The organism is Streptomyces sp. NPDC087310 (assembly GCF_044744405.1).
GTDB lineage: Bacteria > Actinomycetota > Actinomycetes > Streptomycetales > Streptomycetaceae > Streptomyces.
Window position 1 is genome coordinate 168,382 of the sequence record NZ_JBIUYF010000006.1, and the last position, 55,159, is coordinate 223,540.

General features: G+C 72.2%; 52 protein-coding genes, 3 pseudogenes and 1 riboswitch (1 of these 56 cut by a window edge). Of the genes and pseudogenes, 19 read left to right on the top strand and 36 right to left on the bottom strand.

Features of this window, described 5'->3' with window-relative positions:
* Window positions 1-5: 5 nt before the first annotated feature.
* The 9 genes from manD to ACIO3P_RS23680 form a co-directional block, all read right to left on the bottom strand.
* Window positions 6-1,229: a D-mannonate dehydratase ManD gene (gene manD / locus ACIO3P_RS23640; protein WP_329823134.1), complete on the bottom strand. Its 1,224-nt coding sequence runs from the start codon at window positions 1,227-1,229 to the stop codon at window positions 6-8.
* Complete coding sequence (locus ACIO3P_RS23645) at window positions 1,226-2,215, bottom strand: 2-hydroxyacid dehydrogenase (RefSeq protein ID WP_401852033.1); 990 nt, start codon at window positions 2,213-2,215, stop codon at window positions 1,226-1,228. Before ACIO3P_RS23645 ends, manD begins: the two co-directional genes overlap by 4 nt.
* The gene (locus tag ACIO3P_RS23650; protein WP_329823132.1) at window positions 2,212-3,252 is read right to left on the bottom strand and encodes a LacI family DNA-binding transcriptional regulator; all 1,041 of its coding nucleotides are present in this window, start codon (window positions 3,250-3,252) and stop codon (window positions 2,212-2,214) included. The genes ACIO3P_RS23645 and ACIO3P_RS23650 overlap by 4 nt, the downstream gene beginning before the upstream one ends.
* 248 nt (window positions 3,253-3,500) lie before the next feature.
* Entirely contained in the window at window positions 3,501-4,046 is a 546-nt protein-coding gene (gene mug / locus ACIO3P_RS23655) for a G/U mismatch-specific DNA glycosylase (protein WP_329823131.1), read from the bottom strand.
* A gap of 18 nt (window positions 4,047-4,064) precedes the next feature.
* Window positions 4,065-5,498 carry an adenylosuccinate lyase gene (gene purB / locus ACIO3P_RS23660; RefSeq protein ID WP_329823130.1) on the bottom strand — a complete coding sequence of 478 codons (1,434 nt, stop codon included), beginning with the start codon at window positions 5,496-5,498 and terminating at the stop codon, window positions 4,065-4,067.
* Window positions 5,499-5,586: 88 nt separating this feature from the next.
* A complete protein-coding gene (locus ACIO3P_RS23665; protein WP_401852035.1) occupies window positions 5,587-6,417 on the bottom strand; it encodes an SGNH/GDSL hydrolase family protein in 831 nt (276 codons plus the stop codon).
* Window positions 6,418-6,516: 99 nt separating this feature from the next.
* The gene (locus tag ACIO3P_RS23670) at window positions 6,517-7,530 is read right to left on the bottom strand and encodes a hemolysin family protein (RefSeq protein WP_329823350.1); all 1,014 of its coding nucleotides are present in this window, start codon (window positions 7,528-7,530) and stop codon (window positions 6,517-6,519) included.
* A complete protein-coding gene (locus ACIO3P_RS23675) occupies window positions 7,530-8,885 on the bottom strand; it encodes a hemolysin family protein (protein ID WP_401852036.1) in 1,356 nt (451 codons plus the stop codon). The genes ACIO3P_RS23670 and ACIO3P_RS23675 overlap by 1 nt, the downstream gene beginning before the upstream one ends.
* A gap of 92 nt (window positions 8,886-8,977) precedes the next feature.
* Entirely contained in the window at window positions 8,978-9,466 is a 489-nt protein-coding gene (locus ACIO3P_RS23680; RefSeq protein ID WP_401852039.1) for a GNAT family N-acetyltransferase, read from the bottom strand.
* A 100-nt stretch (window positions 9,467-9,566) separates the two neighbouring features.
* Here ACIO3P_RS23680 and ACIO3P_RS23685 point away from each other — a divergent pair, with 100 nt between their 5' ends.
* Window positions 9,567-10,598: a medium chain dehydrogenase/reductase family protein gene (locus ACIO3P_RS23685; protein ID WP_401852040.1), complete on the top strand. Its 1,032-nt coding sequence runs from the start codon at window positions 9,567-9,569 to the stop codon at window positions 10,596-10,598.
* A 30-nt stretch (window positions 10,599-10,628) separates the two neighbouring features.
* Here the strand turns inward: ACIO3P_RS23685 and ACIO3P_RS23690 are convergent, their stop codons facing one another.
* The 4 genes from ACIO3P_RS23690 to bioB all read right to left on the bottom strand — a co-directional run bounded on the left by ACIO3P_RS23690 (window position 10,629) and on the right by bioB (window position 14,928).
* Window positions 10,629-11,504 (bottom strand): TIGR03621 family F420-dependent LLM class oxidoreductase, encoded by an 876-nt coding sequence (locus ACIO3P_RS23690; RefSeq protein ID WP_401852042.1) that lies wholly within the window; start codon window positions 11,502-11,504, stop codon window positions 10,629-10,631.
* A gap of 93 nt (window positions 11,505-11,597) precedes the next feature.
* A complete protein-coding gene (bioD, locus tag ACIO3P_RS23695; RefSeq protein ID WP_401852044.1) occupies window positions 11,598-12,389 on the bottom strand; it encodes a dethiobiotin synthase in 792 nt (263 codons plus the stop codon).
* A 6-nt stretch (window positions 12,390-12,395) separates the two neighbouring features.
* A complete protein-coding gene (locus ACIO3P_RS23700; protein ID WP_329823123.1) occupies window positions 12,396-13,745 on the bottom strand; it encodes an adenosylmethionine--8-amino-7-oxononanoate transaminase in 1,350 nt (449 codons plus the stop codon).
* Entirely contained in the window at window positions 13,738-14,928 is a 1,191-nt protein-coding gene (gene bioB, locus ACIO3P_RS23705) for a biotin synthase BioB (RefSeq protein WP_401789959.1), read from the bottom strand. Before bioB ends, ACIO3P_RS23700 begins: the two co-directional genes overlap by 8 nt.
* A gap of 214 nt (window positions 14,929-15,142) precedes the next feature.
* Here bioB and ACIO3P_RS23710 point away from each other — a divergent pair, with 214 nt between their 5' ends.
* The gene (locus tag ACIO3P_RS23710) at window positions 15,143-16,411 is read left to right on the top strand and encodes an 8-amino-7-oxononanoate synthase (protein ID WP_401852047.1); all 1,269 of its coding nucleotides are present in this window, start codon (window positions 15,143-15,145) and stop codon (window positions 16,409-16,411) included.
* 8 nt (window positions 16,412-16,419) lie between these two features.
* On the opposite strand, the gene ACIO3P_RS23715 is transcribed toward ACIO3P_RS23710, so the two are convergent.
* Complete coding sequence (locus ACIO3P_RS23715) at window positions 16,420-16,659, bottom strand: DUF397 domain-containing protein (RefSeq protein ID WP_401852050.1); 240 nt, start codon at window positions 16,657-16,659, stop codon at window positions 16,420-16,422.
* Window positions 16,660-16,667: 8 nt separating this feature from the next.
* A complete protein-coding gene (locus tag ACIO3P_RS23720; RefSeq protein ID WP_401789964.1) occupies window positions 16,668-17,525 on the bottom strand; it encodes a helix-turn-helix domain-containing protein in 858 nt (285 codons plus the stop codon).
* Between the two features lie 260 nt (window positions 17,526-17,785).
* Between ACIO3P_RS23720 and ACIO3P_RS23725 the strand changes: the two genes are divergently transcribed.
* Window positions 17,786-18,229: an ATP-binding protein gene (locus tag ACIO3P_RS23725; protein WP_329823118.1), complete on the top strand. Its 444-nt coding sequence runs from the start codon at window positions 17,786-17,788 to the stop codon at window positions 18,227-18,229.
* A gap of 60 nt (window positions 18,230-18,289) precedes the next feature.
* Here the strand turns inward: ACIO3P_RS23725 and ACIO3P_RS23730 are convergent, their stop codons facing one another.
* From ACIO3P_RS23730 to ACIO3P_RS23740, 3 genes are all read right to left on the bottom strand, one after another.
* A complete protein-coding gene (locus ACIO3P_RS23730; RefSeq protein WP_329823117.1) occupies window positions 18,290-18,763 on the bottom strand; it encodes a C40 family peptidase in 474 nt (157 codons plus the stop codon).
* Between the two features lie 3 nt (window positions 18,764-18,766).
* Window positions 18,767-18,963: riboswitch (cyclic di-AMP (ydaO/yuaA leader) on the bottom strand.
* A 305-nt stretch (window positions 18,964-19,268) separates the two neighbouring features.
* Window positions 19,269-19,577 (bottom strand): hypothetical protein, encoded by a 309-nt coding sequence (locus tag ACIO3P_RS23735; protein WP_329823116.1) that lies wholly within the window; start codon window positions 19,575-19,577, stop codon window positions 19,269-19,271.
* 6 nt (window positions 19,578-19,583) lie between these two features.
* Complete coding sequence (locus ACIO3P_RS23740; protein WP_401852053.1) at window positions 19,584-20,210, bottom strand: ATP-dependent Clp protease proteolytic subunit; 627 nt, start codon at window positions 20,208-20,210, stop codon at window positions 19,584-19,586.
* Between the two features lie 70 nt (window positions 20,211-20,280).
* Between ACIO3P_RS23740 and ACIO3P_RS23745 the strand changes: the two genes are divergently transcribed.
* From ACIO3P_RS23745 to ACIO3P_RS23780, 8 genes are all read left to right on the top strand, one after another.
* Entirely contained in the window at window positions 20,281-20,589 is a 309-nt protein-coding gene (locus tag ACIO3P_RS23745) for a type II toxin-antitoxin system Phd/YefM family antitoxin (protein ID WP_401852055.1), read from the top strand.
* 251 nt (window positions 20,590-20,840) lie between these two features.
* A complete protein-coding gene (locus tag ACIO3P_RS23750) occupies window positions 20,841-21,143 on the top strand; it encodes an urease subunit gamma (RefSeq protein WP_329823113.1) in 303 nt (100 codons plus the stop codon).
* Window positions 21,144-21,156: 13 nt separating this feature from the next.
* A complete protein-coding gene (locus tag ACIO3P_RS23755; RefSeq protein WP_329823112.1) occupies window positions 21,157-21,468 on the top strand; it encodes an urease subunit beta in 312 nt (103 codons plus the stop codon).
* On the top strand, window positions 21,461-23,218 hold the full coding sequence (locus tag ACIO3P_RS23760; RefSeq protein WP_329823111.1) for an urease subunit alpha: 1,758 nt from the start codon (window positions 21,461-21,463) through the stop codon (window positions 23,216-23,218). The genes ACIO3P_RS23755 and ACIO3P_RS23760 overlap by 8 nt, the downstream gene beginning before the upstream one ends.
* Before the next feature lie 49 nt (window positions 23,219-23,267).
* Window positions 23,268-23,942, top strand: coding sequence for an urease accessory UreF family protein (locus tag ACIO3P_RS23765; RefSeq protein WP_329823110.1), 675 nt, complete (start codon window positions 23,268-23,270; stop codon window positions 23,940-23,942).
* A gap of 82 nt (window positions 23,943-24,024) precedes the next feature.
* Window positions 24,025-24,702 carry an urease accessory protein UreG gene (gene ureG, locus ACIO3P_RS23770; RefSeq protein ID WP_401789974.1) on the top strand — a complete coding sequence of 226 codons (678 nt, stop codon included), beginning with the start codon at window positions 24,025-24,027 and terminating at the stop codon, window positions 24,700-24,702.
* Entirely contained in the window at window positions 24,699-25,481 is a 783-nt protein-coding gene (locus tag ACIO3P_RS23775; protein WP_401852058.1) for an urease accessory protein UreD, read from the top strand. Before ureG ends, ACIO3P_RS23775 begins: the two co-directional genes overlap by 4 nt.
* 150 nt (window positions 25,482-25,631) lie before the next feature.
* Complete coding sequence (locus tag ACIO3P_RS23780) at window positions 25,632-27,227, top strand: alpha/beta hydrolase (RefSeq protein WP_329823107.1); 1,596 nt, start codon at window positions 25,632-25,634, stop codon at window positions 27,225-27,227.
* Between the two features lie 60 nt (window positions 27,228-27,287).
* On the opposite strand, the gene ACIO3P_RS23785 is transcribed toward ACIO3P_RS23780, so the two are convergent.
* The 3 genes and pseudogenes from ACIO3P_RS23785 to ACIO3P_RS23795 form a co-directional block, all read right to left on the bottom strand.
* Window positions 27,288-28,337, bottom strand: coding sequence for an NAD-dependent epimerase/dehydratase family protein (locus tag ACIO3P_RS23785; protein WP_401852059.1), 1,050 nt, complete (start codon window positions 28,335-28,337; stop codon window positions 27,288-27,290).
* Between the two features lie 65 nt (window positions 28,338-28,402).
* Window positions 28,403-29,119 carry a lysophospholipid acyltransferase family protein gene (locus tag ACIO3P_RS23790; RefSeq protein WP_401852061.1) on the bottom strand — a complete coding sequence of 239 codons (717 nt, stop codon included), beginning with the start codon at window positions 29,117-29,119 and terminating at the stop codon, window positions 28,403-28,405.
* Between the two features lie 269 nt (window positions 29,120-29,388).
* A pseudogene (locus tag ACIO3P_RS23795) lies at window positions 29,389-30,401 on the bottom strand (GlxA family transcriptional regulator).
* 70 nt (window positions 30,402-30,471) lie between these two features.
* Here ACIO3P_RS23795 and ACIO3P_RS23800 point away from each other — a divergent pair.
* Entirely contained in the window at window positions 30,472-31,515 is a 1,044-nt protein-coding gene (locus ACIO3P_RS23800; protein WP_401852064.1) for an NADP-dependent oxidoreductase, read from the top strand.
* A 25-nt stretch (window positions 31,516-31,540) separates the two neighbouring features.
* A pseudogene (locus ACIO3P_RS23805) lies at window positions 31,541-31,683 on the top strand (IS5/IS1182 family transposase); the annotation flags it as partial.
* 128 nt (window positions 31,684-31,811) lie between these two features.
* Here the strand turns inward: ACIO3P_RS23805 and ACIO3P_RS23810 are convergent.
* The 5 genes and pseudogenes from ACIO3P_RS23810 to ACIO3P_RS23830 form a co-directional block, all read right to left on the bottom strand.
* A complete protein-coding gene (locus tag ACIO3P_RS23810) occupies window positions 31,812-32,168 on the bottom strand; it encodes a hypothetical protein (RefSeq protein ID WP_329823102.1) in 357 nt (118 codons plus the stop codon).
* A 193-nt stretch (window positions 32,169-32,361) separates the two neighbouring features.
* Window positions 32,362-32,961, bottom strand: a complete 600-nt coding sequence (locus ACIO3P_RS23815) for a hypothetical protein (protein ID WP_401852065.1) — start codon at window positions 32,959-32,961, stop codon at window positions 32,362-32,364.
* Complete coding sequence (locus tag ACIO3P_RS23820; protein WP_401852068.1) at window positions 32,885-33,400, bottom strand: hypothetical protein; 516 nt, start codon at window positions 33,398-33,400, stop codon at window positions 32,885-32,887. The genes ACIO3P_RS23815 and ACIO3P_RS23820 overlap by 77 nt, the downstream gene beginning before the upstream one ends.
* A 151-nt stretch (window positions 33,401-33,551) precedes the next feature.
* Entirely contained in the window at window positions 33,552-33,860 is a 309-nt protein-coding gene (locus tag ACIO3P_RS23825) for a hypothetical protein (protein ID WP_401852070.1), read from the bottom strand.
* Window positions 33,861-33,981: 121 nt separating this feature from the next.
* Window positions 33,982-34,551, bottom strand: a pseudogene (locus tag ACIO3P_RS23830) (helix-turn-helix domain-containing protein); the annotation flags it as partial.
* On the opposite strand from ACIO3P_RS23830, the gene ACIO3P_RS23835 reads away from it, so the two are divergent.
* Window positions 34,526-35,371 (top strand): hypothetical protein, encoded by an 846-nt coding sequence (locus ACIO3P_RS23835; protein WP_401852072.1) that lies wholly within the window; start codon window positions 34,526-34,528, stop codon window positions 35,369-35,371. The pseudogene ACIO3P_RS23830 and the gene ACIO3P_RS23835 overlap by 26 nt on opposite strands.
* 38 nt (window positions 35,372-35,409) lie before the next feature.
* Here ACIO3P_RS23835 and ACIO3P_RS23840 read toward each other — a convergent pair whose 3' ends face one another.
* Window positions 35,410-36,261, bottom strand: a complete 852-nt coding sequence (locus ACIO3P_RS23840; protein WP_401852074.1) for an SDR family oxidoreductase — start codon at window positions 36,259-36,261, stop codon at window positions 35,410-35,412.
* A 102-nt stretch (window positions 36,262-36,363) separates the two neighbouring features.
* Here ACIO3P_RS23840 and ACIO3P_RS23845 point away from each other — a divergent pair, with 102 nt between their 5' ends.
* Window positions 36,364-36,939: a TetR family transcriptional regulator gene (locus ACIO3P_RS23845; RefSeq protein WP_329823097.1), complete on the top strand. Its 576-nt coding sequence runs from the start codon at window positions 36,364-36,366 to the stop codon at window positions 36,937-36,939.
* 54 nt (window positions 36,940-36,993) lie between these two features.
* Here the strand turns inward: ACIO3P_RS23845 and ACIO3P_RS23850 are convergent, their stop codons facing one another.
* Window positions 36,994-38,733, bottom strand: a complete 1,740-nt coding sequence (locus tag ACIO3P_RS23850) for a tannase/feruloyl esterase family alpha/beta hydrolase (protein WP_401852076.1) — start codon at window positions 38,731-38,733, stop codon at window positions 36,994-36,996.
* A gap of 157 nt (window positions 38,734-38,890) precedes the next feature.
* Here ACIO3P_RS23850 and ACIO3P_RS23855 point away from each other — a divergent pair, with 157 nt between their 5' ends.
* Entirely contained in the window at window positions 38,891-39,874 is a 984-nt protein-coding gene (locus ACIO3P_RS23855; protein ID WP_401852079.1) for an ATP-binding cassette domain-containing protein, read from the top strand.
* Window positions 39,871-40,662 carry an ABC transporter permease gene (locus tag ACIO3P_RS23860; protein ID WP_401852081.1) on the top strand — a complete coding sequence of 264 codons (792 nt, stop codon included), beginning with the start codon at window positions 39,871-39,873 and terminating at the stop codon, window positions 40,660-40,662. Before ACIO3P_RS23855 ends, ACIO3P_RS23860 begins: the two co-directional genes overlap by 4 nt.
* Here ACIO3P_RS23860 and ACIO3P_RS23865 read toward each other — a convergent pair.
* From ACIO3P_RS23865 to ACIO3P_RS23885, 5 genes are all read right to left on the bottom strand, one after another.
* Window positions 40,643-43,837, bottom strand: a complete 3,195-nt coding sequence (locus tag ACIO3P_RS23865) for an ATP-binding protein (RefSeq protein ID WP_401852084.1) — start codon at window positions 43,835-43,837, stop codon at window positions 40,643-40,645. The genes ACIO3P_RS23860 and ACIO3P_RS23865 overlap by 20 nt on opposite strands.
* A 47-nt stretch (window positions 43,838-43,884) precedes the next feature.
* Complete coding sequence (locus ACIO3P_RS23870; RefSeq protein ID WP_329825407.1) at window positions 43,885-44,865, bottom strand: aliphatic sulfonate ABC transporter substrate-binding protein; 981 nt, start codon at window positions 44,863-44,865, stop codon at window positions 43,885-43,887.
* 146 nt (window positions 44,866-45,011) lie between these two features.
* Window positions 45,012-45,791, bottom strand: a complete 780-nt coding sequence (locus ACIO3P_RS23875; RefSeq protein ID WP_401852087.1) for an ABC transporter ATP-binding protein — start codon at window positions 45,789-45,791, stop codon at window positions 45,012-45,014.
* On the bottom strand, window positions 45,788-46,603 hold the full coding sequence (locus tag ACIO3P_RS23880; protein WP_329825409.1) for an ABC transporter permease: 816 nt from the start codon (window positions 46,601-46,603) through the stop codon (window positions 45,788-45,790). Before ACIO3P_RS23880 ends, ACIO3P_RS23875 begins: the two co-directional genes overlap by 4 nt.
* Before the next feature lie 16 nt (window positions 46,604-46,619).
* Window positions 46,620-47,867, bottom strand: coding sequence for an ROK family protein (locus ACIO3P_RS23885; protein WP_401852561.1), 1,248 nt, complete (start codon window positions 47,865-47,867; stop codon window positions 46,620-46,622).
* 311 nt (window positions 47,868-48,178) lie between these two features.
* Here ACIO3P_RS23885 and ACIO3P_RS23890 point away from each other — a divergent pair, with 311 nt between their 5' ends.
* Window positions 48,179-49,726 carry a sulfatase-like hydrolase/transferase gene (locus tag ACIO3P_RS23890; RefSeq protein WP_329825851.1) on the top strand — a complete coding sequence of 516 codons (1,548 nt, stop codon included), beginning with the start codon at window positions 48,179-48,181 and terminating at the stop codon, window positions 49,724-49,726.
* Window positions 49,723-50,706 carry a formylglycine-generating enzyme family protein gene (locus ACIO3P_RS23895; protein ID WP_401852090.1) on the top strand — a complete coding sequence of 328 codons (984 nt, stop codon included), beginning with the start codon at window positions 49,723-49,725 and terminating at the stop codon, window positions 50,704-50,706. The genes ACIO3P_RS23890 and ACIO3P_RS23895 overlap by 4 nt, the downstream gene beginning before the upstream one ends.
* On the opposite strand, the gene ACIO3P_RS23900 is transcribed toward ACIO3P_RS23895, so the two are convergent.
* From ACIO3P_RS23900 to ACIO3P_RS23910, 3 genes are all read right to left on the bottom strand, one after another.
* On the bottom strand, window positions 50,696-52,072 hold the full coding sequence (locus tag ACIO3P_RS23900; RefSeq protein ID WP_401852092.1) for a family 43 glycosylhydrolase: 1,377 nt from the start codon (window positions 52,070-52,072) through the stop codon (window positions 50,696-50,698). The genes ACIO3P_RS23895 and ACIO3P_RS23900 overlap by 11 nt on opposite strands.
* 188 nt (window positions 52,073-52,260) lie before the next feature.
* Window positions 52,261-53,133, bottom strand: coding sequence for a TauD/TfdA family dioxygenase (locus tag ACIO3P_RS23905; RefSeq protein ID WP_329825412.1), 873 nt, complete (start codon window positions 53,131-53,133; stop codon window positions 52,261-52,263).
* Window positions 53,134-53,208: 75 nt separating this feature from the next.
* On the bottom strand, window positions 53,209-55,159 hold the 3' end of the coding sequence (locus ACIO3P_RS23910) for an amino acid adenylation domain-containing protein (protein ID WP_401852095.1). It continues 7,547 nt past the right edge of the window; only the last 1,951 of its 9,498 coding nucleotides appear in the window; its start codon lies off the right edge, out of view; it ends in the stop codon at window positions 53,209-53,211.

Below are 55,159 nucleotides of genomic sequence, written 5' to 3' on the forward strand. Positions count from 1 at the left end.
CCCGGTCACCAGTCCGTCATCGAGCCGTCGCGGCGGCGCGCCACCGGCAAGTAGGCGGCCTCGTAAGGGAATCGGGCGGCCAGCTCCTCGTCGACCTCGATCCCGATACCGGGCTGCTCCCCGGGGTGCAGATGCCCGTCCTCGTAACTCCACGCGTGCCGGAACACCTCGTGGACGAGCGGCTCGTACCCCATGTACTCCTGGATGGCGAAGTTCGGTGTGGAGAGGCCGACATGGAGCGAGGCGCCGAGCGCCACCGGCGACACGTCGGAGGGACCGTGCGGGCCCAGCTTGACCTGCCAGATCTCGGCGAGCGCGGCGATCCGCCGCAGATGGCTGATGCCGCCGGCGTGCGTGACACACGTCCGAACGTAGTCGATGAGCTGCTCGGTGATCAGCGACTGGCACTCCCAGACGGTGTTGAACACCTCGCCGATGGCCAGCGGCACGGTGGTGTGCTGCCGGACGTGCCGCAGCACCTCCTGGTTCTCCGCCGGTGTGACGTCCTCCAGCCAGAACAGGTCCACGTCCTCCAACGCCCGCCCCAGCCTGGCCGCCTGACCGGGCGTCAGCCGGTGGTGCACGTCGTGCAGCAGCTTCAGCTCGGGGCCCACATGGGCGCGGGCCGCCGCGAGCACACCGGGGGCGTGACGGAGGTAGGACTCCGTGTCCCAGACCTCCTCCACGGGGGCCGCGACCCGCCCGGCCGGCTCGTACCCGGGGCCGCCCCGCGTCACCCCGTACACCAGGTCGTGGCCCGGCACACCGCTCTGCGCCCGTACGGCGAGGAAGCCGCGTTCGCGCTGCGCGTCGATCGCGTCCAGCAGCTCGGGCACGTCCCAGCCGGAGGCGTGCGTGTAGGTGAGGACACGGTCGCGGACCGCGCCACCGAGGAGCTGGTACACCGGCTGTCCGGTGGCCTTGCCCTTGATGTCCCACAGCGCGATGTCCACCGCGCCGATGGAGGTCATCGTCACCGGACCGCGCCGCCAGTAGACCCCCCGGTACAGGTACTGCCAGGTGTCCTCGATGCGCGCCGGGTCCCGGCCGACCAGGAGCGGGGCGACATGGTCGCGCAGATACGAGGCGACGGCCAGCTCACGGCCGTTGAGGGTGGCGTCGCCCCAGCCCACGAGCCCCTCCGCCGTGGTGATCTTGAGCGTGACGAAGTTACGGCCGGGGCTGGTGACGATCACGTCCACGGCGGCGATGGTGTCGGTCCTGGTCATCGGCCCACCGCCACGACGTTGTGCGGCTCTTCGCCCGCGGCCAGCCGGCCGATGTTGGCGGCGATGTCGGCGGCCCGGCGCGCGAAGGTCTCGCGGGTGAGGCCCGAGGAGTGCGGAGTCATCAGTACGTTGTCCAGCTTCTCGAAGGGATGGTTGCCGGGCGCGCCGGTGTGGCCCTCGGACGGGTAGCGGTACCAGACGTCGAGCGCGGCGCCGCCGATCGTCCGCTCGCTCAGCGCGCGGAAGAGCGCGTCCTCGTCCACGACGGGGCCGCGCCCCACGTTGACCAGGACGGCCGCCGGGCGCATCCGGGCGAACTCCGCCGCGCCGATCAGCCCCGTCGTCGCCGCGCTCAGCGGCGCGGAGACCACCACGACGTCCGACGTCTCCAGGAGGGTGCCGAGATCGTCCACCGTCCCCGACCACTCCAGCCGGTGCGCCGCCGCGTCGACATCGCCGCGCCGGGTGACCGCGACGCCCCGCGCGCCGAACGCCCGGAACAACTCCCAGCTCCTGGCGCCGATATGACCGAACCCGACGAACCCGACCGTCGCCGCGCCCAGGCTGTCCACCCAGGGCGCCTCGGTGTCGTACACGGGGGATTCCCACTCCCCGCGGCGCAGCGCGTCGTGCTGGCGCAGGAAGCCCCGGCGCAGCAGGACCGCGGCCGAGACGGCGTACTCCGCCATCGAGTTCTCGTGGTGGAACGTGTTGGCGACCAGGGTGCCCGCCGCCAGCGCGCCGGTCTCGATCTTCTCCGTACCGGCGCCCGCGGCGTGCACCAGACGCAGCCCCGGGGCCGCGGCGGCCATGGCGGCGGTGCACTGTCCCGAGACGAGGACATCGGCGTCCGCCAGGGCGGCTTCGACGGCCGCGGTGTCCCGTACATCGGGCCAGCGCACGGCCGTACCCGCCGGGAGCGCGGCCTCGAACTCGGCGCGCAGGGGCAGGAGGTTGGAGTCGGCGACGACCACGGTGAGTGTCATGACGCGTCCTTCGTGGCCCGCCCCGCTGTGACGCGGAGCCGGGAGTCGTGGGTGAGGGCCGGACCGCTCGATCCGCGGACGATGAGCTGGGTCGGCAGCCGGAGTGTGCGCGGTGTGTGGCGGTCACCGGCGAGGACCTGTCCGAGCAGGTCCATGGCGAGCGCGCCCGCCTTCGCCATGGGCACGGCGATGCTGGTGAGGGAGGGCTGTGACACCTCGGCGAACGGGATGTCGTCGACCCCGATGACGGTGAGGTCCTCCGGCACACCGATCCCCAGCGCCCGGGCACCCGCGATCACACCGAGCGCGACCAGGTCGTTGTGGGTGATCACCGCGGAGGCGCCGGAGGCCATCACACTGGCCGCCGCGGCGGTCCCGCCCGCCACGGTCTCGGACTGCCACCCCAGCAACTCCAGCTCAAGACCGGCCCGTTCGGCCTCCGCGCGGATCAGCTCGACGCGCTGGGCGTTCGACCAGGAGCGCTGCATGCCCTGGACGTACGCGATCCGCCGGTGGCCGAGCGCCGCCAGGTAGTCGACGGCCTGGCGCAGCCCGTGCGCCGCGTCGGTGAGCACACAGTCCGCGCCGGTGGTCTCGCGGTTGACCAGCACGGCGGGCGTACGGCCGCAGATGCCGAGGATCTCGTCGGCGTCCAGCCGTGACGACACCACGACGAGCCCGTCGGCCTGGTCCCGCAGATGGGCGATGACCTCGCGCTCGCGGTCCGGGTTGAGATCGGTGTCCGCGAGGACGACGGTCTGCCTGCGGTGCCATCCCTCACCCTGGGCGGCCTTCACGAAGGCGCCGAACACGGGGTTGGCGATGTCGGGGACCACCACGGCCACCGTGGCGGTGTCCCCGTCGGCGACGGGCTCGGTGACCCGCGGTCCGGCCGGTTCGTATCCCAGCTCTTGCGCAACGGAGAGAACCTTGCGCAAGGTGTGCGGTCCGAGCCGGTCCGGGTCGCTGAACGCGCGGGACGCGGTGGAGAGGGCGACGTTGGCACGTTTGGCGACGTCGGTGAGGGTGGGGGCCATGGGTAACTCCGTTTACGGGTTCGACGGAGAGGGGTGGGTGAACGGCATGTTGCATGGTCGTCACCGTTGCGCAAACTTGTCAATGCTTGCCACAAAATTGGCAAGGGAGTGCGCGGTGTTGCCGACCCGCCCCCGGCACGGAGTGCCGCCGACCCGCCCCTGACCCGCCCCGTTCCTGACTCTGAGTGCCCTGAGTGCCCTGAGCGCCCAGTGCCCCTGCCCCGGAGCGCTCCCGCCGCCGGAGCCCCTCACCCCGCGGGCGTGCTCGCCGCCTCGCGCAGCCGCCCGAACTCCTCGGCCATCGTCGCCGCCGTCCAGTGCGCGTTCAGCCCGCTCGGATTGGGCAGCGCCCAGATCCGTGTCTCGCCGATCGTCCGCTCCTGCGGCCCGATCCGGGCACGCTTCTCGTCGAAGGCCGTCCGGTACGCGGTGATCCCGACCACCGCCAGCCACGCCGGACGCAGCCGCTCCACCTTCGCCGTCAGGATCCGCCCGCCCGCGCGGAACTCCTCGGCGCTCAGCTCGTCGGCGCGCGCCGACGCCCGCGCCACCACGTTGGTGATGCCGAGTCCGTACGTCGGCAACGTGTCCTGCTCGGCGGGTGCCAGCCGGCGCGGGGTGAAGCCGGAGAGGTGCAGCACCGGCCAGAAGCGGTTGCCGGGGCGGGCGAAGTGATGGCCGGTCGCCGCCGACATCAGGCCCGGGTTGATACCGCAGAACAGCACACGCAGACCGCCCGCGACCACGTCGGGCAGGACGCGGTCGCGGGCGGCTTCGAGCTCCTCAGGAGTCATGGCGGGAGTCGGGGGACGTCAGAGGATGGAGCCCGGCGTGTAGCCCGCGGCCTCGGGGTGCCGCTTCAGGATCTCCTCGATCCGGCCCACCACGGTCGCGATCTGCTCCTCCGCCGCGCCCGTGAAGGACAGCTTGTCGGCCATCAGCGCGTCCAGCTCCGCCCGGTCGAGCGGCATGCGCTCGTCCGCGGCCAGCCGGTCGAGCAGCTCGTTGCGCTCGGCGCCCTGCTCGCGCATGGCCAGCGCCGACGCCACCGCGTGCTCCTTGATCACCTCGTGCGCGGCCTCCCGGCCGACCCCGGCCCGTACCGCGCCCATCAGCACCTTCGTCGTCGCCAGGAAGGGCAGGTAACGGTCCAGCTCACGCGCCACGACCGCGGGGAACGCGCCGAACTCGTCCAGGACGGTCAGGAAGGTCTCCAGCAGCCCGTCGAACGCGAAGAACGCGTCCGGCAGCGCCACCCGGCGCACCACCGAGCAGGAGACGTCGCCCTCGTTCCACTGGTCGCCCGCCAGCTCACCGGTCATCGACGCGTAGCCGCGCAGGATCACCATCAGCCCGTTGACCCGCTCGCAGGAGCGCGTGTTCATCTTGTGCGGCATCGCCGAGGAGCCGACCTGGCCCGGCTTGAAGCCCTCCGTGACCAGCTCGTGCCCGGCCATCAGCCGGATCGTCTTCGCGACGGAAGAGGGTGCGGCGGCGAGCTGCACCAGCGCGCTCACCACGTCGTAGTCGAGCGAGCGCGGATACACCTGGCCCACGGAGGTGAACGCCCGCGCGAAGCCGAGATGGCCCGCGATCCGCTGCTCCAGCTCGGCCAGCTTCGCGGTGTCCCCGCCCAGCAGGTCCAGCATGTCCTGCGCCGTGCCGACCGGGCCCTTGATCCCGCGCAGCGGGTAGCGGCCCAGCAGATCCTCCAGCCGCCCGTACGCCACCAGCAGCTCGTCGGCCGCCGTCGCGAACCGCTTGCCGAGGGTGGTGGCCTGCGCGGCGACATTGTGCGAGCGGCCGGCCATGACCAGCGCGCCGTACTCGCCCGCCAGCTTCCCGAGCCGGGCCAGCACCGCCACCGTACGGTCGCGCGTCAGCTCCAGGGAGAGCCGGATCTGAAGCTGCTCGACGTTCTCCGTCAGGTCGCGGGAGGTCATGCCCTTGTGCACCTGCTCATGGCCGGCGAGGGCGTTGAACTCCTCGATCCGCGCCTTCACATCGTGCCGGGTGACCTTCTCGCGCTCGGCGATCGACGCCAGGTCGACCTGGTCCAGGACGCGTTCGTAGTCGGCGAGGGCGGCGTCCGGCACCTCGATCCCGAGGTCCCGCTGCGCCCGCAGCACGGCCAGCCAGAGCTGACGCTCCAGCTTCACCTTCTGCTCGGGGGACCACAGCACGGCCAGCTCCGCCGAGGCGTAGCGGCCGGCAAGGACATTGGGGATACGAGGCTTGGGAGTCACGTGAGCTGATTCTACTGTCGGTTGACGCAGTGCGGCGCCGCGCCCGTTCTCGTACGTTCCTCCAAGGCGCGGCCCACGGAGTTCCGGCCTACGGGGTTCGGTCCTGCGGTGCCCGGTCCTGCGGTGCCCGGTCCTGCGACGTCAGGTCCCGCACCTCGTACGGCAGCAGCTCGGGCCGTTTCGCCGCCCGGCCGTCCCCGGAGGAGCGCCCCGTCACCCGGCGCATCACCCACGGGCCGAGGTACTGGCGCGCGAACCGCGCGTCGCTCGTCCGCCGGGCGAGCCACCGTTCGGCCCCGGCGGGCGGCAGCTCCGCACGCCAGTCGTCGCCCGGCGCCAGCCCGAGCGCCTGCGCGACCGCCTCGGCGACCCGGCGGTGGCCCTCCGCCGTCAGATGCAGCCGGTCCACGTCCCACATCCGCTGATCGCCGAGGGCCGGCACCCCGTACAGGTCCACCACCAGTGCGCCGTGCGCCGCCGCGAGCTCGTCGACGACGGTGAACAGCTCCTCCATGCGCGGCCGGAAGCGCTCCATCACCGGACCGTTCCGCCCCGGGCTGCGCATCAGTACGAGCTGTCCGCACGCCGGGGCGAGCCGTTCCACGGCCTCCGTGAGCAGCCCGCGCACCCGGCCCATGTCGACCTTGGGCCGCAGTGTGTCGTTGAGCCCGCCGACGAGCGTGACCAGGTCCGGCCTCATCGCCGCGGCGACGCCCACCTGCTCCTCGACGATCTGGCCGATGAGCTTGCCGCGCACGGCGAGGTTCGCGTACCGGAACCCGGGGGTACCGGCCGCGAGCCGCGCGGCGAGCAGATCCGCCCAGCCGCGGTACGAGCCGTCGGGCAGCAGGTCGGACATGCCCTCCGTGAAGGAGTCACCGACCGCGACGAAACTGGTGTAGTTGGCATTCATCTCCATGGCGGAGCCGATCGTACCGCGCGGTAGGTTCGCCCTCGCAAGCCTGGTACGCGGCCCTTCCACGGACGCGGTACGGAGCGGCCCCGAGGTCTCGACGACCTAGGCGTGCCGGCCCACCAGTTCGCGCAGCAGGTCCTCCATCGTCACCAGACCTTCGAGCTTCCCGTCCTCGTCCAGCACCGCCGCGAGATGGGTACGGCCCCGCCGCATCGCGGTCAGTACGTCGTCCATCGGCGTCGTCGCCCGTACCCGCGCGATCGCGCGCATCCCCGAGACCGGGAACGGCTCCTCGCGGGGCGCCGCGTCCAGCGCGTCCTTCACATGGAGGTAGCCGAGGATCCGGCGGGCCGCGTCCACCACCGGGAACCGGGAGAAGCCGGACTCGGCGCCCAGCCGCTCCAGGCCCTCCGGCGTCACCCCGAGCCGTGCCGAGACCACCCGTTCCAGCGGCATCACCACATCGCGCACCGGACGGCGCCCCAGCTCCAGCGCGTCGTGCAGCCGCTCGGTCGCCCGGTCGTCGAGCAGCCCCGCGTGGCCCGCGTCGGTGACCAGCCGGGCCAGCTCGTCGTCGGAGAACGTGGCGGACACCTCGTCCTTGGTCTCCACCCTGAGCAGCCTCAGCAGGCCGTTGGCGAAGGCGTTCACCGTGAAGATGACCGGGCGCAGCGCGCGGGCCAGCGCGACCAGCGGCGGCCCCAGCAGCAGCGCGGCCCGCGCGGGCCCGGCCAGGGCGACGTTCTTGGGCACCATCTCGCCCAGCAGCATGTGCAGATACGTGGCGACCGCGAGCGCGATCACGAACGAGAGCGGGTGCACGAGCCCGTGCGGAACCCCGACCACGTCGAAGAGCGGCTCCAGGAGGTGGGCGAGGGCGGGCTCGGCGACGATGCCCAGCACCAGGGTGCAGAGCGTGATCCCGAGCTGCGCCGCCGCCAGCAGCGCCGAGACGTGCTCCAGCCCCCAGACCACACTGCGCGCCCGCCGGTCCCCGGCCTCGGCGGCCGGCTCGATCTGGCTGCGGCGCACGGAGATCAGGGCGAACTCGGCCGCCACGAAGAACGCGTTGACGACCAGGGTCAGCAGCGCGACGAAGAGCTGCACGGCGGTGATCATCCGGAGTCCCCCTGTCCTTCGCTCTCCGCGGGGGCCGGCGGGGGCGCCGTACGCGGCGCGCGCAGCAGCACCCGGGCCGCGCGCCGGCCCGTGGCGTCCACGACCTCCAGCTCCCAGCCCTCCAGCGCCAGCCGGTCGCCCTCCGCGGGGATCCGGCCCAGTTCGGTGGCGACGAGTCCCGCGAGGGTTTCGTAGGGGCCCTCCGGCATCCGCAGCCCGACCGAGCTGAGCTGGTCGGCGCGCGCGGCGCCGTCGGCCGACCAGAGCGCCCTGCCGTCCGCGTCCTCGCCCACCGGCGCCAGATCGGACAGCTCATGCGGATCGTGCTCGTCCCGTACCTCGCCCACGACCTCCTCGACGATGTCCTCCAGCGTCACCACCCCGGCGGTCCCCCCGTACTCGTCGATGACGACGGCCATCGTGACGCCGCCCGACAGCCGGTCGAGCAGGGTGTCCACCGTCAGGCTCTCCGGTACCAGCAGCGGCTCGCGCAGCAGCTCGGACACCGGGAGCCTGGGCCGCCGCTCCGCCGGGACCGTCAGGACGTCCTTGATGTGCGCGACCCCGACGACGGCGTCCAGGCTGCCCCGGTAGACGGGGAAGCGGGACAGGCCGGTGGCGCGGGTCGCGTTGGCGACGTCCTCGGCGGTGGCCCGTACGTCCAGGGCCATCACCTGTACGCGGGGGGTCATCACATTCTCCGCGGTCAGCGCGGCCAGGCTCAGCGTCCGTACGAAGAGCTCCGCCGTGTCCGCCTCCAGCGCACCCTCCTTCGCGGAGTGCCGTGCGAGCGCGACCAGCTCCTGGGGGCTGCGCGCGGACGCCAGTTCCTCGGTGGGTTCCAGGCCGAGCCCGCGCACGATCCGGTTCGCCGTGCTGTTGAGATGCGCGATGAACGGACGGAACGTGGCCGTGAAGTACCGCTGCGGTGTGGCCACCACCTTCGCGACCGCCAGCGGCGAGGAGATCGCCCAGTTCTTCGGCACCAGCTCGCCGACGACCATCAGCACCATCGTCGACAGGGCCGTCCCGATGACCAGCGCCACCGAGGACGCCGTACCGGGGGAGAGGCCCAGCGCCTCGACCGGCCCGCGGATCAGCTTCCCGATGGACGGCTCGGCGAGCATCCCGACGACCAGGTTGGTCACCGTGATGCCGAGCTGTGCTCCGGAGAGCTGGAACGTCAGGCTCCGTACGGCCTTCAGGGCCCCCGCCGCGCCCCGCTCCCCGCGCTCCACGGCCCGTTCGAGGTCGCCGCGCTCCACGGTGGTGAGGGAGAACTCCGCCGCGACGAAGGCCCCACAGGCCAGCGCCAGCAGGACCGCCACCAGGAGCAGAAGCACTTCGGTCATCCGTTCACCTCCGTCTCATGATCGCCGCACGGCCCGGGGACCGCGCGGCGTCGGACGTCCTCGGGTGCCCGGGCCGTGCGGGTGTCATGCGTTCAGGCGTGGTCCGGTGTGGTGTGGTCCGGCACGGTGCGGCCCCCGGCACCCCCGGCCGGAACCGCCCCGTCCAGCGGCTTCACCCAGCGGCGCCAGTGGTTCTCACGGTGGTAGCCGGCGGTGGCCCAGGTGCGGTGCGCGGGTTCGTTGGTCTCCAGGACCATGGCGTCGACCCGCCGTCCGCCCAGGGCGTCGAAGCGCTGTTCCGCGGCTTCCATCAGGGCGGTGGCGACGCCCTGCCGGCGGTGGTCGGGGTGTACGGCGAGCCGGTAGGCGGAGCACCGCCATCCGTCGAAGCCGGCGATCACCGTCCCGATGAGGTGGCCGTCGCGCTCCGCGAGGATCAGGGCCTCGGGATCGCGCGAGATGAGCCGGGACATCCCGTCGTGATCGTCACTGATGCTCGTTCCTTCCGCGGCTTCGCGCCAGAACCCCAGCACGGTGTCGATGTCGGGGAGGGCGGCGCGGCGTATGTGGAGATCGTTCATGGGAGAAGCCAACCAGAAGTGGCGCTCCGCGCGCTTCTGAGTTATAACTTCTAACAGACGCGAGAACGCGTAGCCAAAGCGGAGTGCAGTGGAGGTCGTCATGAACACCGAAGGACTCGTCGAGGTCGTACTGCCGGGCAAGGTGGCGCCGGAAGGGCTCAGGATCCGGCGCGGAGCCGTCCCCACCGCGGGCCCAGGGCAGGTCGTGATCCGGGTGGAGGCGACCGGGGTCTCCTTCGCCGAGCAGCAGATGCGCCGGGGCCGCTACTACGACCAGCCGCCGTTCCCCTTCGTCCCCGGCTACGACCTGGTCGGTACGGTGCTGGCGACCGGCGAGGGGGTCGGGCCGGGCCTGGCCGGCACCCGGGTCGCCGCGCTGGTCAAGGTCGGCGGCTGGGCCAGCCATGTGCTCGTCGACGCGGCGGACACGGTGGAGGTCCCCGACGGGGTCGGCGCTGCGGAGGCGGAGACCCTGGTGGTCAACGGCGTCACCGCCTGGCAGATGCTGCACCGCAAGGCACGGGTCCGCGCGGGGCAGACCATCCTGGTGCACGGCGTCAACGGCGGTGTCGGCTCGGTCCTGGCCGAGTTGGCCCATCTCGCGGGCGTGAAGGTGATCGGTACCGCCTCGGCGCGCCACCACGACGCCCTGCGGGAACGGGGCGTCGTCCCCGTCGACTACCGCACCGAGGACGTCGCCGCGCGCGTCCGGGAACTCGCCCCCGGCGGGGTGGACGCCGTCTTCGACCACGTCGGCGGCCGGTCCGTCGTCGACTCCTGGCGCCTCCTCGCGCCCGGCGGCACGCTCGTCTCCTACGGCACCGCCTCCACCAGGGACGACGAGGGATCCCAGCAGTGGCCCGTGATCAAACTGCTCGGCCGGGTGTGGCTGTGCAACGTGCTGCCCAACCGCCGCCGCGCCTACTTCTACAACGTCTGGGCAGGCCGGGCCCTCGCCAAGAACCGGTTCAGGGCCCGGCTGCGCGCCGACCTCACCCAGGTCTTCGGGGCCCTCCAGCACGGCGACATCACCGCCCGGATCGCCGCCCAACTGCCGCTCACCCGCGTCGCCGAGGCGCTGCGCCTGGCCGAATCCGGCACCGTCGCGGGAAAGGTCGTACTGAACCCGTAGCGCCCGTGCCCCGTGGCCCGCCCCGCACGGTCAGCCGCCGCGCAGCTCCTCGATCACCGGGCCGAACGTCTCCATGCACGGGTCCAGGACCGTCAGATAGGTGAACCCGTACCGCTCCCGCTGCGCCCTGAGCTGGTCCGCGATCTGCCGTACGGTGCCGACCGCGAGCAGCGGCAGCTCCAGCGCCTCGTCCTCACCGAGCCGCACTCTCGACAGCAGCTCGCGCACCGCCGCCCTGCGGTCACGGGTCACGGCGACGAACTGGAGCAGCAGATTCAGCTCCGCGGGCGCCCGGCGCCCGGCCTCGAAGCCCCGGTAGGCGGCCACGCGCTCCGCCAGTTCGCCGGCGGTGAGCGCCCGCAGCCCTTCCGCGGTGTGCCGCGCCCCGGTGAAGGCGGTGATCGCGGCCCGCTCCGCGGCCAGCCGCAGCACCCGGTCGCCGTTCCCGCCGATCAACAGCGGGGGCATCGGGCGCTGGACGGGGCGCGGTACGTGCGCCGCGTCGCCGAGCAGCCGGTCCACCTCCGCGACCGTACGGCCCAGCAGGTCCACCCGTTCGCCGGGCGGCAGGAACGCCAGCCCGGCCCGCTCGTGCTCCTCCCGTACGTACCCGGCGCCGATCCCCAGCTCCAGCCGCCCGCCGGACAGCGCGTCCACCGTCGCGATCTCCCGGGCGAGCAGCGCGGGGTTCCAGAAGGCGGCGTTCAGGACGAAGGTCCCGAGCCGCGCCCGCTCGGTCGCCTCCGCGGCGGCGGCCAGCGCGGGGAACGGCGCGACCATGCCGAGGTGGTCCGGGACGAGGATCACGTCGTACCCCAGCGCCTCGGCGCGCCCGCACCGATCGCGCCACTCGGCGCCCCCGCAGGCCGTCGTCATGTTCACACCGAACCGGAAGGGCCGTGCCATGGACGCCGCTCCTTGACTCGCGGGTGGGGAAGATCACCCCAGACCTACCAGTCCGGTACGGGAACGCCCCGCAGGCCGACCGCCCGCGCCGGGTCAGGTCACCCCCGGTGCCGAAGCGTCCACACCGACGGACGCGTTCACGGACGCGCCCACGAACCCGGACGTGAACGCGGCCGTGAAGGCGGCCGTGAACACGGCCGCGTCCCACCCGCCGTCCAACTCGGGCGCCAGCCAGGTGGCCGCCCGCGCCCGGAAGTCCGCCGGGTCCAGCGCCCCCGCGCCCGCCGGCACGGCCCCCAGCAGCGGTGCGCCCGCCGCCTCCGGCAGGTCCGCCAGATTGCAGCGCGCCGCCAGCCCCGGCTCGTCCGGCCAGCTCCCGATCACCACACCCAGCGGCGTCAGCGACCTCGTCCGCAGCGCCTCCGCCGTGAGCGCGGTCGCGTTCAGCGTGCCGAGTCCGGCCTGCGCCACCATCAGGACCGGGCCCCCCAGCAGCCGGGCCGCGTCCGCGAGGGTGGCGCCCGCCGCGTCGAACCGTACGAGCAGCCCGCCCGAACCCTCGACGAGCACCAGGTCGTGCTCGACGGCCAGCTTCGCGGCCGCCGCGGCGATCTCCCCGGGGCGTACCGGCTCCGCGCCGGCCCGCAGCGCCGCCGTCGCGGGCGCCAGCGGCTCGGGGTACCGGCCCAGCTCGACCGCGGTCACCGGACCGGCGAGCCGCACGACCTCCGCCGCGTCCCCCGGTTCGCCTGGATCCATCCCGGTCTGCGCGGGTTTGAGTACCGCGACGGTACGGCCCCGGGCGAGCGCCGCCGCGGCCACGGCGGCCGTCACGACGGTCTTGCCGATCTCCGTCCCGGTCCCGGTCACGATCACTGTCGTCATGCCCGTTCAGCCCTTCTGTCCCGCGGTCGCCGCGTCCGCCGCCACCGCGACCACCGCCCGGCAGATCCGGGCGATGTCCTCGTCACCCGTCACATACGGCGGCATCGTGTACACCAGATCGCGGAACGGCCGCAGCCAGACACCCTCGCGCACCGCCGCCCGGGTCGCCGCGGCCATGTCCACCTCACGGTCGAGCTGGACGACCCCGATCGCGCCCAGCACGCGGACGTCCCGTACCCCCGGCAGGTCCGCCGCCTCCGCCAGCCCCTCGCGCAGCCCTGCCTCGATGCGCCTGACCTCGCCCGCCCAGTCCTGGCCGAGCAGCAGGTCGATCGAAGCGCAGGCGACGGCCGCCGCCAGCGGATTGCCCATGAAGGTCGGCCCGTGCGCCAGCACCGGGACCTCGCCGCGCGCGATGCCCTCGGCCACCCGCGCGGTGCACAAGGTCGCCGCCATCGTGAGATAACCGCCGGTCAACGCCTTGCCGACACACATCACATCGGGGGACACACCGCCCTGCCCGGCGGCGAACAGCGTGCCCGTACGGCCGAACCCGGTGGCGATCTCGTCCAGGACGAACAGCACGTCGTGCGCGTCGCACGCCTCCCGCAGGACCCGCAGATAGGCGGGGGAGTGGAAACGCATCCCGCCCGCGCCCTGGACCACCGGTTCGACGATCACGGCGGCGAGTTCGTCCGCGTGGCGCGCGACGAGCGCGCGCAGCCCGTCGGCGTACGTCTCGTCGTACACGGCCGGCGGCGCGTCCGCGAAGATCTGCCGGGGCAGCACCCCCGACCACAGCCCGTGCATCCCGCCGTCGGGGTCGCACACCGACATCGGCTGCCAGGTGTCGCCGTGGTAGCCGCCGCGCCAGGTCAGCAGCCGTTGTTTGGCCGGCCGCCCGGCCGAACGCCAGTACTGGAGGCACATCTTGACGGCGACCTCGACCGAGACGGAGCCCGAGTCCGCGAGGAAGACATGGCGCAGCGGCTCGGGCGTGATCTCGACCAGCCGGGCCGCGAGCCGGACGGCGGGCTCATGGGTGAGCCCGCCGAACATCACATGGCTCATCCGGTCGAGCTGGCCGCGCGCCGCCTCGTTGAGCACGGGGTGGTTGTAGCCGTGGATCGCCGACCACCAGGACGACATGCCGTCGACCAGCTCACGCCGGCCGTACGCGGCCTCGGCGAGCCGCAGCCGTACCCCGGAGGCCGACTCCACGACCAGCGGATCCGTACGGCCCGGCATCGGACCGTACGGGTGCCAGACATGGGCCCGGTCCAGGGCGAGCAGCGCGTCGGGCGTGAGCGGTCCGGCGGGGGAGGGCGGTCCGGCGGGGGAGGGCAGATCAGGCATTGGGCGCCAGGTCGGTGCCGGCGCCCCTGCGCCGTACGGAGACCAGGTCCGTACGGAGTCCCGACGGGGCCGGTGCCTTCGTCCCGCCGTCCGGCGCCGCGGCCGTGGCATCGCCCGCGGACTCCTCGGTCCCGCCGCAGGCGCCGCCGCCGTCACCGCCGCACGGCGTGCAGCCGCCGGTACGGTGCTCGGGCAGCGTCGTCGTGCCCGCGCCCTCCACCTCGAACCCCGCGTCCGCGATCATGTCCAGGTCCGCCTGGCCCGCCTGGCCCTCGCTGGTGAGGTAGTCGCCCAGGAAGATCGAGTTGACCAGGTGCAGCGCGAGCGGCTGAAGCGTCCGCAGATGCACCTCGCGCCCGCCCGCGAGCCTGACCTCCGCGTCCGGGCAGACGAACCGCGCCATCGCCAGGATCCGCAGACAGCGCTGCGGGGTGAGGTGCCACTCCCGTTCGAGCGGCGTCCCCTCCATCGGGATCAGGAAGTTGACCGGCACCGAGTCGGGGTCCAGCGCGCGCAGCGAGAAGACCACGTCGACCAGGTCCTCGTCGCTCTCCCCCATACCGGCGATCAGCCCGGAACAGGCCGACAGACCGGCCGCCTGCGCCTGCCGCACGGTGTCCACCCGGTCGGCGTAGGTGTGGGTGGTGGTGATGTCGCCGTAGGTCGCCTCGGACGTGTTGAGGTTGTGGTTGTACGCGTCGGCGCCCGCGGCGCGCAGCCGCTCGCCCTGGCCCGCCGAGAGCAGCCCGAGACAGGCGCACACCTCGACGTCCTCGTTCTGCTCCTTGATCGCCTCGATGGTCCGCGAGACCCGGTCGACGTCCCGGTCCGTCGGCCCCCGGCCGCTCGCGACCAGGCAGACCCGCTTGGCGCCGCCCGCGACCCCGGCGGCGGCGACCTTGGACGCCTCGTCGGGTTTGAGCCAGGTGTACTTGAGGATCTCCGCCTTCGAACCGAGCCGCTGGGAACAGTACGAGCAGTCCTCCGGGCACAGGCCGGACTTCAGGTTGATCAGATAGTTCAGCTTCACCCGCCGCCCGAACCATTGACGGCGCACCTTGCCGGCCGCCGCGACCACGTCGAGCAGCTCGTCGTCCGAGGTCGCCAGCACAGCGAGCGCTTCCTCACGGGTCGGCGACTCGCGCCGCAGGCCCTTTTCCACCAGCGTGTTCAGCAGATCCATGGTGCCGATCCTGACCTATCCGGGCGCGTCATGACCACGGAGGAATCCCACAACACCGCCCGAGCGAGGTGTGTGCATGACCACACTAAGAATGGGTTCGCGGGCGGTTAGGGTCTGTGAGCTGCCTACAAAAGGACACGGTGCGGGAAACGTCCCGGACGGGACACCGCCGCGGACGCCCGACGCCGACGCCGCCGACGCAAGGACGGGACCGATGGAGCAGAATCCCCCGGACCGGACCGCTCCCTCCGACCGGACCGCGCCCCCGGACGGGGCCGCCCCTTCGAACCGGACCGGTCCCGCCGACGGGGCCGCCCCCGCCGACCCCTTCGACTGGACCGACGGGGAGGCGCTGCGCCGCGAGCGCGCCGGCTTGGTCCGTACGCTCCGGCCGCGCCCCGCCGACTCCGCCCTGCTGGACCTGGCGAGCAACGACTACCTCGGCCTCACCCGGCACCCCGCCGTGACCGGCGCCGCCGCCGCGGCCGCCCGCCGCTGGGGCGCGGGCGCCACCGGCTCCCGGCTGGTCACCGGCTCCACCGCCCTGCACGCCGAACTCGAACGGGAGCTGGCCGAGTTCTGCGGCTTCGAGGCCGCGCTGGTCCTCTCGTCCGGTTACGCGGCCAACCTCGCCGCCCTCACCGCGCTCACCGCCCGCGACGGGATCCTCGTCTCCGACGCGGGCAACCACGCCTCGATCGTGGACGGGTGCCGGCTCTCCCGCGCCGAGACCGTCGTCGTACCGCACGCCGATCCCGAGGCCGTGGCGAAGGCGCTCGACGCGCACCCCGGGCGCCGGGCGCTGGTCGTGAGCGACGCCGTCTTCTCGGTGGACGGTGACGCCGCGCCACTGGCGGAGCTGGCCGCGGTCTGCCGGGGCCGGGGCGCTGCCCTGCTCGTCGACGACGCGCACGGCCTGGGGGTGCTCGGCGCGGGCGGCCGGGGCACCCTCGACGCGACGGGCCTCGCGGGCGCCCCGGGGGTGGTGGCGACCCTCACCCTCTCCAAGTCCCTGGGCAGCCAGGGCGGCGCCGTCCTGGGACCGGCCAGGGTGATCGACCATCTCGTCAACGCCGCGCGGACGTTCATCTTCGACACGGGGCTCGCGCCCGCGGCGGTGGGCGCCGCGCTGGAGAGCGTGCGGCTGCTGCGCCGCGAGCCCGAACGGGCCGAGCGGGCCCGGGAGGTCGCCCGTACGCTGCACCGGCTGCTGACCGGGGCGGGACTGACGGCGGTACGGCCCGACGCCGCCGTGGTCTCCGTACAGGCGCCGTCGCCTGAGGCGGCCGTGCGCTGGGCCGCCGACTGCCGGGCGGCGGGGCTGGCCGTGGGGTGTTTCCGGCCGCCTTCGGTACCGGACGGCATCTCCCGGATCAGGCTGACCGCCCGCGCCGACCTGACGGAGGACCAGATGGGCGCGGCGGTGCGTACGGTCGTGGCGCTCGCGCCCGGGGCCGGGTCCGCGGCCCCGGAAGCGGGCTGACGGCCCGTCTACGCGGCAGGGGCCCGCCCGTCCAGCGCCCGGACGAAGGAGGTCCACGCACCGGCGGAGAAGGCCAGGTGGGGGCGGGCGGCGTTCTTGGAGTCCCGTACGGCCAGCGCGCCCGCGTCGTTACGGGCGCACTCCACGCAGTTGTTGGCGCCGACGCTGTGACTGCTGCGCCGCCACCTCCGCGGGGGTGAAAGGGGTAAGGGAAGAGAGGTGAGGGGCCCTGCGAGGCAAGCGGACATGATGCTCCCTACGCGCCGTCATTGATCCCGGCGATGAGATCCAATGAATCCTGTGTCGAGAGGGCGTGTGCCTGCATCGCGTGGAAGGCGACGCGGTACGCCTCAAGGTCCTCTTTCCGTTGCAGATAGAGGCTATTCGTTAAATGGTCGAGAATGACTAAATCCAGATCGGTAATGTTCGAAAAAGAGAAGATGACGAAGGGGCCGGTGAGTCCCGCGTAGCCGCCCGCGGCGAACGGCAGCACCTGGAGACGGATCCGGGGGAGCCGGGCCAGCTCGGTCAGCCGCCGTAACTGATCCCGCATCACCCCGGGCCCGCCCACCTCCCTCCGTAACACGGCCTCGTCGACCACGGCGTGCAGACGCAGCGGCGCCGCCGCCCGCGTCAGCACCTCCTGGCGGGTGAGCCGCACGTCGACCAGCGAGTCCACCGTCCCGTCCGGCGTCCCCGTCAGCGCGGCCCTGGTCACGGCGCGGGCGTAGGCCGGGGTCTGGAGCAGTCCGGGCACCACCGAGGTCTCCAGCGTGTGCGCGGTGCTCGCCTGGGACTCCAGCGTGATGAAGTCCCGGTACGTGGGCGGGATCACCGCGCGGTACGCCGTCCACCACCCCGGCGCGCCGTCGGCCGTGCCCGCGAGGGCCCGCAGCAGCGAGCGCAGCCGCCGGTCCTCGATCCCCAGGGCGTCGAGGAGCGCCGCCAGGTCGCCGTCCCGCACCCCGCTCACGCCGGTCTCGATCCTGCTCACCTTCGACTGGTGCCAGCCGAGCAGCCGGGCCGTCTGGTCACTGGTGAGCCCCGCGCTCCGGCGCAGTCTGCGCAATTCGTCCCCGAGTCGCTGCCGACGTACCACCGGAATATGCCGCATGGCCGAATCACCTCTCCGCTTCCTTCTCCGTCGCACCGATACGACGCCAAGGCGGAGAAGTTATCTTTCCGGCGCCCAAATACGGTCTCGCGTTGCAGAGTTCACCGCTTTGAGCGACAGATATATGCAGATCTCGGTGGATCGGAGGTACGGATGGTGCGATCAGTGGCAGGCTGTCGCGCAGCACGGTTCCGAGGCCGTCCGCGCAGCCATCAGCTCTGCGCCGGAGTCCGGTCCGGCGGGAAAGGGACAGCGTCGCCATGGCCGACCACCAGGAAGCATCCATCACCCTGCCGAGCGAGCCCGCATCGGTGCCGACGGCCCGAAGATATGTCGCGGAGCTCCTCACCGACTGGGGGCTGCCGGGCGAGGCGGCCACGGCGGACACCGTCCGGCTGATCGTCTCCGAGCTGGCGACCAACGCCGTGCAGCACACCTTCGGCCAGTCGCCCACGTTCACCGTGGAGGTACGGCTCGACCGCGAGGAGCAGTTGCGCGTCGGGGTCACCGACAGCCATCCGCGCTGGCCCCAGCGGCTTCCGGCCGCCGTGCAGCAGGACAACGGCCGCGGGATGGTCATCATCCGCTCGCTGACGGCCGAGGCCGGCGGGCGGGTGTCGGTCATCCCGACGGACGAGGGCGGCAAGACCGTCTGGATCGCGCTGCCCTGGACGGTCCCGCTGACGCCGGCCACCCCTGCCTGAGGTCTTCCAGGGCATGGAGGGACTTCCATGCCTCCCTGGGGCGGGGCGGCCGGCGGGTGCTCACTTCACCCGGCCGTACCAGACCTTCTTGGACCAGATCCTCTCCAGCCGTACCAGCGAACCGGTCTTCGGCGAGTGCCAGATCTTTCCCTTGCCCGCGTAGATCCCGACGTGGTACACGCTCCTCCCGTAGTGGAAGAAGACCAGGTCACCCTTGCGCCGCGAGGACGAGGAGATGTGCCGCGTCTTGTTGTACTGGGCCTGTGCCGTTCGGGGGAGCTTCTTCCCCGCCTTCTTGAACGAATAGAGCGTCAGACCCGAGCAGTCGAAGCGGTGCGGGCCCGTCGCGCCGTACCGGTACGGGGACCCCTTCTTCGACGCCGCGACCTTCAGGGCCTTGACGCTGAGCGTGGCGGCCTCGGCCTCTGACGCCGCGCCAGGTGCCAGCATGGTGCCGGCGACCGCCGCGATCGTGAGGGCCGATACGGCCCCCGCCCGGGACAGCAAGGACGGGACATGTGTCTGCGCAGTCATGCGCAACCCTTCGTCAGCCGCCTGTGAAGGATGACCTGTCGGGTTCGGACTGGCGAAGTTGCCCGGCCGCGTGAACGGCTTCACCCCGAGGGACGACCACGACGGGCGTCGTCCCGTACTGCCTGGGTCCTCCACTCCTGCCGATCCACTCCTGTCGACCCGACATCCGGAACGGCGGCAGGACTCGGCGTCCGCCCGGACCGCCCCGCCGGGGGTGGCGGGGGCTTGTCGTCCCAGGGATCTTGACCCAGAAACCAGTGGATTTCCGAGTTGAAACGACGATATGTGAAGTTCCTCACCCTTGGTCCATGTGGGTGGCGAGGGGGTGTTCCGCTCCCGGCCGGCGCGGGCCGATGAGGGCCGTACCTGCGACGTAACGATCAAGCGCGCCGACACTCCGGTCGGTTCGCGCAACTCGTCTCGCCGAATCCGTCCAGTCAGTTCATACGCCGAATGTGCGAGTCCTTCTCATATGGGCGCGGCCATACGGGAAGGCGACGCCCCGTCAGGCCGGGTGCTCGGGCGGCACGGTGACCCGCGCGGCCCGCCGTTCCCCGTCGAGCGTCCGCAACGCCCTGGCCAGGGTCGCCGCGTACAGCTCGCTCTCGCCCCGCCGGTGCATGGCCGTCAGGGCGTCCCGCAGCCCGGCCACTTGAGCCGGCAGCGCCTGGGCCGCGCGCAGGGCGCCGTACGTGTCCGTCCCGCGCGCCGGGTTGATCCGGCCCAGCAGGTCCACGATCCGCAGATAGTGGTCGACGACCTCGCCCTCGGCCCGGGTGAGGGCGGGCAGCGGCGGCAGTTCGGGTGGCAGCACCGGCGCTCACCGCCCGCCGGCGGAGGTCTTGCGGTTCTGGACGACGTGGTCGATCAGTCCGTACGACCGCGCCCCCGGCGCGTCGAGGATCGTGTCCCGGTCGATGTCGCCGGCGATCCGCTCGGTGCTCCGTCCGGTGTGGCGTGCCAGCGTCGCGGTGACCAGCTCCCGCAGCCGCAGCAACTCCTGCGCGTGGATCATCAGATCGGACGGCTGTCCCCGCATCGGCTCCTCGGCGGCGGGCTGCCGGAGGACGATCCGGGCGCCGGGCAGCGCCAGCCGTTTGCCGGGCGCGCCCGCCGCCAGGAGGACGGCGGCGGTCGAGACGGCCTGGCCGAGACAGGTCGTGGCCACGTCGCAGGTGACGATCTGCATCGTGTCGTGGATCGCGGACATCGCGCTGATGGAGCCGCCAGGCGAGTTGATGTAGAGGCTGATGTCCTGGTCGGGCGCGGCGTACTCCAGGTGGATGAACTGCGCGATCACATCGTTCGCCGCGGTGTCGTCGACGGGCGTGCCCAGGAAGACGATCCGGTCCTCCAGGAGCCGGGAGTACGGGTCGAGGGTGCGGGTTCCGTTGCTCGTCCGCTCGGTGAACTCGGGCAGGACGTGGCGGGCCGAAGGGCGGTTCATGGCAGACCTCTCCTCATGATGCGGCTCTGTAAAAAATGTACAGGACGTACAGGCCGTTAGAATGGGGAGCATGGCCTATGAGATTCCGGTGACGCAAGCCCGGGCAGAGCTCGCCGATCTGATCAACCGCGTCGTCTACGGCGGTGAGCGCGTGGTCGTGACCCGCCACGGGAAGCCGCTGGTCGCGCTCGTGTCCGCCGCTGACCTGGAACGACTGGAGAGCGAACCGGAGGAGGTGGAGGAGACGGAGGAGCGTGTCGTCAGCTCGGTCTCGGCGATCCGCCCCCTGTCGTCCGCTCCGGGCGAACCGCGCCGGTTCGGCATCGCCGCGGAACACCGGCCGGATGGTGGTGAGCGCCCTCCGGGGTCCGGCAGGTGACCCCTCGCGACGGCTGGGGGCGGCGGGCCCCCGTGCGGGTTTCCACGCGGGTCCCCGTGCGGGTCTCCGTATACGAACCGGTGCGCCGGGAGGCCCCGGGGCGCACGAGTTAACGCGTTGGAAAAACTTCCGTCCTACGGTGCGATCCCACAGGTGGGGCGAGTTCCGACCACCGTTCAACAGAGTGTTGATGTTGGCTAGGATCGCGCTGCGCCCGGCCGGAACCGGGCCGGAGACGATGAGGTGGAAGCGTGCAACTGACCCCGCACGAGCAGGAGCGCCTGCTCATCCATGTGGCAGCGGACGTGGCCGACAAGCGCCGGGCGCGTGGACTGCGGCTGAACCACCCCGAGGCGGTCGCCCTGATCACCTCGCACATCCTCGAAGGCGCCAGGGACGGCCGCACCGTCGCCGAACTGATGGCGTCGGGACGCACGGTCCTCGGCCGCGGCGACGTCATGGAGGGCATCCCCGAGATGATCCACGACGTCCAGGTGGAGGCCACGTTCCCCGACGGCACCAAGCTCGTCACCGTCCACGACCCGATCGTCTGACGGGGGAGCGCCGATGATTCCCGGAGAGATCCTGTACGCCGACGAGCCCGTGGCCCTCAACGAGGGGCGCGAGGTCACCCGGCTCACCGTCGTCAACACCGCCGACCGGCCCGTCCAGGTCGGCTCCCACTACCACTTCGCCGAGGCCAACCCCGGCCTGGAGTTCGACCGGGCCGCCGCGCGGGGCAAGCGGCTGCACATCGCCGCGGGCACCGCAGTCCGCTTCGAACCCGGCATTCCCGTCGCCGTCGCACTCGTACCCCTCGCCGGTCTGCGCATCGTGCCAGGACTGCGCGGAGAGACCGGAGGTTCCCTCGATGACTGACGCGTCAGAGCCGGCGGGGCGACCCGTACCGTACGAGCTGTCCCGCGCCGGTTACGCCGACCTGTTCGGCCCCACCACCGGCGACCGGATCCGGCTCGCCGACACCGATCTGCTGGTCGAGATCGAGGAGGACCGCTGCGGCGGGCCCGGACGCGCCGGGGACGAGGCGGTGTTCGGCGGCGGCAAGGTGATCCGTGAGTCGATGGGGCAGTCCCGTACGACCCGGGCCGAGGGCGCGCCCGACACTGTGATCACCGGCGCCGTCGTCATCGACCACTGGGGCATCGTCAAGGCGGACATCGGCATCAGGGACGGCCTGATCACCGGCATCGGGAAGGCCGGCAATCCCGACACCATGGACGGGGTCCACCCGGACCTGGTCATCGGCCCCGAGACCGAGGTCATCGCGGGCAACGGGCGGATCCTCACCGCCGGCGCGGTCGACGCGCACGTCCACTTCATCTCGCCCACGATCGTGGACCAGGCCCTGTCGGCCGGGGTCACCACCCTCGTCGGCGGCGGCACGGGACCGGCCGAGGGCACCAAGGCCACCACCGTCACACCGGGCGCCTGGCATCTCGCCCGGATGTTCGAGGCGTTGGAGACCTTCCCCGTCAACATCGGGCTGCTCGGCAAGGGCAACACGATGTCCCGCGACGCGATGCGTGCCCAACTGCGCGGCGGAGCACTCGGATTCAAGATCCACGAGGACTGGGGCGCCACCCCCGCCGTCATCGACGCCTGCCTCCGTGTCTGCGAGGAGAGCGGCGCCCAGCTCGCCATCCACACCGACACACTCAACGAGGCAGGCTTCGTCGGGGACACCCTCGCCGCCATCGCCGGACGCACCATCCACGCGTACCACACCGAAGGTGCGGGCGGCGGCCACGCACCCGACATCATCACCGTCGTCTCCGAGCCGTACGTCCTGCCCAGCTCCACCAACCCGACCCGGCCGCACACCGTCAACACCATCGAGGAACACCTCGACATGCTGATGGTCTGCCACCACCTCAACCCGGCCGTGCCCGAGGACCTCGCCTTCGCGGAGTCCCGGATCCGGCCCTCCACCATCGCGGCCGAGGACATCCTGCACGACCTCGGAGCCATCTCGATCATCTCCTCCGACGCCCAGGCCATGGGGCGCGTCGGGGAGGTCATCATGCGGACGTGGCAGACCGCGCACGTGATGAAGAAGCGCCGCGGCGCCCTGCCCGGCGACGGGCGCGCCGACAACCACCGGGTCCGCCGCTACATCGCCAAATACACCATCAACCCGGCCATCGCACAGGGCCTCGACGGGCGCATCGGCTCCGTCGAGACCGGCAAGCTCGCGGACCTGGTGCTCTGGGACCCGGCGTTCTTCGGGGTGAAGCCACAGGTCGTCGTCAAGGGCGGCCAGATCGCGTACGCGCAGATGGGCGACGCCAACGCCTCCATCCCCACCCCGCAACCGGTGCTGCCCCGCCCGATGTTCGGGGCCCTGGGACGGGCGGCGGCGGCCACCTCCCTCAACTTCGTGGCCCAGGCGGCGATCGAGGACGGGCTGCCCGAACGCCTCGGCCTGGCCAAGGAGTTCGTACCGATCGGCAACACACGGCGGACCACCAAGGCCGACATGCGGGAGAACGACGCGCTGCCGCGCGTGGAGGTCGACGCCGACACGTTCACGGTACGGATCGACGGCGAGCCGGTGGAGCCCGCGCCCGCCGCCGAACTCCCGCTGGCCCAGCGCTACTTCCTCTTCTGATGGGGGCCCTCACGAAGGTCTGCGGCCCGGGTCCGCGGGGAGGCGCGCGATGAGCCGCGCCGCCCTGCTCGTCCTCGCCGACGGCCGGTTCCCCGCCGGCGGCCACGCCCACTCCGGCGGCGCGGAACCCGCCGTCAAGGCGGGCCGGATCCGTGACGCCGAGGACCTGGCCGCCTTCTGCCGGGGACGGCTGCACACCACCGGGCTCACCGCGGCGGCGCTCGCCGCCGCGGCGGCCCGGGGCCTGGACCCCCTGGCACTGGACGAGGCCGCGGACGCCCGTACGCCCGTACCCGCCCTGCGGACCACCGCCCGCAGGCTCGGCCGCCAGCTCATGCGCGCCGCCCGCGCCACCTGGCCGAGCGCGGAACTGGACGCGCTCGCCGCCGCCCGCCCGCGCGGCGCGCACCAGCCCGTCGTGCTCGGGGTGACCGCGCGCGCGGCGGGCCTCACCCCCCTGGACGCCGGGCACTGCGCGGCATACGAGAGTGTCAGCGGCCCCGCCACGGCGGTCGTACGGCTGCTCGGGCTCGACCCTTTCGAGGCCACCGCCGTCCTCGCCCGGCTCGCGCCCGCGCTGGACGAGGTCGCCGCGCGGGCCGCCGCGTGCGCGGAACGGGCCGTGGACGAGGGGACCGGCGCGCTGCCCGCCCCCTCCGCCCCGCTGCTCGACATCATGGCGCAGGCCCACGCGCAGTGGCCGGTCAGGCTGTTCGCCTCGTGAGCCCGTAACCGTCCCGGCCCGAAGCCCGTCCCCGTCCCCGCACCCGCGCCCGTACCTCCCTTTCACACACCGGAGCCGCACCATGCATCTCGACCACGGCCACGCCGGCCCGGCGGCCGTCTCCGCCGACGCCGTACGCCCCGACGGACGGCGCCGCGCCCTGCGCATCGGCCTCGGCGGGCCCGTCGGCTCCGGCAAGACGGCGACCGTCGCCGCGCTCTGCCGCACCCTGCGCGACCGGCTCTCCCTCGCCGTCGTCACCAACGACATCTACACCCGCGAGGACGCCGAGTTCCTCCTGCGCCACGCCGTCCTGCCGCCCGAGCGCATCCAGGCCGTCGAGACCGGCGCCTGCCCGCACACCGCGATCCGCGACGACATCTCCGCCAACCTCGAAGCCGTCGAGGACCTGGAGGACACCGTGGGACCGCTCGACCTGATCCTGGTCGAGTCCGGCGGCGACAACCTCACCGCCACCTTCTCCAAGGGCCTCGTGGACGCCCAGATCTTCGTCATCGACGTGGCGGGCGGCGACGACATCCCGCGCAAGGGCGGCCCCGGCGTCACCACCGCCGACCTGCTGGTCGTCAACAAGACCGACCTCGCCCCGTACGTCGGCTCCGACCTCGACAGGATGGCCCGCGACGCCAAGGAACAGCGCGGCGAACTCCCCGTCGCCTTCACCTCGTTGAAGAGCGAGGACGGTGTGCGGCCCGTCACCGACTGGGTGCTCGGCCGGCTCGCCGACTGGACCGCATGAGCGTCCGCGCCACCGCCCGGATCGTCGCCACCCGCACCGGACTGCCCGTACTGACCGGCGAGGGGCCGCTCGCGCCGCGCCGCACCCGCGCCACCGGACCCGGCAGCCGCGTCACCGTCGTCGGCGCCATGAGCGCCCCGCTCGGCGGCGACCGGCTCGCCGTCGAGGCCGAGGTACGGGACGGGGCCACGCTCACCGTGGACACCGCCGCCGCGACCGTCGCCCTGCCCAGCCGCGTGCCCGAACCCGCCCACTACGACGTGCGGCTGACCGTGGGGGAGGGCGCGGAGCTGCGCTGGCTGCCCGAACAGCTCATCTCGGCGTACGGCAGCGAGCTGCGCATGCGCACCCAGGTCGAACTGGCCCCCACCGCCCTGCTGGTGCTGCGGGAGGAACAGATCCTCGGCCGTCACGGCGAGGCCCCCGGCACCCTGTTCAGCCGGCTCACCGTACGGCGCGCGGGCCGCCCCCTCCTCGACCAGGAACTCTCCTACGGGCCCGGCGCACCGGCCGGCTGGGACGGCCCCGCGGTCCTCGCCGGCCACCGTGCCGTCGGTCAACTCCTCGTGGTGGCACCCGGGTTCGAGGAGAAGCCCGTATCGCCGATGCTGCTGGGCGAGGCCGCCGTACGCACCCCGCTCGCCGGACCCGGCGCACTCGTCACGGCGGTCGCCCCGGACGCGCTGCTGCTGCGCCGTGTCCTCGACGAGGCGCTGGCCGACCTGCTCGACGGGCTGCCCGGCCGTCCACCGGAAGACCCGCCCGAGGGCCTTCCGTAGGGCACCGGCGCGACGGTGTACCGCTGAGCGGAGGCGGCTCACCGGTTATTGGTTGGGTAAAGAAATCCCCATCCGCCCTGTTCCCGGCGCCCTCACAGGCGAAAGGATCCGGGAAGCTCGCACGTAACAGCGCCGCGCGGGCGGCGCTCCATGAGGGGGAGGTACCACGTGAGACGCACCGCAGTGCTCGGCTCGGCGGGCACACTGCTCGCCGGCACGCTCATAGCGGGCGCCATGGCCGCTCCGGCGGCGACCGCCGACGGCCGCCACCAGGGCGACCCGGCGGCGTACGGCGCGAAGACCGCCGCCGAGCGGGCCGCGAAGAAGGGCATCGACTGGCAGGACTGCCCGGCCGACTGGGCGCTGGAGAAGCCCATCCAGTGCGGCTACGTCAGCGTCCCGCTCGACTACGCGAAGCCCCACGGCCGGCAGATCAAGATCGCCGTCGACCGGATCGGCTCCACCGGCACCAAGGACGAACGCCAGGGCGCCCTGATCTACAACCCCGGCGGCCCCGGCGGCTCCGGACTCGCCTTCCCGCGCCGCGTCGTCACCAAGAACGCCGTCTGGGCCGACGCCGCCAAGGCGTACGACTTCGTCGGCTTCGACCCGCGCGGCGTGGGCCGCTCGACGCCCATCTCCTGCATCGACCCGCAGGAGTTCGTCAAGGCGCCGAAGGCCGACCCCGTCCCCGACAGCGAGGCCGACAAGCGCGCCCAGCGCAAGCTGGCGGCCGAGTACGCGGACGGCTGCAAGGAGCGCAGCGGCTGGATGCTGCCGCACATGACGACCCCCAACACCGCACGCGACCTGGATGTCGTCCGCGCCGCCCTGGGCGAGAAGAAGCTCAACTACCTGGGCGTCTCCTACGGCACCTACCTGGGCGCCGTCTACGGCACGCTCTTCCCGACGCATGTGCGCCGGATGGTCGTCGACAGTGTGGTCAACCCGTCGAAGGAGAAGATCTGGTACCAGGCCAACCTGGACCAGGACGTCGCCTTCGAGGCCCGCTTCACGGACTGGCTGGAGTGGGTCGCCAAGAACGACGCGACCTTCCACATCGGTGACACCACCGCCAAGGTACGCAAGCAGTGGGACGCCCTGCGCGCCGCTGCCAAGAAGAGCCCGCTCGGCGGTGTGGTCGGACCCGCCGAACTCCTCGGTGTGTTCCAGAGCGCCCCGTACTACGACTCCTCGTGGGTGCCCACCGCGACCCTCTGGAGCAAGTACGTCGCCGGGGACCCGCAGCCGCTCATCGACGCGGGGTCGCCCGACCTCTCCGACACCGTGGGCAACGCCAAGTCGGAGAACGGCAACGCGGTCTACACCGCCGTCGAGTGCACCGACGCCAAGTGGCCCACCAGTTGGCAGAGGTGGGACCGGGACACCACCCGGCTCCACCGCGACCACCCGTTCCTCACCTGGTCCAACACCTGGATGAACCTGCCGTGCGCCACCTGGGGCGTCAAGCAGCAGACCCCGGTGGAGGTGGGGACCGGCAAGGGGCTGCCGCCGGTGCTGATCACCCAGTCCACCCGGGACGCCGCCACGCCGTACGGGGGCGCCGTCGAACTGCACAAGCGGTTCAAGGGCTCGCGCCTGATCACCGAGCGCGACGCCGGTTCGCACGGCATCACCAACCTGGTGAACCCGTGCGTCAACGACCGGGTGAAGACCTACCTCCTGACGGGCGCCGTGGACCGCGCGGACGTGACCTGCGCCCCGCACGCCACGCCCAAGCCGTAGGGCCGGCCGCTCCACGGTGAACGGGGGCGGCCGGCCCGAACCGGCCGCCCCTCACACTCCTCACGCCCCTCCCCTTCGCTCCAGCCAGGCATCCTCCGCCGCATACCCGAAGAGAGCGTCCCGGCCGTACGTCGTGACCATCCGGGGGAAGGCGTCCTCCCACCCCCGCTCGCGCACCTGCCCCTCCAGCCACGCGACGGTCCGAGGCAGCGACTCCACATACCCCGTCACCGCCCGGTAGCCCAACTCCCGCTCCGCCGCGGTCATGTCCAGGACGATCGGATGCTCCAGGCTCCACGGCGTATCGCCGACGCCCCCGTCCGGCGGAGCCCCCTCCACCAGCACCGTCCCGGTCTCCCGGCCCATCACCGTGTCGATCGCCGCCCCGATCTCCGCCACCGTCGGCGCCTGCGGATCCCCGGCGTTCAGCACCCGCGATCCCGGCCGCAGCGCCGCCAGCCTGATCAGCTCCGCCACGTTCGACACATGCGCCGGATGGAAGCGGCTCCGGCCGCCGTACGCCAGCACCCGCCGCCGGCGGCCGTCCAGCAGCCGCTGGACGAAGTACAGCTCGCGCGGGGAGCGGCAGTACGGGCCGTGGATCGCGCCCGCCCGCAGCAGCGTCACCGGCAGCGCGCCGCCCGCCGCGAGCAACTCCCGTTCCAGCAGCACCTTCCGGGCGGCGTACGTCGCCTCACCGGGCGCCACCGTACGCTGCGTCTCGGGGACCGGCACCGGGAGCCGCGGGGCGCCGCCCGGCTCGCCCTGCGTGCCGAGGCTCCGGCCCGCGTCGTCCTCGTACACCGAGACGCTGGAGATCACCACGGCCGAACCGATCCGCCCCGCCAGCGAGACGAGCTGCCGGGCGTGGGCCGCGCCGTACGCCGTCACGTCCACGAGCACGTCGCACCCGTCACCCACCACCGCGGCGAGCGCCGCGTCGTCCTCCCGGTCCAGCCGTACGGTCCGCACCTCCCCGGGCCACCGCTCGTCCACACCCCCGCCGCGCGAGGCCGCGCACACCTCCCAGCCGTCCCCGGCGAGCGCCCGCACCGCGGCACGCCCCACCTGTCCTGTCGCACCGATCACTACCGCGTTTCCCCTGGTCATACGAGGCACGCTAGAGGCGGGGGAGGACCGTGGCCCAGGGCCTTTCGCCGGTGGCGAATCCGCTGTCAGCGACGCGAACGGGGAAACTTCCTGCCCGGCGCGGCCTTCGCCTGCTCCGCCTTCACCTCGGCCGCGTACCGGTCGACGTACTCCTGCCCGGACAGCCCGAGGATCGCGTACATGATCTCGTCGGTGACCGCGCGTACCGCCGCCTTCTCGTTCTCCAGCCCCGCGTAGCGCGAGAACTCCAGGGGCTCACCGAACCGGATCGTCACCTGCCTGATCCTCGGCAGGACCTGCCCCGGCGGCTGGATCTCGAAGGTCCCCACCATGGCGCACGGCACCACCGGCACCTGCGCCCTGATCGCCATCACCGCGACCCCCACCTTGCCCTTGTAGAGCCGGCCGTCGTGCGAGCGGGTGCCCTCCGGGTAGATCCCCAGCAACTCCTCCTCGGCGAGCACCCCCAGCCCCTCCCGGATGGCCGCCTGCCCCGCCTCCTTGCCCGAGCGGTCCACCGGGATCTGCCCGGCACTGCGGAAGAAGAAGGCGGTCAGCCGCCCCTTGACCCCGGGGCCCGTGAAGTACTCCGCCTTGGCAAGGAAGGTGATACGCCGTTTGATGATTGCGGGCATCAGGAAGTGGTCGGAGAAGGAGAGATGGTTACCGGCGACGATCGCCGCGCCCTCGGCGGGGATGTGCTCAAGACCTTCGATCCTCGGCCGGAACAGCAACCGCAACAGCGGCCCCAACAGCACGTATTTCAGGACGTAGTAGAACACGAGCGCTCCTCACTGGCCCGACCGGCCACAGGACGGCGTTGTCCCAGGTCAATGGCGATTCGGCGGACGCAAGTGTATGTGCAGGCGCAGCCGGTTGTAACCGCCCGCGGCGCCGGTTCAGGTGCGCCGGATGAATGCAAGGTGCCGGAGGGAAGCCTGTTTTCCGTTATCGCTTTCGGGCAAGCCCGTGCGCCGCCCCGCAAAACAATTCGGCTCACAACGTCAACGCCGCACACGTAAGGCGACCGCCGTACCCGCGTGGCGGATCGTCAGGAATCGCGGAATGGAGTCGGCGCCGGTCTGCCCGGACCCGAGGCACGGAATGTGCGCCGGTACGCCGACGGGGCGACCCCCGCCTCCGCCGCCAGGTGCCGCCGCAGCGAGGTGGCGGTGGCGAAGCCGACCTCGTGGGCGACCCGCTCCACCGGCAGGTCGCTGGACTCCAGCAGACGCCGCGCCCGCCGCAGCCGCTGCTGGGTCAGCCAGCGGCCGGGGCTCAGACCGGTCTCCTCCCGGAAGCGCCGGGCGAAGGTACGGGTGCTCATCGCCGCGTGCGCGGCCAACTCGTCCAGCGAGAGGGGCAGTTCCAGCCGTCCCAGCGCCCAGTCGCGGGTCGGCCCCGTGCCGGCGCCGCCTGCCGGCGGCACCGGCCGCTCGATGTACTGCGCCTGCCCACCGTCCCGGTACGGCGTACGACACAGTAACGGGCGACCTGGTTGGCCACCTCGCTGCCGTGGTCCTGGCGCACCAGGTGCAGGCAGACGTCGACACCGCTCGCCGCCCCCGCGGAGGTCAGCACGTCACCGTGGTCGACGAAGAGCACGCCGGCGTCGAGCTCGACCCGGGGGAACAGCTCCCGGAAGTCGTCGGTGAGCGCCCAGTGGGTGGTGGCCCGCCGCCCGTCCAGGAGACCGGCGGCGGCCAGCAGGAAGGCGCCGGTGCAGATGGACACCAGACGGGTGCCGGGGCGGACGCGGGCCAGGGCGCCGAGGGCCCGCGGGTCCGGGGCGGCGGCCGAGGCCCGGGAGATCGCGTACGGAGGGATGACCACGGTGTCCGCCTCGGCCAGCACCTCGGGACCGTGCCCAGGGGTGACGGTCAGGTCCGCGTTCGTACGCGCGGGCTGCCCGTCCACGCTCGCGGACAGCACCTCGTAGCGGCCGTCGGCGGAACCCAGGACCCGGTGCGGGATGCCGAGTTCGAAGGGATAGACGCCGTCCAGGGCCAGGACGACGACCTTGTGGGCGCCGGGAACGCGGCGGGCGGCAGGGGCGAGGGGCATGGCAGGAATGTATCGGAGGATGACCTTCTCGCCATCGCCCCGGTCCGGACCGTACGGCCAGGATCGGGGCATGACTTCGACGGACACCCCTGAGAACCTCAACGCCCCGGCCGGCGCCCCCGTGATGCTCGCCCTGCACCAGACGGCCCTCGGCGGCCCCGAGGTCCTGCGGCTGACCGAGCTTCCGCGGCCCGCGCCCGGCCCCGGGGAGATCCTGGTCGCCGTGCACGCGGCCGGACTCAACCCCACGGACTTCAAGCACCGCGCCCTGAGCATCTTCCTGCCGCCCCCGCCGCTGACCCTCGGCTGGGACGTCTCCGGCACCGTGGTCGGGACCGGACTGGGCGTCACCCTCTTCCGGCCCGGTGACGAGGTGTTCGGCATGCTGCCCTACCCGTACGGAGCCGGCTCCCACGCCGAGTACGTGACCGGCCCCGCCCGCGCCTTCGCCGTCAAGCCCGCCGGGATCGACCACGTCCAGGCGGCGGCTCTGCCCCTGGCCGCGCTCACCGCCTGGCAGGCCCTCGTCGAGACCGCGGACCTCCGGGCCAGGCAGCGGGTGCTGATCCACGCCGCGGCCGGCGGTGTCGGCCATCTCGCCGTACAGATCGCCAAGGAGCGCGGCGCGCATGTCACCGGGACGGCGAGCGCCCCCAAACATGACTTCCTGCGCGAGCTCGGCGCGGACGCCTGCGTCGACCACCGCTCCGAGGACTTCACCGACACCGAGGAACGCTACGACGTCGTCCTCGACGCCCTCGGCGGTGAGACCGCCACCCGTTCCGTGAGCGTGCTCCGCCCCGGTGGCGTCCTCGTCTCCCTGGTACCGGGCGCCGAGGACACCCCGGCCGCGGCGGAGAAGGCACAGGTCCGCGCCGTCGTGCTGCTCGTCGAGCACGACCGGGCCGGGATGCGCGCCGTCGCCGAACTCGTCGACCGGGGCAGGCTCCGCGCCCATGTCTCCGGCACCTTCCCCCTCGCCGAAGGCGCCCGGGCCCACGCCCTGGGGGAGACGGGGCGCACCACGTGCAAGCTCGTCATCGAAGTAAGAGGTGGCGGTGGCCGCGGTCGCGGAACCCGCCGTGACCAAGATGTTCGTAGACATGCGGCGTGACAGCCGGTCCTTGGGGCGCGGGGGCCTGGTCGGTCGGCCTCCCACCGGGAACCGCAACGACTGCAAGGCGTGGGAGGAAGCCGGTGCCAAAGCCGCCATCGGCAGGACCATGACGATCGCCGACGGCGGCTGTCCGGCACCTGCCTTGTCATGCCCCACCGCCGCAAGGGCAACGAGTGCTCACAGCGGCTTGACTGCCACCGCTGGGTCATGGAAAGCACGGTCTCCTGGCTGTCCGGATGCCGCCGTCTCGGCATAGCCGCAGCCTTCATCACCACCGCCGGTTGCAGCCTTGATCAGGGCCTGAGCCTGTCCTGTTGCACGTCGAAGCAGACCAGCCCCATAGAGTCCGCCAGGGCTGCCGCATAGGCCGACGCTTCCTCGGCCATGCTCCAGCGCATCGCGAAGTAAATGAGCGGACCACTGGCAGTGTCGATCAACGGACCGGTCGACCAGGGCGACGTGTCGTCGTCGTCCTCGGTCATGTCGCACCACCGCTCCAGAAGGGCGGCGACGTAGGCCGCGATGCGTTCGGACGGAGGCTCCTCCACCTCACCATCGATATAGCGGTCGTACAGGTCACTGAAGACCTGGCCGGCAGCCTTGTCATCCGTCGGCCGCTCGTCTTCCCAGACAGCAAGGTCGTAGGTCATGCCCGGAGGCTCTCATACACCCTGGTGCCGGCCCTCCCGGTTGTCACCTCGACCCGGCCTGCCGGGCGCGCCGGTTGCCGCGCCGAGAGCGCCCTCGCCTCTGCGAGTGAACGAGGGGGCCGAGTGCTCGGCAGTGTCGTGCACGTCGCGCTCATCCCGGGATGTTGATCCCGTCGCGGTCGGTGCACCCGCTTCATGAACGATCTAGCGGGAGCGCGGTGATCGAGAACGGCAGCCTCTCCGGTGGCAGCCCCGCGGACCACCGGTTGTACTGGCTGTTCACGACCAGCAGACGCGCCGGGCGCCCTTCCGCCCCGCCTCCGCTCTCGCCGTCGATCGCGCCCTCACCCTCGCCGTCGATCGCGACCGCGCTCGGGTGCAGCAGACCCTCCGGCGGCACGAGCCCGTCGACGTACCGGCCCCGGCTCAGATCGCGTGCCATCTCGACCACGGCGACCTGCGGCTTCCCGCCCGGGTCGTCGTCCGCGTACAGGTTTCCCCGGCTCACGTACAGCCGGCCGTCGCGCCAGGCCAGTCCGTCGCCGTTGCGCACCGTACGGCCGCCGAGGTCCACCTCGGTGACCTCGCGGGTGGACCGGTCGATGCGCCACAGCCGACCGGTGTTGCTCTGTACAGTGAGCAGATGGCGCCCCACGGCGATGATCCCGTTGAGGTTGTGCTCACCGTGGACCCAGTCGACGGCGGTGTCCTCGACATCAAGCCAGGGCGTCATCGTCCAGCGCCCGCCGTGCTCCGTCACACGGTAGACGACGGGGTGGTAGGAATCGGTCACGTAGACCCGCGCCGTCGTCGGCCGCGGTGGCCTCGTTGACGAAGCCCCCTGGTCTTCCCTTCAGCGCCGCGAGGAGTCCGCCCGTGGCAGGGTCGTAGACCCGCAGGGTGCCGGTCGCCGCGCCGTTGACGTACAGCCGTCCTTTGCGGTCCATGGTCATGCCGGAGGTGACGGATCGTCCGTCCTGCCCGTCGGGGGACCAGACCTCGGCCGTCGGGCGGCCGGTGTGTCCCCGGTAGAGGGTGCCGTCCCGCGCACTGCCCACGTAGTATTGGCCGGTACGGGTGTCCAGTGTCATCCCGGTCGGGAACGCCTGGTCCCCGGGGATCGCATAGCTGTTCGGCGGTGCGGCGGGCGAGGGGTGTTCCGGGGGTGCTGTGGGGGCGACGGTGAGGGTGATGGCTGTCAGTGCCGACAGCGCGGCGATGAGCGGGCGCATGGGAGCCCTTTCGTGGGTGGGGTGCCGGACGGGTCCGCGTGCTCATCGTCCGCCGTACGGGCGCCCGTTCCCGCTGCCCGGACGGGCCGGGGGCACCGTCGTACCCGGGCACGGCCACCCTGGGTACGGCCGGATCCCCCCGGCCCCGGGCTCATCGAACGGCCAGTCTCCGCAGGGCCTGCTCCTCGGGTGTGCCCGGAGCCGCCGTGTAGACGAGCAGGTTCAGTTCCTCGTCCTGCGGGAAGTGGGTGATCTCGTACGAGAGGGTCAGCGAACCGGCCTCGGGATGGTCGATGCGTTTGAGGCCGTACGACTTCGTCCGTACGGTGTGCCGCGCCCAGTGGTGCCGGAACTCCTCGCTCCGCTCCGTCAGTTCGCCGACGAGCCGCCACAGCTCGGGGTCGTCGGGGAAGAGCCCCGCCGCGATCCGTAGGTGGCCCACGGCCTCGCGGGCCACCATGTCGCGGTCGGGGTAGCGACGGCCGATCTCCTCGTCGAGCAGATGCAGCCGGCACAGGTTGCGCTCGCGCTGGCGGCAGACGGCCGAAGTCGGTGATGAGGCCGCACGCCGGGCGGTTCCACGCGAGGACGTCCATCCGGCGTCCCATGGCCAGCGCCGGCGCGCTGATCCACTCCAGGAGCCGCCACACCTCCGGGCGCACCCGGTCGGCCTCGGCCGGCGCCACGGTGGTAGCCGCCTTGTGGGGTCTGGCGAGCCGGAACAGATGGTCACGCTCGTCGCGGTCCATGCGGAGGGCGTCCGCGACCGCGCCGAGGACGGCGTCGGAGACACTGAGGTTGCGGCCCTGTTCCAGTCGTACGTAGTAGTCGACGCTCACGCCCGCCAGATGTGCCAGCTCCTCCCGGCGCAGCCCCGGCACCCGCCGTACCCCCGATCCGGAGGCGAACCCGGCGTCCTCGGGCTGGATCCTGGCCCGGCGTGAACGCAGGAAATCTCCCAACTCTCCGTTTTTCCGCATGCGTTCATTGTCCGTCCTGGGGTTCTCTTCCCTGGGGTACGGCGGTACCCAGGGACAACAGGGCATCGGGAGAGGCGAGTTCACCGGGTGAGCATGGGGCGTGGCCGAACCACGGCCGACGGGCGAACGGAGAAGAGGGCGAATCATGCGCGAATTCACCGGCGAGGCCATCGGCGGCGCAGGCCGAGGCGGAGGCCGTAACGGCGTACGGCTGGGGGCTGTTGCCGCGGTGGCCGCCGCGCTCCTGCTCACGGCGGTGACCCCGGCCGGCGGCGTGGCGCGGCAGGCCGCCCCACCCGACCCCACGCCCGGAGGGCCGCAACGTCCGTACGAACCCGATGTCCCCGGCCCCCGGAACATCGACTCCCTGTCCGCCGCGGTCACACCGGACGGGGGGACGGCCCGGGGCGTACGGGTGGCCTTCGACCGTGTCAGCCGCGCCGAGACGGGCGGCGCCCCGGCCGGCGCGCGGCGTTTTGTCTTCCTCTTCGACGCGTCGCTCCGTTTCCGGCCCGAGTCCTTCCCGCTCTGCGCGCGCTCGCTGATCGAGGAGAAGGGCGTGACCGCCTGCCCCGACGGTTCACTCGTCGGACGGGGCACCGCCCATGCGTACCCCGAGGGCTCGTCGGAGGTCTTCGCCTTCAACACCCGGTACGCGAACGGCCTGCGCGGCGCCCTGGTCGTCATCCCGGCCACGGGCACCATCCTGGAGCTGACCTGGGAGCGCGTCACCCGCCCGTACCGCGAAGGGGGCTATCTCTGGGCCCTGGACGAGATCCTGCCGCCCAGTTCGATCCCACCGGCGGAACGGGTCGGCACTCGACGGTTCGAGCTGGAGTGGGGCGCCACCCTGCGGTCCGGCAACCGTACGGTCAGCTTCGCCGAGTCGTCGGCGTCCCCCGGCGAAAGGGTGCGGATCGGGCTGTGGAGCGCGTTCGTCACCGGACAGGTCGCGCTGCCGCGCACCACCGCCGTACGGCAGGGCCGTTGACGCGACACGGGCCCGGATCGGCGCCCCGGCGGGCCGGATCAGTGGGAGAAGGCGACGGATTCGGCGAGGTCCTTCTGGGCTTCGAGCGCGGCGAGGCGTTCGGTGAGCGCGGTGCGGACGGCGCTGTAGGTGTCGGAGCCGAAGGCGAGGCGCAGGGGTGGGCTCGGGTGGCGGGTGGTGTCGTAGACGGCGGCGGCGAGCTTGGCCGGGTCGCCGGGGAGGTCGCTCTCGGTGATGGTCTCCAGGTGGCGCCGGATCCGGCCGACGGCATGGTCGCGGTAGACGTCCGTTTCGGCGGTGTAGTGCAGGGCCGAGGCGAAGCCGGTGCGGGTGCCGCCGGGCTCGACCAGGGTGAGGTGGACGTTGAAGTCGGAGACCTCGCGGCTGACGCTCTCGGTGAAGCCCTCCAGCCCCCACTTGCCCGCGTGGTAGGAGCTGTGCGTGGGGATGCCGACCTGGCCGCCCAGGCTGGAGATCTGGATGATCCGGCCGCCGCCCTGCTCGCGCATCGGCCGCAGGAAGGCCCGGGTGATCGCCATCGGGGCGAGCAGGAGGACCTCGATCTGGTCGCGGACCTGCGCGGCGGTCATCTCCTCGGCGGCGCCCACGATCGCGTATCCGGCGTTGTTGACCACGATGTCCACCGGCCCGGATCCGAGCGTCCTGCCGACCACCGTGTCGACGTCGGCCGGCCGCGTGAGGTCGAGGATCTCGACGGTCAGCCGGTCGCCGTACGTCTCGCGCAGGTCGTCCAGGGCCGCGGGGCGGCGGACCGTCGCCGTGACGCGGTCGCCCTTCCGGAGGGCGTGCTCGGTGAGGTGGCGGCCCAGGCCGCCCGAGGCCCCGGTGACGAACCAGTGGCGTACGGCCTTGTCGGAGGGAGCGGGCATGGGAGTCTCCTGGCATAGAGTGTTACCGGAATACGTTCCGCTTAGAAGTTAAGCGGAACGTATTCCGGAAAGCAATCGGAGATCGACCCCGAGGGAACCCGCATGCCCGCCACACCCCGCCGCACCAGGAGCGACGCGCTGCAGAACCGCGAGCGCCTGCTGGAGGTCGCCGCGCGGGTCTTCGCCGAACAAGGGCTGGACACCGCGCCGGCCGCCATCGCCCAGCAGGCGGGCGTCGGTGTCGGCACGCTCTACCGGCACTTCCCGACCAGGGAAGTCCTCATCGACGCCGCCTACCGGCGCCAACTCGCCCACGTGTGCGAGAAGGTGGACGGACTCCTCGCCCTCCATCCGGCCGCCGAGGCCACCCGGATGTGGATGGAACACTTCATCCACTACGCCACGGCCAAGAGCGGTATGTCCGAAGCCCTCAACGCGGTCATCGCCTCGGGAGTCGACCCGTACTCCGACAGCCGCGCCCTCCTCACCGACGCCGTCGCCGCCCTCCTCGCGGCCGGCGCCCGGGACGGCAGCCTGCGCACCGACGTCGCCCCCGGCGACGTCCTGCTCCTCATGGGGGGCATCGCCTACTCCGTGCGGCACGGCGCCGAGGAGCAGGCCCGCCCGATCGTCGACCTCTTCATGGACGCGCTGACCAAGGGCTCGGCCGCGAGCTGAGCCCGAGCTCCCGGCCCGCCCCCGCCCCCGCCCCCGACCGCGGGCGGTCGGGGGTCAGTTGTCGCCGCGGCGCGGGGTGCAGACCAGCTTGCCGTCGCGGACCTCGCACCACTGCTGGTCACCGGAGCGGAACGTACCGACCCAGCGCGCCGGCGGGTACGAACGGCCCGGCCCCGAGACGAAGCTGGCCGCCTTGTCCGGGTCGCCGGTGCCGTCGTGGACGGCCACGCGGGGGTACGGGAACACCGGGCGGGTACGGACCGTGGTGCCGGCCTCGTCACGTTCGGAGACGACGACGCGGTCCGGCGCGGTGCCGCCCTCCACCCACTCGGTGAGCGGGGTCAGCAGGTCCGCCCGGTCGGGGCCGTCCCCGCCCTCGCAGTGGTACATCCCCGGAACGAGATAGAGCCGGGCGAACTCGCCGGTGCGGGCACCGGTGACCTTCCGTACCGCCTCCCAGTAGGCGATGGTGCCCTGCGCCATGATCGGCGCGTCGTTCCAGCCGTGCCAGAGGATCAACTTGCCGCCGGAGTCCCGGAACGGGCGCAGATCAGGGTCGGTCGCGTCCATGACCGGCGACATCACCGACAGCTCGCGGAACGTCCTGCGGTCGAAGGAGATCGTCCGCCAGTCGTAGGACTTCGCCTGGTTCGGCGCGGCCAGGTAGCGCAGGTGACCGTCGGCGAGCTGCTCGACGCCCGACGGCACCTCCGGGTGGTCGCGCACGATGTTGCTCTGCCAGGCCAGCTCCGAACCGATCGGCTGCCCGCCACCGGGGTACCCCGGGTAGAACGGGACACCGCGCTCGTCGACCGCGCCCCGGTAGATCTTGCGCGCCGCCTCGACCTCGGCCGCGCCGAGGCAACCGGTCGTACGGTCCGCCGTGCAGCGCAGCGTCCCCGGGTCGAACGAACACGCCCGCGGATCGGTGATGAGCCCGTCGGTGAGCCCGTCGACGGAGTCACAGGCGGCCAGTGCCCCCTTGTGCAGCACGGGCAGGTCCTCGGAGGTGAGGATCTGCGTGCCGTCCGGGGCCAGGTTGGCCCGCGCGTTCCACCCGGCGGAGAAGACGAACATCGCCACCCAGTTGTTCGCGGGGGCGCCGGCGATGATCCCGTCGAAGTCCTTCGGGTAGCGCTGCGCCAGGTTCAGGGCCTGCCGTCCACCTCCCGAGCAGCCGGTGAAGTAGCTGTGCTCCGGCGGGCTCCCGTAGTACAGCTCGATGATGTTCTTCGCCACCACCGAGAGCTGGTGCTCCGCCTCGTAGGCGAAGTCCTCCACGAGGTTCGGGTCGGTCGCGAAGGTCGCGTTGGTCCCGACGTGCCCTCCGTTGCCGGAGGCGACCGCGAACTCGCCGCTCCGGTAGGCGGGGCACTCCTCGGCCATCCGCGTCTGTCCGTACGGCTCGGTGAGGCCGCAGAACCCGCCGCAGCCGAACTGCAGATACCGCCCCGTCCAGGTCTTCGTCGGCAGCTTCAGCGTGAACTGGTGCTGCGGCGCGATGAGCGCGGTCACCTCGCACCGCTCGGGGGTCTCCGCGGTCGCGGGCGCGACGCGTACGAACTCGATCGTCGCCGGTTCGCCCGGCAGCGCCTCGATCGGGCGCTGGGCCAGCGCGGCGCAGTCCATCCGCGGTGTCGTGACCGCGGTGGGTGCCACGGGTCTGGTGCTGGTGCTGGTGCTGGTGCTGGTGGTGTCGGCTGTCGTGGGGCTCGTGGCGCCGGTCAGCGCGATGACGACGGCGACCACCACGCCGTGCACGCGCAGCCGTTTCCTCCGCTGGGTACCTCGCATGCGGTTCTGCTCCCGTCCCGATGGGGTTGCAGTATCCGGTACTGGACTAGGTAACTTAGTACCGGTCCACGTACTCAACAAGGGCTCCGGGGCGCTGAAACCCTCGTGAAACCGCGCTGAACGCGCCCTGAATGCGTCATGCCGCAGCCTCTGCGGCATGACGACAACGACATCGCGCCCACTCGCCGTCGCGGCCGAGGGGCTGCGCAAGTCCTACGGGGACAAGACCGTCCTCGACGGGATCGATCTGCGTATCCCGGTGGGGTCCGTGTTCGCGCTGCTCGGCCCGAACGGCGCCGGCAAGACCACCGCGGTGAAGGTTCTCTCCACGCTCATCACCGCCGACGCCGGCGAACTGAGCGTCGGCGGCCACGACCTGTCCACCGAACCGCAGTTGGTGCGTGCCGCGATCGGTGTCACCGGGCAGTTCTCCGCCGTCGACGGGCTGATCACCGGCGAGGAGAACATGCTCCTCATGGCGGACCTGCACCATCTGTCCCGGCGCGAGGGGCGGCGGGTCACCGCCGAACTGCTGGAGCGCTTCGACCTGGTCGATGCCGCGAAGAGGCCCGCCCAGAGCTATTCCGGCGGTATGAGGCGCCGTCTCGACATCGCGATGACGCTGGTGGGCGGTCCGCGGATCATCTTTCTCGACGAGCCGACCACGGGGCTCGATCCGCGCAGCCGTCACACCATGTGGGGGATCATCCGCGAGCTGGTCTCCGGTGGCGTCACGGTCTTCCTCACCACCCAGTATCTGGAGGAGGCCGACGAACTCGCCGACCGTATCGCGGTGCTGAACAACGGGAAGATCGCCGCCGAGGGCAGCGCCGACGAACTGAAGCGCCTCATCCCCGGCGGACACGTACGCCTCCGCTTCACCGACCCGTCCGCCCACCGCAGCGCCGCCGCCGCGCTGACCGAGGTCCAACGGGACGACGAGGCACTGGCGTTGCAGATCCCGAGCGACGGCAGTCAGCGTGATCTGCGTTCTGTTCTGGACCGGTTGGACTCGGCCGGTGTCGAGGCGGACGAGCTGACCGTGCACACCCCCGACCTCGACGACGTGTTCTTCGCCCTGACCGGCTCCGCCCACCTCCCCGCCCACATCCCCGACCAGTCCAAGGAGACCGTCCGATGAGCGCCCTCTCCCTCGCCGTACGCGACGCGAACACCATGCTCCGCCGCAACCTGCTGCACGTGCGGCGCTACCCGTCCCTCACCCTCAACCTCCTGCTCACCCCGGTCGTCCTGTTGCTGCTCTTCGTCTACATCTTCGGCGACGTGATGAGCGCGGGCATCGGTGGCGGCGGCGCCGATCGCTCCGCGTACATCGCCTATCTCGTCCCGGGCATCCTGCTGTTGACCATCGGCGGCACCGTGGTGGGGGCCGCCGTGTCCGTCGCCATGGATATGACCGAGGGGATCATCGCCCGTTTCCGTACGATGGCGATCCACCGCGGATCGGTGCTCATCGGGCATGTCGTCGGCAGCGTGCTGCAGGCGCTCGCGGGCGTGCTCGTGGTCGGCGCCGTGGCCGGGGCCATCGGCTTCCGGTCCACGGGCGCCACGCCCCTGGAGTGGCTGGCGGCGTTCGGGCTGCTCACGCTGGTCGCCCTGGCGCTCACCTGGATCGCGGTCGGGATGGGCATGGCCAGTCCGAACGCCGAGGCGGCCAGCAACAACGCACTGCCGCTGTTCGTCCTGCCGCTTCTCTCCAGTGCCTTCGTCCCGATCGACGCGATGCCGGGCTGGTTCCGGCCGATCGCCGAGTACCAGCCGTTCACCCCCGCCATCGAGACCCTGCGCGGCCTGCTCCTCGGCACCGAGATCGGCCACAACGGCTGGCTGGCCGTCGCCTGGTGCCTCGCCCTGGCCGCACTCGGCTACTTCTGGTCCACATCGCTGTTCAACCGCGACCCGAAGTGAGCGCGCGGGCTGCCTCCCGCAGCTCGTCCCGCCCCAGGGCGGCGTACGCCGACACCGCGTCGGCGTACGCCGCCCCGTCGGCCTCCCTCGCCGCGCGCCGGGCGCGCTCCGCCGACATCGTCGGCTGGAACTCGCGGAGCACCCGCAGCCGTTCGGCCAGCGCGATCATCCGTACGGCGGAGGCGTCGCCGGACGCGAGCCCCGCCATCCCGAGCGCGTGCAGCACCGTCCCGTACACCGGGAGTTCCATGGGTGAGCGGGACGGGCCGCGGAGCAGCGTCCGCAGCCGCCTCCGCAGCCGGTCGACGGGGTCCGCGACGAGGTCGAGACGGCCGGCGTGCGCGTGGGCCGTCACCGCCGCCGACTGGATCTCCAGCGCCCACGGGTCGAGCCAGGGATCGCCGCTGTGTATCGAGCCGGCCTCGGGCATCCGCTCCACGGCGCGGCGCCACAGGCCGAGCCCGGCCTCCGTCAGCCCACGGGCGAGCGCGATCTCGGCGCGCCCGCCGAGATCGGGGCTGTAGAAGGCGTCCTGCTGCGGGGTGTTGTCGCTCTCCGCCTGCCGCAGCCAGTACTCGGCCTCGTCGGGGTCGCCGCGCTGCAGACAGGCGAGGACCAGGGCCGAGCGGATGCCGATGTAGTCGTGCCCGTCGCCGAGCTGCGGCAGCGCCGTGAGCGCCGCCCTGAGATGGCCGTACGCCGCCTCGCCCTGCCCCGTCCGCAGGCACAGTTCGCCCAGCCGGGAATGGCCCATGAGCCGCAGGGACGGGTTGTCGACCGGAGCCAGTGCGGTGATCATCCGGTGGGCCGAGGCGAGCGCGCGGTCGATGTCGTTCTCGTACTCCCAGATGTAGGTGGCGACGCACTCGGCGATGCCGACGACCAGCGGCTGCTTGCCGTTCCCGGTCCTGTTTCCGGCCCCGTTCCTGTCGCCGTCGCCGTCGCCGTCGTCACTGTCACTGTCGGTGCCGGTGTCGCAGAGCTCGTGCAGCACCTCGTAGTCGGGCGGCCGCATTTCGGGAATCGCGCTCAGCACCACCGCGGTGGCCCGCAGCAGGGTGTCCGGCGGGGCCGGGGGCAGTCGCCGGAGCGTGACGAGCTGGCGTACGGCGCGCAGGCCGTACCCCATCAACAGGCCCGCCGTGCACACCACCGCGGCGGCCCGGGCGACCTCCACGTACTCCGGCTCGGGGTAGTAGTGGGACAGCGCCGGGCCGGTGTCCGCGGCGAGGGCGGCGAGGCGGGGAAAGTTGGAGTCGGTGGCCCACAGGGCGGCGAGGACGGCGGTGAGCGCGGCGACGGTGGGGCCGTCGGTACGGGCCAGGGCGTGCCGCAGGGCCAGGACGAGGTTGTCCTGCTCGGCCCTGGACCGCTCCCAGGCGGCCAGCCGGTCCGAGCCGAAGAGCACGTCGTGATACGCGAGCCCGAACTCCCTTGCCCAGATGAGGAATCGGCCGACGGTCTCCGCCTCCTCGCCCGCCTCCGCACGCCGGGCCGCGCTGAACTCCCGTACGGTCTGCAGCATCCGGAACCGCACACCGGCCGGGGTGTCGGCGACGGTGAGCAGCGACTGACCGGCCAACTGCTCCAGCAGGAACAGCGCGTCCTCGCCCAGGACCTGTTCCGCCGCTTCGCCCGAGAAGCCGCCGGGGAAGACGGACAGGGTGCGCAGCGCCGCCCGGGCGCCATCCGGGAGCAGGTTCCAGCTCCACTCCACGACCGCGTGCAGGGTGCGGTGGCGCTCCGGTGCGTCCCGGGCCCCGCCGCGCAGCAGCGCGAACCGGTCGCCGAGACGGCGGGCGATCTCCGGCACCGACAGCACCCGCACCCGCGCGGCGGCCAACTCCACGGCGAGCGGCAGCCCGTCGAGCTGGCGGCACAGCCCGTCCACCGCGTCCGGCGGCAGCTCCACACCGGGCCTGGCGGCCCGGGCCCGCTGTGTGAACAGCTCGACCGAGGTGTCGAGACCGAGCTCCGGCAGGGCGTACACCGCCTCCGACGTGAGGGCCAACGGCGCCCTACTGGTGATGAGCACCCGCAGGCCCTTCGAGGACGACACCAGAGCCTGGACGAGGTCGGCGGCACCCCGGACGACGTGCTCGCAGTTGTCCAGCACCAGCAGCGCGGGCCCGGAGCCGAGCACACCGAGGATGCCGGAGACCGGGGCGTACCCACTCACGGCGCTGTGCCGTCCCTCGCCCGCGCCGAGCGCGGAGGCCACCTCCACGGCCACGTCCTCGTCCGCGGTGACGCCGGCGAGCGGCACGAAGTACACCACGCGCTGCTCGGCCCGGCGGCTGACGGCATGTGCGAGCCGGGTCTTGCCCAGACCGCCGGGCCCGACGACGGTGACGGCCCGGGAGACGCCCAACAGCCGTACCACCGCCGCGATGTCCTCGTCCCGGCCCAGCAGCGGATTCGGCTCGTGCGGCACACCATGCCTGACCACGGGCGACTCGCCACGCAGCAACTCCCGGTGTACGGAGCCGAGTCCGGGGCCCGGATCCGTGCCGAGCTCGTCGCGCAGCTCACGGCGGTACGCCTCGTACCGCGTCAGCGCCCTGGCCGGGCCCGCCGTCGCCGCCTCGCCGCGCAGCAGTTCGGCGAGTATCTCCTCGTCGCGCGGCTGCTCGGCGGCGGCCACGGCCAGCGGCCCGGCCGCCTCCGCGTGCCGGCCCAGCCGGGCGAGCGCGAGCGCCCGCGCGCGGAGGAGCGCGCCGCGTACGGGGGCGCGCTCGCCGCGCAGCGCGGCCACGGGGTCGTCGGTGTCGTCTGCCCCGTCCGGGACGCCCTCCCACAGCGCGAGACCGGCCTCGGCCGCGGCCAGCGACCCCGCGTGGTCCCCGGCCCTGGCCCGGTCCGCGCTGGCGGCGGCGTTCAGCAGCAGGGCGGAGCTGTCGACCTGCTCCTCGGCCAGGGCGAGCCGGTATCCGGTCGGCGTGCTGACGAGGACGTCGGCGCCGAGTTGCGCCCGCGCCCTGGACACGAGGACCTGCACGGCCTTCGCCGGCCTCTGCGGCAACTCGTCCGGCCACAGCCCCGCCACCAGCCGCTCGGTGCCGCAGCCCGTACGCACATCGCCCGCGAGCAGCGCGAGGAGTCCGCGGAGCCGGGGCGCGGTGACCTCCCGCCCGCGATAGGCGACGCGCGGCAGCAGGGTCAGGTCGGTGGTCACCCGTGCAGATTAGCCAAGCCGCCGACCGCCGGAACTCCCGCCGCGGACTATCCGGTGTGCACCGTGCGGTAGAGGTCGCCGTCGTAGAACTCGGCGGGGTCGGGAACTTTCTCCAACTGCTTGTTGTGGACGAAGAGATCCCCGAGTTTGGTCAGCGCGCGGCCGATCTCGCCGTTCCCGGTCTTCTCCACCAGGTCGTCGGTGGAGAAGGTCTCGACGTGCGAGGCGTCGGCCGTCGCCTGTGCCGGGCTGACGTTGAGCATCTCGGCGACGAGGGTGATGGACTCCTCGGGGTGCTTCTCGCGCCAGTCGTTGGCCTGCTGCAACACCTTGATCACCTTGGTGTTCTTCTTCTCGGACACCTTGTTCCCGGCGACGAAGGCGGTCGGGAAGACGTCCCCGGTCTCCTTCGTGCCGGCCACCTCCTCCAGCTTCGGGATCTTCTTCCTGATGGTGTCGATGGAGGGGTAGAAGATGCCGGCGCCGTCGATCTTCCCGGAGGTGAAGGCCGACACGACGGTGGAGGGGTCCATGGCGATCTTCTGGATGTCCTTGGTGGTCATCCCGGCCTTCTCCAGCGCGATGTTGAGGATCATGTCGCCGGACGTGCCCTCGGGTACGCCGACCCGCTTGCCCCTGAGGTCCTGCATCGTCCTGATGCCGGGTTGGGCGATGACGCGGTCGGCGTACGTGAAGGTGTTGACCGCGATGACCTTCGCCTTGCCGGAGGCGGGCAGCCACATCGCGCCGGGGCCGATGTAGCCGTAGTCGAGGTCGCCGGAGCCCAGCGCCTGGATCTGCACCGGCCCGTTGTTGAAGACCTTCGTCTTCGCGGTGAGACCTTGTTTCTTCCACAGTCCCCGCTGTTCGGCGATGGCCAGCAGGCTGGCGCCGTTGTAGTCGCCTATGTAGCCGAAGTCGACCGTGTCGTCGTCGGCCGCGCTGCCGGAGCACGCGTTCATGGTGAGGGTGAGGACCGTGACGGAGAGGAGCGCCGACAGGGCGCGGCGGAGCGTACTTCCGGGCATGACGGAGTGTCCTAACGGGGAAAGGGAGAAGCGAGGGAGGCGGCCACGGGACGGAGCGGCCGTAGGACGGATGCGGCTGTGGTGCGGATGCGGCTACGGGACGGAGGTGGCCGTGGTGCGGATGTGGCTACGGGGGGCAGGGGCCGCTACGGGACGGGGGCGGCGTTCCCCTGGTGGTGTACGGAGGTCCACACCGCGTTCCGGATCCGCCGGAACTCCGCGGAGAGCCGGATCTCCTCGGTACGGGGATAGGGCAGGTCGACATCGATGACGCGGTGGACGCGGCCGGGCCCGGCCGCCATGACCACCACCCGGCCCGCCAGGTACACGGCCTCGTCGACATCGTGGGTGATGAACAGCACGGTCCGCTTCTCGCGGCTCCATGTCGCCAGGAGCTGGTCCTGCAACTGCACCCGGGTGAGCGCGTCGAGCGCCCCGAACGGCTCGTCCATGAGGAGGACCCGCGGGTCCACCGCGTACGCGCGGGCGATGGCGCAGCGCTGTCTCATGCCGCCCGAGAGCGTCTTGGGAAGGGCGTCCGCGAAGTCGTCGAGCCCGACCAGGGCGATGGCCCGGTCGGTCCTGCGGCGCCGCTCGTCGGCCGGTACGGAGGCGAGCCGGAGGCCGAACTCGACGTTCTGACGCACCGTCAGCCAGGGGAAGAGCGCGTACTGCTGGAAGATGACGCCACGGTCGGGCCCGGGCCCGGTCACCGGCTCGCCGTCCACCAGCACCCGGCCTGAACTGGGTTCCTGGAGGCCGGCCGCCATGCTCATCAGGGTGCTCTTGCCGCAGCCGGAGGGGCCGACGACGGTGACGAACTCCTGGTCGGCGATGTCCAGGGACACCCCGTCCAGTGCGGTGAACTCGGCCCCCTTGAGTGGGAAGGTCTTCACCACGTCCTGAAAGCTGATCTTGCTGTTCATCGTCGCTCCTGCCAGCCGGTGAGCCGTCGTTCGGCGAGCAGCAGCAGCCGGTCCATGAGCAGGCCGAGCACGCCGATGGTGATCAGGGACACGAAGATCGTGTCCATCTCGAACCAGGTGGACGCCTTCTGCATCCGGTAGCCCAACCCCTCCTGTGCGCCGATCAGTTCGGCCGCGACCACTGTGGCCCACGAGGCGCCGAGCCCGATGCGCATGCCGACCAGGATGAACGGTGTGGAGGCCGGGATGACCACCTTGGCGAAGATGACCCGGTCCGACGCGCCCAGGACCCGGGCGGCGTTGATGAGGGTGCGGTCCACGTCGACGACGCCCTGGAAGGAGGCGACGACGCAGGCCATGAAGGAGGCGAGGCAGATCACCGCGACCTTCGGTACCTCGCCGATTCCGAGCAGGACCACCGTGAGCGGGATGAGCGCGAGCGGCGGGATGGTGCGGAAGAACTGGACGTAGGGCTCGACGACGGCGCGTACCACCGGGTACCAGCCCATGAGGAAGCCCACGGGCACGGCCACGATCACCCCGAGGCCGTAGCCGAGGAGGACCCGGCGCAGGCTGGCGAGCGTATCGGTGGCCAGGGTGCCGTCGGCGGCCATGTCCCCGGCCTTCCGCGCCACGGCGAGCGGCGTCGGCAGGTTCTCGACCAGCCCCAGCGCGGCCACGACCGCCCAGACGAGGACACCGGTCAGGAGCGCGAGGACGTTGAGGACCAGCGGCCGTCGCCGCGAGCGGCGTTCGGCACGTCGCGGGGCCGGGGCCGCGGCGGTCTTCTCCGGAGGGACGGTCACGGCCATGGGTGCCTGCCTGGATTCACGCGTGCTCCTCGGTGACGGGCTGCGGATAGCGGGAGAGCAGAGGGGATTCGCGCAGGACGAGGGCGATACCGCCCAGCGAACTGCCGGCGTCGCCGAGGGTGGCGCGCCGTACCCGCACCCGGTGGCTGACCATCGGCATGACCTGGCTGCGCAGGGCCCGCTCGACGGGCTCGAACAGGGCGGCACCGGCCTGGGCGAGTTCGCCGCCGATGACGATGACGCCCGGACCGACCGCGTTGCACACGGCGGCCAGTACGGTGCCGATGTCGGTGCCGGTACGCTCCAGCACCGCGTGCGCCCGCCGGTCACCGGACGCGGCGGCGGCCAGGAAACCGGAGATGTCCTCGGCCCGGCCACCCGCCGAGCGGTAGCGGTGCAGTACGGCGTCGAGGGACGCGACGGTCTCCAGGCAGCCGGTGCCGCCGCATTCGCACGGCGCCCCGCCGGGGTCGACGGTGATGTGGCCGAACTCGCCCGACATGCCGTGTGTTCCGCGGTGCAGCCGGCCGCCCATGACCAGACCGCCGCCGACCCCGTGGGAGAGCCGCAGGTACAGCACGTCCCCGCCGTCGGAGGCCGCGCCCCACACCGCCTCGGCGAGGGCGGCGAGCCTGGTGTTGTTGTCGAGCAGCACCGGCACACCGAACCGTTCGCGGAGCAGCCCGGACAGACCGTCTGTGCCGCGCCCCCGGGCGTCCTGCCCGGCGACGTCGGCGTCGATGACGGGGCCGACGAGGCCGACCCCGATCGCGCTGAGCAGCCCGAGCCGGAGCGTGCCGCGCCGTGGGGCGCGGTCGGCGGCACGGCCGGCCCGGGGGGTGCCGCCGAGCGAGCCGAGGAGACGCTCGGCGATGTCGGCCCGCTGCGGCCAGGTGAGTCCCGGCGCGTGCGCCTCACTGGCCGAACCGATCACCTCGTGGGCGACGTTGACCGCCGAGACATGGATGGCGCGCCGGGCGAAGTCGATGCCGATCGCCTCCCCGGCGTCCGGGTTGAGGCTGAGCTTCTCGACCGGCCGGCCCCGTCTGCGTACCTCCGCCCGCGGCGTGGAGGCGACCACCGCGCCGCCGTCCACGAGACCGGCGACGATGTCGTACAGGGTGGTCCGGGACAGGCCGCAGTGCGTGCCCAACTCGGCTCGGCTGAGCGGGCCGTGGGTGCGGAGGAGGTCCAGGACCGACTGCTCATGGCTCTTGCGCAGCCGCGTCAGCGGACCGTCGTGTGCCTGCATGCCGAACAGCATGGGGAGCGCCACGTTTTTCGTCAATGAGCCGGAACAAAGGAATTTCCGGCCTGTGGTGACGGGTACGGAGCGCCCTCACCGCGCCGTGGCCGCGGGGTACGGCCTTCGGCGGGCAGGGGAGCGGCGGTCGGAGGGGTGATTATTGTTCGCACCATTGACATAAATCTGGTGCGGGCCGGAACATGCCTCGCGTGGCACCGGTCGAGATCGCCCCAACTCCGCCGCCCCAACTCCGCCGCCCCGCCCCCGGCCGCTCCCGACCCCGCCGACCCCGAACCGATCGAACCGAAAGGGTCCCCGTGCGCCCCAACATGCTCTTCCTGATGACCGATCAGCACCGGGTGGACACCCTCGGCGCCTACGGCAACCCTCACGTCCGCACCCCGAACCTGGACCGGCTCGCGGCCGAAGGCACCCGGTTCGACCGCTGCTACACCCCCACCGCGATCTGCACCCCCGCCCGCGCCAGCCTGCTCACCGGCGCCGCGCCCTTCCGCCACAAGCTGCTGGCCAACTACGAACGCAATGTCGGCTACTTGGAAGACCTCGCCGACGACCAGTTCACCTTCGCCGGACAACTCAGCTCCGAGGGCTACCGGTTGGGGCTGATGGGCAAGTGGCACGGGGGAGTGCGGCGGACCGCCGCCGACTACGGCTTCGAGGGCCCCGACCTGGCGGGCTGGCACAACCCGGTGGACCACCCGGACTACCTCGCCTACCTGGCGGAGCACGGCCTCCCCCCGTACCGCATCACCGACCCCGTACGCGGCACCACACCCAACGGCAGCCCCGGCAACCTCCTCGCCGCCCGGCTGCACCAGCCGGTCGAGGCGACCTTCGAGCACTACCTCGCCACCCGCACCGTCGAGATGCTGCGCCGCTGGGTCGCGGACGGGGTCGGAACGGCGCCCGGGGAGGCCACGGCCGAATCCGGGACCGGCTCGGACCGGCCGTTCTTCCTGGCCACGCACTTCTTCGGCCCGCACCTGCCCTACATCCTCCCCGACACGTACTACGACATGTACGACCCCGCGCTGGTCGAGCTGCCCGCCTCGGTGAGCGAGACCTTCGCCGCGAAACCACCGGTGCAGAGCAACTACAGCAAGCTGTGGGCCTTCGACACCATGCCGCTGGAGGAGAGCCGGAAGCTGATCGCCGTCTACTGGGGGTACGTGACCCTCATCGACGAACAGATCGGACGGATCCTCGACGCGGTCCGCGAACTGGGCCTGGAGGAGCACACCGCGGTGTTCTTCACCGCGGACCACGGCGAGTTCACCGGTTCCCACCGGCTGCACGACAAGGGCCCGGCGATGTACGAGGACATCTACCGGATCCCCGGCCTCCTGAAGGTCCCCGGCGCGCCGAGCGGCCAGGTACGCGACGAGTTCGTCTCGCTCACCGACTGCACCGCCACCATCCTCGACCTCGCCGGGAGCGACACCGGGCCGGCCGTGGACAGCCGCAGCCTGCTCCCGCTGGCCGCGGGGGAACGGCCGGAGTGGGCGCGGCACCACCTCGCGGAGTTCCACGGCCACCACTTCCCCTACCCCCAGCGCATGTTGCGCACCCGCCGCTACAAGCTGGTGGTCAACCCCGAGTCGCGCAACGAGCTGTACGACCTGGGAACCGACCCCGACGAGCTGCACAACCGCTACGACCATCCCGAACTGACCGGGGTACGGGCCGAACTGACCCGTACGCTCTACGGCCTGCTGCGCGAGCGCGGCGACAACTTCTTCCACTGGATGACACCGATGTACGACGTGGAGACCGACTACGACACCACGCTCTCGGCGTTCGAGAACGCACCCGACCGCGACGCCGGGGCGGGGCGGGCGCGCGAGGAACACGCGTGAACCCGGCGGACTCCGGCTCCGGGGCCGGCTCCGGGGCCGCGGCCCGCTCCTGCTGCGCGCCCGCCCGTGGGCCGGCCGAAGCCCCGGTCGTGGGTACGGCCCCGGCGGCGCCCCGTGCCGAGGCGGGCGCGGCAGAGGCGTACCGGACCCGGATCGAGCTGCCCGGCGGCACGTTCCGGATGGGCGGCGAGGACGGCGACGCGAACCCCGGCGACGGGGAAGGGCCGGTACGCGAGGTGACCGTGGCCCCGTTCGCCCTGGACGCCCACGCCGTGACCAACGCGCGCTTCGCCGCCTTCGTCGAGGCGACCGGTCACCGCTGCGACGCCGAACTCTTCGGCTGGAGCTACGTCTTCGCGGCGTTCCTGCCCGAGCCGCTGCGCGAGGCGTCGCCGCGCCCCGCCGCCACCCCGTGGTGGTGCGGTGTGGAGGGCGCCCGCTGGGACGCGCCGGAGGGGCCCGGCAGCGCGCTGGACGGCCGCTGGGACCATCCGGTCACCCATGTGAGCTGGGCGGACGCCGTCGCCTTCTGCGCCTGGGACGGCGGGCGCCTGCCGACCGAGGCGGAGTGGGAGTACGCGGCCCGCGGCGGGCTCGACCAGGCCCGCTATCCGTGGGGCGACGACCTCACCCCCGGCGGAGCGCACCGCTGCAACATCTGGCAGGGGAACTTCCCGGACAGGAACACCGCCGAGGACGGCTGTCCGGGCACCGCTCCGGTGCACGCGTACCCGCCCAACGGCTTCGGGCTGTTCAACGTGTCGGGCAACGTCTGGGAGTGGACGGCGGACCTCTGGCACCCGGGGGCGCCGGGGCTGCGGGCGATGCGCGGCGGCTCGTACCTCTGCCACGACTCGTACTGCAACCGCTACCGGGTCGCCGCGCGCACCGCCAACACCCCGGACAGCACCACGGGCAACCTCGGCTTCCGGGTGGCCCGTTCCGCTCCGGGCGGCCCCGCCGACCCGCTCAGTCGCTGACCGTACGGCTCCGGTCCGCGCGCTGGACGTACAGGCGGTTGCCCTTCGGCCCGGTCCACTCCAGCCGGACGACACCGGGCACGGCGGCGTCCGCGATACGTGAGGGGTTCGACCAGTGGCCGAAGTTCGGGTTGAGGAAGAACGTCCCCCACAGGTCGCCGCCGCTGTCCACGAAGAAGTTGTTGTGACCGGCGGCGACGCCCGCGGTCCACCGCTTCGAGTACGGGCCCTCGAAACGGTCCGACACGGCGACGACCGCGTCGTACTGGTACTGCACCCGGCCGTCGCCGGGCGGGACGTAGGCGTGTCTCGGGCTGCCGTCGGGGTCGATCGACGTCCGGTCCCAAGCGGCGTGCAGGAGGTAGTACATGCCGCCGTACTTGAAGACGTACGCGCCTTCGAGATACGGCTCCGGTGTGTAGGGCGTCTGCCGGAACGCGGGGAGGTTTGTCGTGGTGACGATGTCCTCCATGTCGTCCCGGAACTTCGCGTACAGGTTGTTGTGCAGCACGAGCCACGCCTCGTCACCCTCCGAGTAGAGGCTGCCGTCGATGTGGTGGTAGGCACCGGGCTCGATGAACGCCGGTCCTCCGATGAACGAGTCGCCGAACGGCTTGTCGAGGTTGCCCTCGACGAGCCGGTACGGGCCCTCCACCCCGCCCTCGCTCACCAGCAGGAACGAACCCACCTTCCGGGAGTGGTCGCCCATGCACGCGACCATGTACCACCTGCCGCGGAAGTAGTGGAGTTCCGGGGCCCATGCCTGGCCGCGCTTGCCGAACCGGTCGTCGTACCAGTACTCCTGCCACGGAGCGACCACCGTACGGCCGCGCCGGTTCTCGCCGACGAACTCGGGCGACCACACCTTGCCCTTCTCGGCGCCGGGCCGGATACGGGTCGTGTCGGCCAGTTTCCACGGCCCCCGCAGGGACCGGGACGTCCACACGAAGATGCCGTCGTTCCACGGGCCCGCCGCTTCGAGCCCGGGTACCCGGGTGGTGCCGGTGGCCACGTACAGCGGACGTCCGTCGACGACGAAGCAGTTGACGTAGGTGTCCCGCATCCAGACCTGGCCGCGCGCCTTGTCCCGCGGGCGCAACTCAAGGGGGAGGACGAAGGAGTTGTCCTCGCGCGGCCACAGGTCCGCCCCGGTGTCCGCGAGACCGTACGGCTCAAGGGCGGGCCGGTTCGGCGGATACCGCCGCCCCGACGCTCCCTGTACCGACGCCGCCTGCGACGGCCCGGCCCCCGTCGGCGCGGCCTGCGCGGTCGCCGCGGGGAGTACCGCCGTCACCGCCAGGGAACCGGCGACACCGGCCAGCAAGGACCGCCGGTCGACGTGCGACTCGTTCTCCGAACTGGTCATCAGTCACGCCCTTCTCAGTCGTCCAGGATGCCGGTGTCCTGCCGGAGAGCCGTCCTGGGTGGCATGCCGTACAGCATGCGAAGGCGCGCGGAATTTCGTCAACACCACGGAATATTAATCCGGGGACGTCCCGCGCTCCGCCGGGTCCGCCGTCGCGATCGTGGCGGCGGACCCGGCGAAGGGGGGCTTCAGCCCTTGAGCGGACCACCGTTGATGGCGACCCGCTGGCCGTAGCGGCTGTACGGGTAGTAGTCGTACGTCGCGTGGTGCTGTACGCAGCGGTTGTCCCAGAACACCAGTGTGTTGGGCGTCCACCGGACCCGGCAGCTCAGCAGGGGCCGGTTCGGCACCACGTCGAAGAGCATGTCGAGCAGAGCCCGGCTCTCGTCGGACGACAGTTGGGGGATCCGCGCGGTGTACGCCCGGTTGACGTACAGGATCTTCCGGTCGGTCTCCGGGTGGCGCACCACCAGCGGATGCTCGCTCTTGGGGACCACATACCCCGGCGGCGGAGTCTGCCCCTGGAAGGCGACGAGACCGTCGTGCACGGCCGTCACACCGTCGAGGAGGGAGCGCAGGGCGGGGGACAGCATCTCGTAGGCGAGGTGCATGTTGGCGAACAGGGTGTCGCCCCCGCTGCCCGGCTCCGGCACCCGGGTGAGATAGAGCATCGAGCCGAGGGAGGGCTCCGCGTCGGCGGTGCCGTCGGCGTGCCAGCCGTTGCCGGCCACGTTGGCCGCCTCCGCGGTGGTGCTGATCTCCAGGATGTACGGATCGCCCTCCGGCGGCGGCGGGTTGACCGGGCGCAGCTCACCGAAGTGACCGGCGAAGCGCTTGTGGTCCTCCTGCGTGAGGACCTGGTCGCGGAAGACCAGCACATGGTGGTCGAGGAACACCTCCTTCACCTCGGCCAGTTGCTCCTCCGACAGCTCCCGCGAGAGATCCACGCCGGAGACCTCGGCGCCGATGACGGGGGTGAGGGGGGCGACCTCCAGGGTCCGGTACTCCTTCGCGGGCCGGGTGGTGACGCGTGCGAGCGCCTCCAGTTCGTAACTCTCCACAACTTCCTCCTGTGAGGTGGGCGAACGAGGGTGGCACACAAGGGCGTTGCGCGGACGCGACCCGCGCGCGCCGGGTCAGCCGCTTCGGGGGGTGTCGTACGTGGCCGCGTTGATCGCCTCGGCCACCGCGGCCACGTACGGCTGCCGGACCACCCCGTAGTGGGTGGTGTCGAGCGGATGCCAGGAGCGGGGCTCCGGGAGGTACGGCCGCCACAGCGCCCACTGTTCCTCCGGCGACCCCAGCGAGGGAACGCCCGCCACCGGCCGCCGGGCCGGCCACAACCGCGCGGGGGTGGCCGCGAGCGGCCGTACCCGGTGCGCGGCCATGCTGCGCAGATTGGCCCGGCAGCAGGCGGCGAGCCGTTCGGCGTAGGCCCGCGCGTTCTCCCCGGCCGACGCGCCCCCGCTGTGGTCGAGTTCGGCCGCGAACACCGTGTCGAGCTGGGTCTCGTCGTACGCCTGGAAGCGCGCCCCGGAGCCCGGCGGCGGCGGGTCGAGCAGGTCGAGCGAGGCCACCGCCCGGCCGGCCGCCTCGGCCTCGGCGGCCATCTCCGCGGCCACCCAGGCGCCGAACGACCAGCCGGCCAGCCGGAGTCGCCACTCCCCGGCGGGGAAGCGCGCGAGGAGCGCGGCGTGGTAGCGGCGGGCCCGGTCGGCCAGTGTCCACTCCGGGAGGCCGGGCCGGCGCAGCGCCGGGTCGGGGATGAGGCAGACGGTCAGCCGTGGGTCGAGCGCCGAGACCAGCGAGCGGTACGCCTGGATGTCGCCGCCGACCGGGTGCACCAGACACAGCACGTCGCGCCCGGTGCCCTCCTGCCAGATCTCCAGTTCCACGTCGGAAGAGGCCACATCGGAAGAGGCCGCGTGGGAAGAGGTTCTGTCGGAGGAGGGCCCGTCCGGAGAAGCCCCGTCGCGGGGCACCGTGGCCAGCCGGGTCAGGATCTCGGTGAGCGAGACCCGGTGGCTGAGCCAGGACAGTTCGAGTTCGACCCCGAAGTGCCGTTTGACCTCGCTGATCAGGTCGAGCATGGTCAGCGAGTCGGCGCCCAGGTCGTACAGCGGGACGTCCGGGTCGAGGTGGTCCACCCCCATCCACTCGCACAGCCGGTCGGTGAGCAGCCCCACCGCGACGTCCGTGGGCGTCGCCGCCAGGGCCGCCGGGGAGTGCGCCGCCGGTTCCTCGTAGAACACCCGGGACGCGTCGAGATCCGTGGTGGAGACGAGGAGTTGGGGCAGCCGCAGCGCGACGGCCCGTCCGAACAGCCGTTTTCCCTCCGCCACGGTCAGGCCGACCGTAAGATGCGCCTGATGGCGGGCGTCCGCGCGCGGCGCGCGCAACGCCATGCCCGCCTCGCGCCACACGTCCCAGTTGACGGTGAGCCGCACCGTGGTCTCCCCGTCACCGGACCGGTGGTGGGCGAAGCCGTCGAGCAGCGCGTTGGACGCCGCGTAGTCGAACTGGCCGACACCGCCGAGCAGCGCCGACATCGAGGAGCAGTAGACCGCGAGCCCCGGCAGGTGGCGCGCGATCAGCAGCTCCGTCAGCAGCGCGCCCCGCACCTTGGCCGCCGTCGCCGCGCGCATCGCCGTGGCGTCACGCCGGGCGATCAGGCCGCCCGCCGCCACCCCGGCCGCGTGGATCACACTGTCGAGGCGCCCGGTCCGCCCGCCGATCAGGGCCGCGACCTCCTCGGGCGCCGTCCCGGCGAGATCCGCCCCGATCAGCTCGACCCGGTCGGCCCAGGGCGTCAACTCCGGTGGGAGCAGCGGTGTTCGGGCCAGAAGAAGGACCCGGCCCCCGGTACGCTCCAGCAGCCAGGCCGCGACGGCGGTGCCGATCCCGCCCGTACCGCCGAGGACGAGATGGACGCTGTCGGCGCCCGCCAAGCCCTCCAGGCCGCTTGCGCCGTCCCCGCCCGCCGACACCGGCAGGGTGATCCGCTCCCACCAGAAGCCCTGCCGCAGCGCGGTCGCGGTGTCGGTGTCGGTGTCATCGGATCCGGCCAGCAGCGCGGCCACCTGCGGG

What these genes read in the sequence shown, in the direction of transcription:
- ACIO3P_RS23840 (WP_401852074.1), bottom strand. Translation starts at nt 36,261, where the DNA reads ATGCCCGCTCCCTCCGACAAGGCCGTACGCCACTGGTTCGTCACCGGG.
- ACIO3P_RS23685 (WP_401852040.1), top strand. Translation starts at nt 9,567, where the DNA reads ATGAACACCGAAGGACTCGTCGAGGTCGTACTGCCGGGCAAGGTGGCG.
- ACIO3P_RS23885 (WP_401852561.1), bottom strand. Translation starts at nt 47,867, where the DNA reads ATGCTGTTCGGCATGCAGGCACACGACGGTCCGCTGACGCGGCTGCGC.
- bioD (WP_401852044.1), bottom strand. Translation starts at nt 12,389, where the DNA reads ATGACGACAGTGATCGTGACCGGGACCGGGACGGAGATCGGCAAGACC.
- ACIO3P_RS23820 (WP_401852068.1), bottom strand. Translation starts at nt 33,400, where the DNA reads ATGCGCCCGCTCATCGCCGCGCTGTCGGCACTGACAGCCATCACCCTC.
- ACIO3P_RS23650 (WP_329823132.1), bottom strand. Translation starts at nt 3,252, where the DNA reads ATGGCCCCCACCCTCACCGACGTCGCCAAACGTGCCAACGTCGCCCTC.
- ACIO3P_RS23710 (WP_401852047.1), top strand. Translation starts at nt 15,143, where the DNA reads ATGGAGCAGAATCCCCCGGACCGGACCGCTCCCTCCGACCGGACCGCG.
- ACIO3P_RS23855 (WP_401852079.1), top strand. Translation starts at nt 38,891, where the DNA reads ATGACGACAACGACATCGCGCCCACTCGCCGTCGCGGCCGAGGGGCTG.
- ACIO3P_RS23880 (WP_329825409.1), bottom strand. Translation starts at nt 46,603, where the DNA reads ATGGCCGTGACCGTCCCTCCGGAGAAGACCGCCGCGGCCCCGGCCCCG.
- ACIO3P_RS23810 (WP_329823102.1), bottom strand. Translation starts at nt 32,168, where the DNA reads ATGACCTACGACCTTGCTGTCTGGGAAGACGAGCGGCCGACGGATGAC.
- ACIO3P_RS23850 (WP_401852076.1), bottom strand. Translation starts at nt 38,733, where the DNA reads ATGCGAGGTACCCAGCGGAGGAAACGGCTGCGCGTGCACGGCGTGGTG.
- ACIO3P_RS23725 (WP_329823118.1), top strand. Translation starts at nt 17,786, where the DNA reads ATGGCCGACCACCAGGAAGCATCCATCACCCTGCCGAGCGAGCCCGCA.
- ACIO3P_RS23835 (WP_401852072.1), top strand. Translation starts at nt 34,526, where the DNA reads ATGCGCGAATTCACCGGCGAGGCCATCGGCGGCGCAGGCCGAGGCGGA.
- ACIO3P_RS23730 (WP_329823117.1), bottom strand. Translation starts at nt 18,763, where the DNA reads ATGACTGCGCAGACACATGTCCCGTCCTTGCTGTCCCGGGCGGGGGCC.
- ACIO3P_RS23890 (WP_329825851.1), top strand. Translation starts at nt 48,179, where the DNA reads ATGCTCTTCCTGATGACCGATCAGCACCGGGTGGACACCCTCGGCGCC.
- ACIO3P_RS23690 (WP_401852042.1), bottom strand. Translation starts at nt 11,504, where the DNA reads ATGGCACGGCCCTTCCGGTTCGGTGTGAACATGACGACGGCCTGCGGG.
- ACIO3P_RS23785 (WP_401852059.1), bottom strand. Translation starts at nt 28,337, where the DNA reads ATGACCAGGGGAAACGCGGTAGTGATCGGTGCGACAGGACAGGTGGGG.
- ACIO3P_RS23740 (WP_401852053.1), bottom strand. Translation starts at nt 20,210, where the DNA reads ATGAACCGCCCTTCGGCCCGCCACGTCCTGCCCGAGTTCACCGAGCGG.
- ACIO3P_RS23825 (WP_401852070.1), bottom strand. Translation starts at nt 33,860, where the DNA reads ATGGTGGCCCGCGAGGCCGTGGGCCACCTACGGATCGCGGCGGGGCTC.
- ACIO3P_RS23665 (WP_401852035.1), bottom strand. Translation starts at nt 6,417, where the DNA reads ATGGAGATGAATGCCAACTACACCAGTTTCGTCGCGGTCGGTGACTCC.
- ACIO3P_RS23870 (WP_329825407.1), bottom strand. Translation starts at nt 44,865, where the DNA reads ATGCCCGGAAGTACGCTCCGCCGCGCCCTGTCGGCGCTCCTCTCCGTC.
- ACIO3P_RS23800 (WP_401852064.1), top strand. Translation starts at nt 30,472, where the DNA reads ATGACTTCGACGGACACCCCTGAGAACCTCAACGCCCCGGCCGGCGCC.
- ACIO3P_RS23645 (WP_401852033.1), bottom strand. Translation starts at nt 2,215, where the DNA reads ATGACACTCACCGTGGTCGTCGCCGACTCCAACCTCCTGCCCCTGCGC.
- ACIO3P_RS23745 (WP_401852055.1), top strand. Translation starts at nt 20,281, where the DNA reads ATGGCCTATGAGATTCCGGTGACGCAAGCCCGGGCAGAGCTCGCCGAT.
- manD (WP_329823134.1), bottom strand. Translation starts at nt 1,229, where the DNA reads ATGACCAGGACCGACACCATCGCCGCCGTGGACGTGATCGTCACCAGC.
- ACIO3P_RS23755 (WP_329823112.1), top strand. Translation starts at nt 21,157, where the DNA reads ATGATTCCCGGAGAGATCCTGTACGCCGACGAGCCCGTGGCCCTCAAC.
- mug (WP_329823131.1), bottom strand. Translation starts at nt 4,046, where the DNA reads ATGACTCCTGAGGAGCTCGAAGCCGCCCGCGACCGCGTCCTGCCCGAC.
- ACIO3P_RS23680 (WP_401852039.1), bottom strand. Translation starts at nt 9,466, where the DNA reads ATGAACGATCTCCACATACGCCGCGCCGCCCTCCCCGACATCGACACC.
- ACIO3P_RS23720 (WP_401789964.1), bottom strand. Translation starts at nt 17,525, where the DNA reads ATGCGGCATATTCCGGTGGTACGTCGGCAGCGACTCGGGGACGAATTG.
- ACIO3P_RS23760 (WP_329823111.1), top strand. Translation starts at nt 21,461, where the DNA reads ATGACTGACGCGTCAGAGCCGGCGGGGCGACCCGTACCGTACGAGCTG.
- ACIO3P_RS23775 (WP_401852058.1), top strand. Translation starts at nt 24,699, where the DNA reads ATGAGCGTCCGCGCCACCGCCCGGATCGTCGCCACCCGCACCGGACTG.
- ACIO3P_RS23780 (WP_329823107.1), top strand. Translation starts at nt 25,632, where the DNA reads ATGAGGGGGAGGTACCACGTGAGACGCACCGCAGTGCTCGGCTCGGCG.
- ACIO3P_RS23875 (WP_401852087.1), bottom strand. Translation starts at nt 45,791, where the DNA reads ATGAACAGCAAGATCAGCTTTCAGGACGTGGTGAAGACCTTCCCACTC.
- ureG (WP_401789974.1), top strand. Translation starts at nt 24,025, where the DNA reads ATGCATCTCGACCACGGCCACGCCGGCCCGGCGGCCGTCTCCGCCGAC.
- ACIO3P_RS23715 (WP_401852050.1), bottom strand. Translation starts at nt 16,659, where the DNA reads ATGTCCGCTTGCCTCGCAGGGCCCCTCACCTCTCTTCCCTTACCCCTT.
- ACIO3P_RS23700 (WP_329823123.1), bottom strand. Translation starts at nt 13,745, where the DNA reads ATGCCTGATCTGCCCTCCCCCGCCGGACCGCCCTCCCCCGCCGGACCG.
- bioB (WP_401789959.1), bottom strand. Translation starts at nt 14,928, where the DNA reads ATGGATCTGCTGAACACGCTGGTGGAAAAGGGCCTGCGGCGCGAGTCG.
- ACIO3P_RS23675 (WP_401852036.1), bottom strand. Translation starts at nt 8,885, where the DNA reads ATGACCGAAGTGCTTCTGCTCCTGGTGGCGGTCCTGCTGGCGCTGGCC.
- ACIO3P_RS23845 (WP_329823097.1), top strand. Translation starts at nt 36,364, where the DNA reads ATGCCCGCCACACCCCGCCGCACCAGGAGCGACGCGCTGCAGAACCGC.
- ACIO3P_RS23765 (WP_329823110.1), top strand. Translation starts at nt 23,268, where the DNA reads ATGAGCCGCGCCGCCCTGCTCGTCCTCGCCGACGGCCGGTTCCCCGCC.
- ACIO3P_RS23860 (WP_401852081.1), top strand. Translation starts at nt 39,871, where the DNA reads ATGAGCGCCCTCTCCCTCGCCGTACGCGACGCGAACACCATGCTCCGC.
- ACIO3P_RS23900 (WP_401852092.1), bottom strand. Translation starts at nt 52,072, where the DNA reads ATGACCAGTTCGGAGAACGAGTCGCACGTCGACCGGCGGTCCTTGCTG.